At 28.5% G+C, this 57,671-nt stretch carries 36 protein-coding genes, 1 tRNA gene and 1 other RNA gene (2 of these 38 cut by a window edge); 20 read left to right on the forward strand and 18 right to left on the reverse strand.

Going from position 1 to position 57,671, the window contains the following annotated elements; translation table 4 throughout:
- Together ACXYRQ_RS01590 and ACXYRQ_RS01595 are read right to left on the reverse strand one after the other, a co-directional pair.
- Positions 1-7, reverse strand: the 5' portion of a protein-coding gene (locus ACXYRQ_RS01590) for a hypothetical protein (protein WP_458607341.1). Its footprint begins 245 nt before the window's first position; the window shows 7 of its 252 coding nt (coding positions 1-7); its start codon is at positions 5-7; the stop codon falls past the left edge of the window.
- Between the two features lie 487 nt (positions 8-494).
- Positions 495-1,910 carry a hypothetical protein gene (locus tag ACXYRQ_RS01595; RefSeq protein ID WP_458614612.1) on the reverse strand — a complete coding sequence of 472 codons (1,416 nt, stop codon included), beginning with the start codon at positions 1,908-1,910 and terminating at the stop codon, positions 495-497.
- Positions 1,911-2,140: 230 nt separating this feature from the next.
- On the opposite strand from ACXYRQ_RS01595, the gene ACXYRQ_RS01600 reads away from it, so the two are divergent.
- Positions 2,141-3,208: a hypothetical protein gene (locus ACXYRQ_RS01600; protein WP_458597589.1), complete on the forward strand. Its 1,068-nt coding sequence runs from the start codon at positions 2,141-2,143 to the stop codon at positions 3,206-3,208.
- A 31-nt stretch (positions 3,209-3,239) separates the two neighbouring features.
- Here ACXYRQ_RS01600 and ssrA read toward each other — a convergent pair.
- The 15 genes from ssrA to ACXYRQ_RS01675 all read right to left on the reverse strand — a co-directional run bounded on the left by ssrA (position 3,240) and on the right by ACXYRQ_RS01675 (position 32,780).
- Positions 3,240-3,617, reverse strand: a transfer-messenger RNA (tmRNA) gene (gene ssrA, locus ACXYRQ_RS01605).
- On the reverse strand, positions 3,608-4,054 hold the full coding sequence (gene smpB, locus ACXYRQ_RS01610; protein ID WP_458614613.1) for an SsrA-binding protein: 447 nt from the start codon (positions 4,052-4,054) through the stop codon (positions 3,608-3,610). The genes ssrA and smpB overlap by 10 nt, the downstream gene beginning before the upstream one ends.
- Before the next feature lie 81 nt (positions 4,055-4,135).
- On the reverse strand, positions 4,136-4,864 hold the full coding sequence (locus tag ACXYRQ_RS01615) for a hypothetical protein (RefSeq protein WP_458614614.1): 729 nt from the start codon (positions 4,862-4,864) through the stop codon (positions 4,136-4,138).
- Between the two features lie 2 nt (positions 4,865-4,866).
- On the reverse strand, positions 4,867-6,273 hold the full coding sequence (locus tag ACXYRQ_RS01620) for a hypothetical protein (RefSeq protein ID WP_458607343.1): 1,407 nt from the start codon (positions 6,271-6,273) through the stop codon (positions 4,867-4,869).
- Positions 6,274-6,373: 100 nt separating this feature from the next.
- Entirely contained in the window at positions 6,374-7,030 is a 657-nt protein-coding gene (locus tag ACXYRQ_RS01625; protein ID WP_458597593.1) for a hypothetical protein, read from the reverse strand.
- Between the two features lie 300 nt (positions 7,031-7,330).
- Positions 7,331-17,356, reverse strand: coding sequence for an SGNH/GDSL hydrolase family protein (locus ACXYRQ_RS01630; RefSeq protein WP_458614615.1), 10,026 nt, complete (start codon positions 17,354-17,356; stop codon positions 7,331-7,333).
- Between the two features lie 180 nt (positions 17,357-17,536).
- Positions 17,537-17,621 (reverse strand) — tRNA-Leu (locus ACXYRQ_RS01635).
- 68 nt (positions 17,622-17,689) lie between these two features.
- Entirely contained in the window at positions 17,690-17,953 is a 264-nt protein-coding gene (locus ACXYRQ_RS01640) for an HPr family phosphocarrier protein (protein WP_435128905.1), read from the reverse strand.
- A gap of 255 nt (positions 17,954-18,208) precedes the next feature.
- Positions 18,209-19,531, reverse strand: coding sequence for an ABC transporter ATP-binding protein (locus ACXYRQ_RS01645; RefSeq protein ID WP_435128902.1), 1,323 nt, complete (start codon positions 19,529-19,531; stop codon positions 18,209-18,211).
- A complete protein-coding gene (locus ACXYRQ_RS01650; RefSeq protein WP_458597595.1) occupies positions 19,524-20,831 on the reverse strand; it encodes an ABC transporter ATP-binding protein in 1,308 nt (435 codons plus the stop codon). Before ACXYRQ_RS01650 ends, ACXYRQ_RS01645 begins: the two co-directional genes overlap by 8 nt.
- Before the next feature lie 8 nt (positions 20,832-20,839).
- Complete coding sequence (locus tag ACXYRQ_RS01655) at positions 20,840-21,892, reverse strand: ABC transporter permease (protein WP_458614616.1); 1,053 nt, start codon at positions 21,890-21,892, stop codon at positions 20,840-20,842.
- Positions 21,893-22,948 (reverse strand): ABC transporter permease, encoded by a 1,056-nt coding sequence (locus tag ACXYRQ_RS01660; RefSeq protein WP_435128893.1) that lies wholly within the window; start codon positions 22,946-22,948, stop codon positions 21,893-21,895.
- Positions 22,949-25,990 carry an ABC transporter substrate-binding protein gene (locus ACXYRQ_RS01665; protein ID WP_458614617.1) on the reverse strand — a complete coding sequence of 1,014 codons (3,042 nt, stop codon included), beginning with the start codon at positions 25,988-25,990 and terminating at the stop codon, positions 22,949-22,951.
- An 8-nt stretch (positions 25,991-25,998) separates the two neighbouring features.
- The gene (locus ACXYRQ_RS01670) at positions 25,999-31,506 is read right to left on the reverse strand and encodes a PDxFFG protein (protein ID WP_458614618.1); all 5,508 of its coding nucleotides are present in this window, start codon (positions 31,504-31,506) and stop codon (positions 25,999-26,001) included.
- Positions 31,507-31,799: 293 nt separating this feature from the next.
- Entirely contained in the window at positions 31,800-32,780 is a 981-nt protein-coding gene (locus ACXYRQ_RS01675; protein ID WP_458614619.1) for a ribose-phosphate pyrophosphokinase, read from the reverse strand.
- Positions 32,781-32,982: 202 nt separating this feature from the next.
- On the opposite strand from ACXYRQ_RS01675, the gene ACXYRQ_RS01680 reads away from it, so the two are divergent.
- The 15 genes from ACXYRQ_RS01680 (at position 32,983) to pgmB (ending at position 54,869) form a co-directional block, all read left to right on the forward strand.
- Positions 32,983-33,660 (forward strand): hypothetical protein, encoded by a 678-nt coding sequence (locus ACXYRQ_RS01680; protein ID WP_458614620.1) that lies wholly within the window; start codon positions 32,983-32,985, stop codon positions 33,658-33,660.
- A gap of 41 nt (positions 33,661-33,701) precedes the next feature.
- On the forward strand, positions 33,702-35,558 hold the full coding sequence (locus tag ACXYRQ_RS01685) for an alpha-amylase family glycosyl hydrolase (RefSeq protein WP_458614621.1): 1,857 nt from the start codon (positions 33,702-33,704) through the stop codon (positions 35,556-35,558).
- Between the two features lie 313 nt (positions 35,559-35,871).
- Positions 35,872-36,315, forward strand: a complete 444-nt coding sequence (locus ACXYRQ_RS01690) for a hypothetical protein (RefSeq protein WP_458614623.1) — start codon at positions 35,872-35,874, stop codon at positions 36,313-36,315.
- Between the two features lie 39 nt (positions 36,316-36,354).
- Entirely contained in the window at positions 36,355-38,844 is a 2,490-nt protein-coding gene (locus ACXYRQ_RS01695; protein WP_458614624.1) for a hypothetical protein, read from the forward strand.
- 12 nt (positions 38,845-38,856) lie between these two features.
- Positions 38,857-39,375 (forward strand): hypothetical protein, encoded by a 519-nt coding sequence (locus ACXYRQ_RS01700; RefSeq protein ID WP_458614625.1) that lies wholly within the window; start codon positions 38,857-38,859, stop codon positions 39,373-39,375.
- A 3-nt stretch (positions 39,376-39,378) separates the two neighbouring features.
- Positions 39,379-42,561, forward strand: a complete 3,183-nt coding sequence (locus ACXYRQ_RS01705; protein WP_458614626.1) for a carbohydrate ABC transporter permease — start codon at positions 39,379-39,381, stop codon at positions 42,559-42,561.
- Positions 42,561-43,520 carry a sugar ABC transporter permease gene (locus ACXYRQ_RS01710; RefSeq protein WP_458614627.1) on the forward strand — a complete coding sequence of 320 codons (960 nt, stop codon included), beginning with the start codon at positions 42,561-42,563 and terminating at the stop codon, positions 43,518-43,520. Before ACXYRQ_RS01705 ends, ACXYRQ_RS01710 begins: the two co-directional genes overlap by 1 nt.
- 1 nt (position 43,521) lies before the next feature.
- Positions 43,522-44,742, forward strand: a complete 1,221-nt coding sequence (locus ACXYRQ_RS01715) for an ABC transporter ATP-binding protein (RefSeq protein ID WP_458614629.1) — start codon at positions 43,522-43,524, stop codon at positions 44,740-44,742.
- The gene (locus ACXYRQ_RS01720; RefSeq protein ID WP_458614630.1) at positions 44,742-45,410 is read left to right on the forward strand and encodes a hypothetical protein; all 669 of its coding nucleotides are present in this window, start codon (positions 44,742-44,744) and stop codon (positions 45,408-45,410) included. Before ACXYRQ_RS01715 ends, ACXYRQ_RS01720 begins: the two co-directional genes overlap by 1 nt.
- Before the next feature lie 85 nt (positions 45,411-45,495).
- Positions 45,496-47,256, forward strand: a complete 1,761-nt coding sequence (locus tag ACXYRQ_RS01725; RefSeq protein ID WP_458614631.1) for an alpha-amylase family glycosyl hydrolase — start codon at positions 45,496-45,498, stop codon at positions 47,254-47,256.
- Positions 47,257-47,279: 23 nt separating this feature from the next.
- Positions 47,280-47,987 (forward strand): GntR family transcriptional regulator, encoded by a 708-nt coding sequence (locus ACXYRQ_RS01730; protein WP_435128852.1) that lies wholly within the window; start codon positions 47,280-47,282, stop codon positions 47,985-47,987.
- 204 nt (positions 47,988-48,191) lie between these two features.
- Positions 48,192-50,213 (forward strand): alpha-amylase family glycosyl hydrolase, encoded by a 2,022-nt coding sequence (locus tag ACXYRQ_RS01735; RefSeq protein WP_458614633.1) that lies wholly within the window; start codon positions 48,192-48,194, stop codon positions 50,211-50,213.
- Complete coding sequence (locus ACXYRQ_RS01740) at positions 50,194-51,828, forward strand: alpha-amylase family glycosyl hydrolase (RefSeq protein ID WP_458614635.1); 1,635 nt, start codon at positions 50,194-50,196, stop codon at positions 51,826-51,828. Before ACXYRQ_RS01735 ends, ACXYRQ_RS01740 begins: the two co-directional genes overlap by 20 nt.
- Before the next feature lie 7 nt (positions 51,829-51,835).
- The gene (locus ACXYRQ_RS01745; protein WP_458614046.1) at positions 51,836-54,214 is read left to right on the forward strand and encodes a glycosyl hydrolase family 65 protein; all 2,379 of its coding nucleotides are present in this window, start codon (positions 51,836-51,838) and stop codon (positions 54,212-54,214) included.
- Complete coding sequence (gene pgmB / locus ACXYRQ_RS01750) at positions 54,207-54,869, forward strand: beta-phosphoglucomutase (protein ID WP_458614636.1); 663 nt, start codon at positions 54,207-54,209, stop codon at positions 54,867-54,869. The genes ACXYRQ_RS01745 and pgmB overlap by 8 nt, the downstream gene beginning before the upstream one ends.
- Positions 54,870-54,909: 40 nt before the next feature.
- On the opposite strand, the gene ACXYRQ_RS01755 is transcribed toward pgmB, so the two are convergent.
- Positions 54,910-55,488: a thymidine kinase gene (locus tag ACXYRQ_RS01755; protein ID WP_458597615.1), complete on the reverse strand. Its 579-nt coding sequence runs from the start codon at positions 55,486-55,488 to the stop codon at positions 54,910-54,912.
- Between the two features lie 97 nt (positions 55,489-55,585).
- Between ACXYRQ_RS01755 and ACXYRQ_RS01760 the strand changes: the two genes are divergently transcribed.
- The 4 genes from ACXYRQ_RS01760 to ACXYRQ_RS01775 all read left to right on the forward strand — a co-directional run.
- The gene (locus ACXYRQ_RS01760; RefSeq protein WP_458614638.1) at positions 55,586-56,008 is read left to right on the forward strand and encodes a hypothetical protein; all 423 of its coding nucleotides are present in this window, start codon (positions 55,586-55,588) and stop codon (positions 56,006-56,008) included.
- A 218-nt stretch (positions 56,009-56,226) separates the two neighbouring features.
- Complete coding sequence (locus ACXYRQ_RS01765; RefSeq protein ID WP_458614639.1) at positions 56,227-56,901, forward strand: deoxynucleoside kinase; 675 nt, start codon at positions 56,227-56,229, stop codon at positions 56,899-56,901.
- A complete protein-coding gene (locus ACXYRQ_RS01770; RefSeq protein WP_458614640.1) occupies positions 56,892-57,542 on the forward strand; it encodes a deoxynucleoside kinase in 651 nt (216 codons plus the stop codon). The genes ACXYRQ_RS01765 and ACXYRQ_RS01770 overlap by 10 nt, the downstream gene beginning before the upstream one ends.
- A 75-nt stretch (positions 57,543-57,617) precedes the next feature.
- The coding region annotated (locus ACXYRQ_RS01775) for a restriction endonuclease subunit S domain-containing protein (protein ID WP_458614641.1) crosses the window boundary (this coding region is incomplete at its 3' end): on the forward strand, positions 57,618-57,671 show 54 of its 669 nt. 615 nt of the annotated region lie beyond the right edge of the window.

A 57,671-nucleotide genomic window follows, 5' to 3' on the forward strand; every position in this document is an offset into this window, starting at 1 on the left:
CTAGCATATTTTTAGTATCTAAAATGTTTGTATTTTTTACTTTATAATCAAAATATTTAAGTACTTTTTTACCAAGAAAATAACCCTTAAAACAATATCTAAATGTGAATATATCCATAACCAAAAAGGCTATATATATAAATACAAAAAGTAATATCATTTCTGGGAATGTTTTAGAATTTAAATAATGATCTAATAAAATAAATAACAAAGTAAGTGGTGGTAAACTAACAAATCTAAAGATTATGATTATAAACCAATATAATATTTTTCGATTGTAGGTCAATAGATACTTACGAAACTTATATCAACCTTTAATAAAATTTATGTGGTATTCATTAGTTTTTTGAGTTATATCCCTTATATATGTATCTTTTGTTATAAAAAAGAAGTTTTGATATCTTTTTGTATAAATAACAACAAAAAATATATGTACTAGAATCACAAAACAAATATTTATGATAAGAAAAATAAAAATATATTCTATTGTCATATTATCCTAAATTATCAGTTTTTGTTTTATTAGGTAATTTTCTTATATATCAATAATTATATTTTTTGTTAGATACTTTTTGCAACCCTCATAAATGAAGTAATCAATCTGGCTTATCTAACATTTGATTTAAAGTTAATACTTCATTGGTTTTAAGATTTTTGAAAACTAAATTTCTTCCACCTATACCACCTTGGTTATAAGGTTTATTTAGTGGTGTTTCCTTTACAACTACTCATTCTACGGTTTTAATATTATCTAAATTTGATGCGATGTTTTTTAATTTATTCTCTAATGATCTTAGATAGTCATTTACCTGAGCATTCATATTATCTATATTTTTTATTTCTAAACCAGATAAGACTCCATCTAGTATGTCAAGTTCAAATCAAGGAATATGAACAAACATTTTTTGCACAAATACACCTTTACTTACTTTGCTAAATTTAAAAAAATTTCTTTTATAATTTTTAGCAAGAGTATAAATATTTCATGTTCATCCTGAAATTACATTCTTAGCATATGAATAACCTTCTAAAACTACATCCAGCAATGATGATTCAGGTAAATTAAAAAATCCCTTTAATTCTTTTCTGTTTTTTATATAAGCATCTCTTTGTGTTTCAAAACTATCTATTATAGCACTTAGTATAAAAGAAGTTGTAGCAGACAAACCACTCGCAATGAATCCTAAACCCAAACTAAATATCCCTAAAAAGAAACTAAAAGCAGAAGCGACAGCAGTACCTACTTGTAAACCGTACATAATTTTTAGTCTTTTGTTATATCAAAGTATATTATCATTTATATCTTTATATGTTTTTACAATTTTATCTTTCTCTTTTTCAAGTTCAAAAAACTGCTTTGTAAGTGTTTTTGAGTTTACTTCACTATTATCAATATTAATAACATAACCTTTATTTGTATCTAAAATAACTCTTTTTATTTTTGTTTCATCTCGTAAAGATTCTTTTGTTTGTTCTTTATTATTAGTGATATTAGATTTAAAATTATTCAATGATGTCTTTAATTCTTTTTTAAATTTTTTATATCCATCATTTGAAATAAAATTGTTGATTTTTTCTTGTTGTTCTGGTGTAACTACATTATTTTCTTTATATATTTTTACAAAATTACTTGCTAGTTCCTTAAAATCAGTTATGGAAATCTCATTGACTGCTTTTACTGTGCCTTTTTTCTTTGACATTAAATTTTCGACTATATTATCAAGTAACACATCTTTATTTTTAAACAAAGATTTAGATAAATATGAAACTTTTTCTAATTCATTATATTTTTCAGTATAAGTAAGGTTTTTAGTTAGCTTACTTTCTATTTGAACATTATTTTGATTTATTCCAGATAAACCACTTAGTCCTGCAATGGGTTCACCTAATTGAAAAATTACTTTTTTCATATAATTCCTTTTATGTTTTAATTTTATCAAAAATTTTGTATTTTATACAACCTATTTATAGACAAATATTAACTTAAATTATATGTTAAGCGATAAAAGTGTATAAGTGTTTCTTCATTTTTTTAATTAAAATGCATAATAATGAAAATATTTTCGTGTTTTTTAGGTAATTTGTCTTGAATTGCCAACTTTCGACTTGTTTTTTTTTTTTTTTTTTGTAAAATAAATCTATGAAACTAATAAGACTTATAAAATATTCAATTTCATCATTTATACCTGTTATAGCCATTACAACAAGTTGTTCTAAGGTAGAAAGCAAAAAAGAAGAACCTAAAAACCTGGATATTTCATATGATTATGATATTTTTACTGTTCCATATCAATATACAAACTTTATCAATAAGTTAGAAGCACTAGATGCAAATGATTATGATTTTGTGATAATAAAAACAAGTAAAATTGGTATCACAAAGAAGTTTACAAGACAAGAATTTATCAAGCTACAAGCAAAAATTAAGTCAAACACTTTAAAATTTAATCTAGATACTAAATCAGAAACATTGCTTACATTAGATGCAAACAATGATAAAGAACTTAAATCAATTGAAAAAGAATTACAAAAGTTTTTTAATAACTATTATGTGGATATTAATTGATTTGAGGACACATTAAAAAATATGATTCATGATGCAGGTGGCGGAATTAGTGGTAGAATTTCATATCAAAAAGCAGCTCAAAACAATAAACTCAATGAATATAACGAAGTTGTAAGCGAAATAAAAAACTTCTTCATTAAAAATGCCAATATCAAACTTGCCGATGATTTGCAAATAACAGAAATTAATCAAAATATCAAACCAGGTTATTCGCTAAAAATTAAACTTAAAACAAGCGAGAAAAACTACGAATCAAATGTTATTAAAATTGACTTTTCAAAACCTAAAAAAGATTGAAACGATGCAAGAATTATAGATGAAAATTTAAGAAACACAATAACTAAGAAAATGAAAATTGCTATAAATGACTATTTTGAAAGAAATGAAAATGCAAAAAACTTTATAAAATTCATTAAACTATTAATTTTAATCGATGACAGAGGGATCATAACATCAAAAATTAGTAACTCTCTTTCGAAATTTGTTTGAGAAATGGTTTCTAAACTTCCTTTTATTAAATATGTTCCTTTCTTTTTGAAATATAAGTTAGAATTGATAACAAATAGTTTTGTAAATAGATTCATAAATAGATTCATAAATATTGCAATTGCATCACTGAAAAATAAAATCGCAGCAGGGTAAATACTCTGCTTTTTTTAAAAGGACAAAAAAATGGTGGAAGCAACGGGAATCGAACCCGTGTCCACACATAAATATAATTCATACTTCTACAGTTTAGTTTATTTTATTAATCAAATTATTTAAAACAAACAAAATAAATAACTTGATTTTAGCTTATTTAAGATTATTTATGCTAACTAATAACCCGATCCTTGTAAACCTTGTTTAATAGTCCAGGAAAACTAAAAACAACTTGCTCGCTAATTCTTATACGAAAGCAAAATTTGATTGTGTTGCAAAGAACACTGGTGAAACTTCTGAAGTTTCTGTTTTATTATCTTTTCCGTTTAAAAAAGCCTAGTAGAAATTATAGTCTTCCACACTACTGCGATACAAATTTACCTATATATGTCGAAACCATTATGCCCCCAAATAAGTTTTTAAAGTTTTTTGTAACCTTTTTTCAACTTCTTTTTTGGCTATTCTTTCACGTTTGTCATACTTTTTCAACCCTTTAGCAACTGCAATTTCAACTTTTATCTTTGATACTTTGTTAAAATAAATTTTTAAGGGAATAAGTGTAACCTGTTGAGTATCCAAAATATATTTTAACTTACGAATTTCACTTTTATGCATTAATAACTTACGGATTCGGGTAGGTTCACATTTTACTTGCATATATTCTTTAAAAAATGCTTCATTTAAATATATTTCATTTTTATAAATTGAACCATAAGCAACATCAATACTTACAGAATTAGCGCGGGCTGACTTAACCTCTCATCCTTGTAGTTGAATGCCTGCTTCATATTTATCTAAAATTTCATAATCTCGATGCGCTTGCTTATTATTTGCAATAATTTTCATAAGTTAATATATTATACAATTTTATTCGAATCATATAAAATGAGAATCTGTTTTTTATAAACCTTTATACATAATAATTTCTTAATTATTAAAATTTACATAGTCAAAATATAGCCCGTGATAATATGCCACATGTTCTTTTCTAAATGATTCGTGCATTTTATAAATAAAGAATGCATATACATCCTGTGCATCTGTTTTAAAAGTTTTCTTAAAATAAGAAACTCTTAATAAGCGAACTTTATCGTCAAAAAATCATCTTGGGATATATATATAATTATTTGGTTTCAATCCGTTATTAAAATATACTGATGCATCTAATAGTGGTTGGTCTTCTATAACTATTGCTTGTTTAACTCGCTGGCCAAAATGTCTAAGTGACTTTTTACTAAATAAAAAACCTTGAATATAAACATAAAATACAAACATAAATGCACTATAAGGAATAACTAACATACTTAAAAATTGAAATATTCAAATACCTGATGATGCCCCATCTTTTTGATAAAGCACCATATTAGTAATATAATAAATCAAAATCGTAATTAAAAGAGAACTTGTAATTGAAACAATATATAAAAGTTCTTTATAGATTTTATATATATATTTTTGTATTTTATTTCAACCATTAATAAAAGTAATGTGATATTCATTTGATTTTATTTTTATATCACGTTTATAAACATCTTCTATAATAAAACAAGGATATTGATATCTTATAATATACAATAAAATAAAAGTTGGCATCAAAATTAATAGAATAAAACCCGCCATACCACCATTAATTCCTAAATAAAACTCTAATGGCATTTTTACCCTAAATTATCTATTTTTGTATGATTAGGTAATTTTCTTATGTAAAATTGTTTGGTTTTTGGGTTATAAACTTTCCTAAGATTTCATAATCATAGTTGTATGTCAGATTTTTTCAGCATTTCATCTATATTCAGAACTTGCCCAGTGCTTAGGTTTTTAAAAACTAAATTTTTTCCTCCTACTCCACCGTTACTATAAAGATCAGTTTGTAGTGTCTCTTTTATAACAACTCATTCAACTTTCTTAATCTCATCAATTTCTTTTGAGATAGCAATTAATTTTGATTCAATACTAGATAAAAAATTATTTATTTTAACTGCTACATCGTTTGTTTGTTTTATTTCGTTAGCATTAGTATATATATCGAGTCCGTCTAAGGCTAGTGATGGTATATGAATAAAAAGTGATTTGAGAAGTTTTGTGCTCCCTTCGATAGCGAATTTAAAAAAATAACCTTCCTTATAATTCTTTGCTGCTGAAAATATGTTAAGTGCATATCCATCAATTACATTACGTGCATATCCATAACCTTCATATACACTTTCACCAATATTTTGTTTTGATGGTTTAAATATCTTTTGTAATTGCTTCATATTATTTAAATATACATCTCTTTGTGTTCTTATATTTGAGATTGCAATACTTAGACCAATTGATGCAGTCGTTGAAACTACTGTCCCGATGAAGCCTCAGCCCAAGCTAAAAAAACCTATTATTGTACTTATTACAGAAGCAACTGACATACTTACTTGTGCTGCTAATAATTTTTTTAGTGTACTATTTAAATAAACAAGATTATCATTTATATCTTTATAAATCGAATTTAATTGTTTTACTTGCTTTTCTAATTCAAAAAAGTGAATAGTTAATTTTTTTGAATTTTCTTGTTGGTTGTTAATATTTATTTGATAACCTTTTTCTCCATCTAAAACAATTTGCTGAATTTCTTGACTTGATCTATTTCTTCTTTTATAGTCTTCATATTTACTTCTTAAATCCGATTTGAAATTATTCAAGTCTTTTTTAAGTTTCTTTTTAAATTCTACGAATCCTTTATTGTTAATATAATCACTTAATCTACTTGCTTGTTGATTTGTAATTAACTTCTTTTGTTTATATATATTTATAAAGTTTTCAGATATTTGCTTAAAGTTTGAAAAAGTAATTTCTGTTGTTGCTTTTGTTACAGTTTTACTTTTTGAAGCAATGCTTTCTGTAAGATTATCTAAAATTTTATTATTATCTTTGAATAAATCTTTTGTAAGCAAATCATCATTTATAAAATCTAATACAACTCTTTTTTCTTCATTTTGAACTTCTAATTTAACATTATGTGCTGGAACACCAGCAATACCACCCAAACCAGAAATTGGATCACCTAAATCAAATAGTAATTTTTTCATATTTTCCTTTCTTATTTTATGTTTTCATTTTATCAAAATTCATAAAGTAGGACAAAAAGATTATCATAAATACCTGTTAATCCTTTCGTCCTACTTTGTATTAATTATATAACCCTTTTTTATTTATTCATTCATTTTTTAAATATAAAAATTGTTTATATAAATCTATATATATAAGGTTCCCGTTATGAACTTCTTTAAAATGATAACCTCAAGCAAAAAAATAATTCATAGCAATTATTTCTTGTTTTTTACTTGAATAGCCTATTAAATATTCATAATTTAGCAAAACCTTCTTCTCACTTTCATAATCAATATGATAAATAGGTTTATTTTTAAAATAGTTGGTTTCAGTAATTCCATTTAAAAAGTACTCATCTTGATGAAATTCAAATTTTTCTATTAAATTTTCTATTATTACTTTAGATTTTCTGAGTGCCTTGGTATATAATTTCAAAAACTTAAAAGTAACAATAAAATATATTACATATATAATATCTATCATCCTTATATAATTCAAATTTATAATTTCAGAATCTTTCATTTCAAATATATTATATTTTATTGCAATTTGTAGAGATATTTCTAATATTAATATAGCAAAAATTAATGATGTTAGAATACCAATACCAATTTTTTGATGTGTTTTACTTTTTTTAAGAAATATTTTTGCACCTTCTTTAAATAAAATATTAGTGTTTTTTGCAGATTCTAATCTAGACAGTATAGTAATTTTATTAGTTACAAAATTAGTCATATTAAACCTTATAAAACTTACAATACATAGTCAAGTACTTGGTACAGCAGAAAAAATAAAACTAAAAATAATTACCATAATAAATATAAAAGAATCTCAATCCATAAATATATTTCCTTATTACTTTATTTTATCAAATATCCCTATTTATTGGAAAATATTAAAAACTTTCCTTATTACCTTGCGCAATAAACAAGGGAAGAAAAATTAGCATAAATAGTTGTTAATCTTTTTACCACCATTATCCCTTCATAAGTATATAAAAATACTAGTCATAGCTAGTATTTTTATATAGTATTCTTATCTTTTTAGCGAACCACGAGCAATCGATTCTTCTAAAACTTGTCGCATCAATTTACCAGTATGACGATCTCTTTGGGTAGGAGAATCATAGTAAATATAGGCTAATAATTGATCATTTCAATAATTTCGTATGTTTGTGCTATATGACCTATTTCCTAACACGAATTCTTTATTAAATCCACCACCTCTAGCCATTCCCATTGCAACCTTTTTATCTGTTGTAAGTTTATTAAAAATATCTTTATGTCTAGGATCATTAATTGCTTTTTCAAAACCTGACCATAAACCACCAATAAAGTAACCTTCAACATCTAAACCTGCAACATTTCAGAAAGGTTGACCTGTTACACCTGCTCCCGTATGGATAAATCATAAGATAAATGCTGAAAGTCTAAATAATAGTCTGAATTCATCATTTTTATAAAAGTCTTTACCTATTTTATATTGATTTTTGCTTAGTTTTACAATCATTTGACGATATATAGGTGCAAAAATTGAACCTAGTAAATCCGAAACTTTATCTCCGTTCCTGAATATCTCTGTTATTCCACCATATACTACTCCATATGGTGTGGGCACTTCTTTTTTAGTATTCAGGGAGCTTGGTTTATTCGATGAACCCGATGCATTCGAATTACTTACAGGTTTCTTTTTAAGTATCAATGTATCAATAAAATGATAAATTCCACCTCTTTTTTGTATATCACTGGTTTCAAATAAAGAATTTAAAAAACGGAGATAATTTTCATCACCAATCGAATTTGCAATAAATGCAATTAGATTAGCTTGACTACCCATTTTACCTATATCAATGTTTTTATGATCATTAGTTAATATCATGTATAAAGCACCATCTAAAAAAGCACGTTTTATATAAGCAAAATTATCTTTATTTTTACTTAATTGTATTTTTTTAATGTTTTCATATATGTTATTAACTATTATAGGTAGTTCAGGACGTTTCACTAATGCTTTCATAAGGTTACTTATAACATTTTGGTATAAAGTTAGATGCTTGTTTTCAGTAAGATTAAATCCTAGATTACGAAGTTTGGCAATCATCACCTGTGCAAGTCCTTTAGCAATTCTTGGATCAGGGTTAGACAATGTTTCTTTAACTCATGTAGTAAATTTAGATTTAAAGTCTTTTGAATTAGGTGATTTAAATAAGATATTTATCGCTCCAAATCAATCATCAGCAATTTGATAATCATTTCCACGATCAATAAAATCACCTATAACCATATTAATAATATCACGGATATTTTTGTTTTGTAAAGCTAAAATAATTGTGTCATTAATTACACTTGGATCATTAAAAACTCCGTCTTCAACTAAAACCTTTGAAAGGTTAAGATCGTGAATTACTTTAGTTATTTTAGTCTTATCATCTAACAGGTTTGATACTAAATTTACCAATAACTCCTTAGCGCCAACTTTATGCTGTGTAATAACATGATCGTTAATAACTTTTTTAATAAATGGAAAATCAGTAACTTTTATCGTTTGTAATGCATTAGCGATAAACTTAGATTTAAATCCATTAAAATCATTAACCTGTTTAATGGTTTGTACCATTGAATCAGCAAGGTTATCAAATACACCAATTCGATTAAACATATTGCCAAAATCATTTGCGAATGCTTCGATAAAGTCATTAATATTAGTTGATTTCTTAACATTTAAAAATGATACTGCTTTTTCAATCACTGATTTAATTGCTGTTTTAGTTGCAGCTGATGATAAACCATCTAAAGCAAGTTTTTTAATTGAATTTTTAAACTCACTTTCATTTGCTGCTACTGAAATATATTTTTTAAACACATCGAAAAAAGTGTTTGAATAAGCAAATGTATTTACATTATTTATGTAGTATTTAGCAATATTTGTAATTAATGTTTTTAATGTATCTACTTTTAACGCAGAATTAATTAAATTAGTAAATTCGCTTTGTGATAAAAATCCATTTGTAATAAATGCTTGAGTTTTTGCATCAAAAGCGTTTCAAATAAATCCACCAAAATCAACTTTTTGTATTGCTAATTTAACTATATTTTCAACTAAAATAATAAAATCATTTTTGTTTTGTTGAATACCATTTTCTCGAACTACACCGTTAAGTAAATCAATGATTTTTGCTTCATAATCATGAGATGAAACAAATAACTTGAAACTTTCTATTAATTTATTTAATACACTATTAAAATCAAAATTAAGTCCATTTCTTGCTACTTCATCAACTGATGAATCAATTAATAAATCTGTAACAGGAACATAATGATTAACTTCTTTAATTGCACCTAATAAAGCTTTTACTAAGTCTTCTTTATGTGATACATTAGTTAATAATGCAGCAAAGTCTGAGTGTTCAAGTTTATGAATAGCAAATTTAGCAATAAGGTTCTTGATATCATCATTTTTATAAAATAGAGATATTAATTTCTTACCAATAGTTTTTAATGAATTTTTAAAATCATCATTATTGAATATATTTTTAATTAATTCAGAAAGATTATGTGAGTTTTTAATAACATCATATCTACTTATAACATTATCTAATAAAGTTGCTATTCTTGATTTAATTTCATTATTTTTTAACAAACTTTTAATTACTTTTTTAAGTAACTCTACATCAATGCCGTTGCTTGTATATGAATTTGGGTTCTTGAAAATATAAGCAAACATTTGATCGACAAATGCATCATTTTCACTTATTGAGTTATATAAAGCAACACCAATTTGTACTACTGTATTTTTATGATTTTTAATATTTTCGAATGTTTGTAATGCTGCAATTAAAACATTATCATTAAATACAAACAATTTTGGTATTTCAACTTTTAATTTTGCTGCATATGCTGCAAATGAATCCGTTGATGCAAATGTATCAGTTAATAAGTTAATTAAGGGTTGATATACATTAATTTTTTGTAAAAATGGAATTATTGAAGAAATTAAATCATGAATTAATGAAATCTTATTAATACCAGCAAGATTTAAGCCTAATTTATTTATCCATTTATCTAAAACACTTGCTAATATATTTGAAACCTTTGTGTTTGTTAATATATTTTGAATTCCATTTGCAAAACTTGTTTTAACAAAATTTTCAATATTGGTATTTTGTAGTAAGTTTTTAAACAAAGCAAAAGGGTTGTTTAAATATGTTATTCAATCGGTATTTTTAATCAATTCAGGTACAAATGTCTGTATTGCTTGAGTTGATAATGTATCGTTTAATACCACTTTTACAAGTTGTTTAATATCATCTTTTGAAATAATCGATAGTATTTGTTTGTTATTAATTGAATCGATTGCAGAATTGATAAATTTATCAAAATATCCATTATTTTTTAAATGAATTAACAGTTGTGTAACAACCTTAATAAAGGATTCTTTATGTGTGGCAATAACGTTTGTAGCAAGTAGTGAATCTACATATTGCTTAGGATTTTTAAATACTTTTTCAGTAATAATTTGTGATATTTGATTAGGTATTTGAGCAAGTTTTACTAATACATCATCAGTACTTGAAGCAGCTTGTTGCAAAGTTTCAAATACTTTTTCGATAATAGGATCAATTAATCCAATGTGATGCACAACATCTTTGATATTACTTACAAAAGCACGAATAAATACTTCATTTTCTGTTACATTTACACCTTTTTGAACAAGTAAATTCTTAATGAGTTCATAAAGCGAATTATTGATATCAGAATTTTGTAATAAATCATCAATAAATGCTTTTAAATCAACTTTTATAGAATTTATATCTATAACTGTTAATAATTTTTTAAATAAATCATTATATGAAGTAACATTTTCAAATTCGTTAATATGTTCAATTATTTTACTAAATGTTGCATTAATTAAATTGTGAAAATGAATGTTCTTCAACATTGCTTTAGCAACATCTGAAAGTTGACTTAATCCGATAAAGTTTTGAATCTGTGTTTTTGTAGCAGTTGGTAAATTATTTATCAATTCATCAACAAAACTTCCATCACCTAATTTTGTAATTATATTAGTTATAATAGTGATAATATCGGTTTTATTTTCAGTAAATAATCCAGATTTAATTACTGCTTTTAATAACTTAATAATATTTTCTTCTTGCTTATTATCCTTGTTTAAACGAGCTTTAAATCCATTTAAAATCGCATTAGCAATACTTGTAAAATTAAAGTTTAATCCGTTGTTTTGCAACGATGCATAAATTACTTCAAAAGTTAATTCACTTATATCAAGTTGACTATCAACTATATCGTATATCTTAATGATGTTTTCAGCGAGTTTATTTTTATCATTTACCCCTTTTAAATATGGTTGCAACACTTCCTTATTTAAAAGTGATATTACAAGTGATTTTAGTTTTTCTTTAACAGATGCTTTTGAAACAAATTCTTTGATTAAAGCTACTACTTTTTCTTTAATAGAATCTTTTAATCCAGTAATATTAAAAATTGCTTTAACTAACTGGTTATATGAATCAGGTGCTTTTAATGATGAAATATGATCAATAGCACTATCACCAAGTGATTTAATGATTTCTTTAGTTTTTGAATCTTTAAGTATAGTTTTAATCAAATCTCTTAAAGCACCCTTTGTAAATCCTAGGGTAGTTTCTATTGAATCAACCGAGATTTTTTCTGCTAATGCTTGTGTATTAGCATCTGTTCAATATTTATCTAATAATTTGTTAAAAATTTGTTTTAGTCAATTGTGCTGATTTTGCACAAATTCTGAATTTAACAATACTTTTACAAATGCATAATTATTTAAATCAATTGCTGATAATAATTTATTTGTAAATAAACTAATTAATTCATTTGTATTAGTTGTTTTATTAATTTCAGCTACTGGTATAGCAAGTATTTTATCAATAATCGAAACATTACTATCAAGGTTATTAATAACCTTAAGTAATGGGTTTAATTGATTTAATTGTTCATCACTTAATTTTTGCGATGCATCTATAATCTGATTTGAAACTAATGCATTATTTATGATATCCTTAAAGATTAAAATGTTGTTAACAAGACTATTAAAGATATAGTTAGCAACCGTTGCTGTATATGCTGGATATTTTTTAACTGCATCTGAGTTATAAAGTTTTTTAACTAAATTATGTAAGTTTTCAATAACTTTGGTTTGCAACTGTGATGCTAATGAAGTTTTTAAAGTTGCTACTCTTTGATCAAAAACTGATTCAGAATCATCAAAGAATGTTTTTAAGTTATTTGCAACTAAGTCAATAATTCCTAATTCTTTTGCTCATGAATATGCTTCTTTGAGAAAAATATTTAAAAACTGATGAGTTTGTGGATCATTATAAATTTCAACAAAGTTAAATTTTATAACATTCGATAGAATGGTATTAATATTTGATACCAAGCTATCATCATTTAAAATTTCATCGATTCAAGTTGTTAAACTAGTTTTTAGTTGTTCTCCGTTAATAGATTTAACAACATGATTCAATAAATCTTTGATACTGTTTATTGATTTAAGATTTTGGATGTTATCTAAAATGTTATCAACAATTCCTTTAAATAAATTTTTAGTAGATTCTTTATTTAAAAATGAATAAATAATTTGATCACTTATTTGTTCTGATGTATATTTATTAACTTCTGCTAAGGTTGCTTGTGGAAGTAAGTTCAAAATTTTTGAACCTAAATGTTCATCTGTTTTAAAATAGTCATATACATTAATAAAGATTTGCTTTAAATCGTTTTTATGGTTTGAAATGAAATTATCTGGCAACCCTTTAATTAAGGTAATAACTTTTTGTGAAATAACATCTGAACTAAACTCGGATGCTATTTCATTTGCAAATAAATTAAGTATCTTTATAGGATTAGTATTTCTTGAATTTTGATATAAATCCAATGCTTTAAATAAATGTTCTACAACTTTTAAATTATCAAATTGTGATAATAAATAGTCTAATAAATCAGAAATAAGTTGGTTTTTATTAGTAGTATGTGCAAAGATTCATAAATTACCTATTTTTTCACTAATAATGTTTGCTAATAACTTCTTCAATGTAGCGTCGGTTTTATATTCATTAATAATGTTGGTAATCGATTCTTTGTTTGAACTTATAAAGTTAGTGTCTTTTAAAAATAGATTAATTATGTCTATTCAACTATTTGCATTAACAAACTCTTGAGAGTGATCTATGATAAATGCTGCAAAATTGGTAAATATAGAGTTAAATGCAGTGTTTTTGATTATCTTATCAAACAAAGTCTTTGATTCTGTCTTATTAAGTCCTAAAACACTCTCTGGGAGCATTTTGTCAAGTGCTGCTGAAGCATATTGATCTTTAAATTTAGCAAAAACTTTATTAATCAACTCTTTTAATAATTCTTTATTTGTAGTAAATAAAGGGGTATTTAATAAAAGTTTATATAAATCAAGATCGCTAAAGTCAAATAATGATATTAATTGCGGTAGTTTTGATAATAATGAATTTACATCATCAGAAGTTGTAACAAGTTCAATAACTTGTTCAATTAAAGGATTTAATTTATTTAATGACTTAAGTACACTTAAAGCACTTGGATAAACAGAATTAAGAACAGGTAAAAACTTTTGATCAAGAGCGAAACCATTTGCATTTGTAACTTCATAAATTATCTTAGCGGTTGTTTTAGTTAGATCATTATTATTAATTACATCTAAAAGAATCTCTTTAATTTCTTTATTTATAACTTCTTTAACTTTCGGTTCTTTTAAAAGAATTGAAACAAGTTCTTTTGGTGATGATAGTTTATCAAGTAAATCAGGATTCTTTAAAACACTTTCTAAAAGCGCAACTACTAACTTCATTGTTTGTGGACGATTTATAACATTTAAAGTTAATTGCAGAATTTCATTTTTATCAACATATTTTGCTATTTGTGGTTTATCAAGCAAGTTGCTTAATAATGATGTTATACCATTTGAAAGCACACCTGATTCTTGTAATGAATTTAAAACGACAGCAGCGGTATTTAACACACCATTTGAATTATCTTTAATTCATTTTTGATTCAATAAATCCTTAATTTGAGTAATTGTGTTAGTAGTGTATTTGTTTTTAATGATTGCAAAAATTGCATCCGGGATTTGAGCAAGAATTTTTATTGGTTCATTCGATGTTTTAACTGCCTTAAGTTTATCAATAAATGCATCAATAATCGGATTGATAAGTTGTTGTTTTTGGATATATGGGATGATATTTTGTGAAAAATCACTTATAAACTTGATATTATCTGAATTCTTAATATCTATCCCGAATGTAGCAAGCGATGTATACATTACATCATTGATGATTTGTGGTAATTCATTATTAGTTAAAATATTATTAAAAATTGCAATTAATTGTGGTTTAAGATTATCAATTGGTAAATGTTGTATTGCTTTAGCAATTAAATCATTTAGGCTTTGCGCTTTATTATATTCAGCAGTATTATTTAAAATAGCATCTAAGGTTGCTTTTAAAATATCAAGTATTTGTGGTTGACTAAATACTAAATTAATTAACTTATCAAGTGATTTAGTTGGGATATATTTTGCAATCGAACTATTAGCAAAAAGGTTAGATACAGATTTTGAAATCCCTTTTAATGTATTTAAATCTAAGGCATTACTGATAATTTGTTTTATAAATGCTTTATGATGCTGCAATAAATCAGAATTTAAAATCGTTTTAATAAAATCAAGTAATTTTGGTTCATTTTGCGATCCAATAAATTCTGTTGTAATTAAAGATCTTAATGCTACTGAAAATAAATCACCGATACGGTTGTATCCGTAATATGGAAAACTATTCAATGTATATGAGGTAAATTTATCAATTAGTTGTTGGTTATCATTAAGTTGTTTTAATAATTTAATTAAATCATTTATAACAACATTTACTTCATCAGATGTGATATTTGCTGTTAAATTATTTTCTTTTAAAAAGTTATAAAGAAATTCTGAAGCAACTGCCTGTAGTTTAGGACTAGTTAAAAACTCGAATAATAAGGCATTAAGATGACTAGAAATGCGAGTATTGATTTGTGGATCTTTTAGTATATTTGAAAACACATCAGATAAATTTGAAACATCTGTAAAGTTATCTGGATGTAAAGCATATGAATCCGCAAATGCTGAAACTAGTTCTTTAAGATGCTCAGAATTTAAAACAGAATCAAGTATTGATGAAATATCAGATTCTTTAACATTATATTTTTTAATTGGTGCTAAAATCGCATTCATTACAGCAGATTTTACATTTGGTCCGAATACCTTAATTGCATTATTTAAAATGGTTTTTAAAGCATCAGCAAACTCTGTTTTATACTCTTTAACCATATCACTTGAAGCAACAGCAGAAATTACTATAGCAAGGTTATCTATATTTAAAATAGAGTATTTAAATGCTGCAGAAACATTATCTAAGGTAAGTTGATTTTGTTCTTGATATTCTTGTAGTTGAGTTTGCAAGTTATATAAAATTCTTTGTAAAGTATTTGAACGAAGTAAAGATTCAACTAATGAGTCCTTAGCAAATTTACCACTAGCAACTTTTTTATTAAACAACTTTGCTAACTTACGCTCTGGATCTAAAACATTATAAATAGAGTTATTAGTTAAAAAATCAAACGCTTCGCGAGTTAGATAAGAAAAAGTTTCAGTTAATTCTGCAATGCGATTTCCAAAATTATATATATCTCTTTTGTCATCAATTTCTTGTTCATAATTATTTTCTACATCTAAATATGAAGCAGTGTTTGGTCCAAAAAGTTGTGAATTAGGAATAATAGGTTGGATTTGGTATGTTGCACTATTGGCATCAAAATCCAAATATTCTTGTGAAAAATCATACCCTTTATAATCATTAATATTTAGTGATGGATTAGTGATTTTTAAATATATATCCATTGCCATTTTTTTGTATCCAAAAGTATTTGGATGGATATCGAAAAAGATAGTAGATAATTCGGAAGCATGTTTATTTCAATAATCATTATTAACAGGTTGGATAAAGTTAATTTTATTAATAATCGCAGTCTCTCGAATTCCTTTGTTTAAAACATTTACCAAGATATCAAGTGGTGAAAAATCTAAACTTCCACCAAACAATTTTGCTACATATTCCTTAATCACATTGGCAATTAATAACATCGGAGTAGGATAACCGATAAAGTTTATATTAGCATTTGGAGCGAATTGTTTTAAATTTGCTACGAATGTTGTAAGTCTTTTTTGTGTTTCTCTTAACGCATTATTAAATAACTTGTTTATTAAAACAACTGCATCAGAAATAATTGCTTGACCTTTTAAATAATTTTTTATTAAGTTAGTTACATCATCAGTTGCTAAGTTTTGGAATAATAGAAACAAGATATCATTAGCAGATAATGAAAAAGTAACCAAGTTTGCTTGTTGTAACTTGTCTTTTATTTGTTGAGTTTTTGCTTGTCAGTCATTTCCAAAAATACTTAATGTATCTTCATCCTTAACAAGTGAATCATCATAAGGGATTCCAAGTAACTTGATTCAATCAAGTAATCGAGAACCAGATACGGCAAAATTATTAAATGCTTTAACACGGTGGTTTTGATTTAACAAACGAGCTAAGTATGCAGGATATGAAACACCCGAAATACTTCCATCACTTTCTAATTGACCAGGATATGATTGTGGCAAGGTTCCATCAAATCCTTCAGTAATCGAATCACCAATCGCGACATAACGAATATCTTCATTAGCAGGAATAAAATGTTCTGATTTTTTACGTTTTGCCTCATCAATATGGTCAAATTTTTGATCACCTAAAATATTTACATTTGACAATGTGCTCTTAGGTGGTTGTACAGGTTGTTGTGGGAGTTGAGTATTAGGTATAAGAACTGGTTTTTGATAAAATTCCTTGCCTCCACGAGGTAATTCTTCAGAAGAACCTGGTGCCTTACATGCAACTGCAATAGTAGTAGCTGCTAATAAAAGGGTGGAACTTGTTATAAGAAACTTTCTTTTTTTCATACTTCCTTTCACTTCATTATATATTTTATATATAATGACTTTTTTATATAATACCACATTTATCCAAAAAAAAGAATGATTATTGGTCGCTAAATACAAGCAAAAAGCACACATATAAAGATTGAAAAGAAAATTCAATCCTTGTATGTATGCTCTTAATATAACTAATTTGATAAATTTTGGTGCCCAAGACAGGGCTTGAACCTGCACGGATTGCTCCACTAGATCCTTAGTCTAGCGTGTCTGCCAATTTCACCACTCGGGCTTTTTGTTTTTATATTTTAGCATATTTTTACAAAAAAGTTAAAAAAATTAAAACGCAAAGCATTTTAATTAAATTAATTCGTTCTTTACAAATACATCATGAATGGCATCAAATGCTTCTTGTTCATCTTCACCCATAACTTTAACAGTTACTTCTGCTCCACATTTAACACCTAAAGACATAATATTCATAATTGATTTTAAATTCGCTTCACGTCCACCTGATTGTAATTTAATATCAGATTTATATTTTGAAGCTACAGTTACAAGAATTGAAGTAGGACGTGCATGAAGTCCAATCGGATCAACTATTTTAGCTGTAAATTCTTTCATAATAGCCTTTCATTATTTTATTAAATATTGCTACAAATGATAGCATGAATAAAATTTTATACTTTTTTTACTGTTTTTCACTAAAATAAAGTAATATTTTGTTAAATATTTATCATATTTGTGGAATAAATCGCATATTTTATGTGATTTGAACTTTTTCACCTTGTATATAGACATAAAAGTAATATAGTTATGAAAATAAAGTGATTTATTTGTTTACGATAGAAACAAAAAAACCTTGCAAAAACAAGGTTTTTAATATTTTCCTGCTTGTCAATCTGCAACTTCTTGAGCAGTTCCGAGCACAAAATGATCATCGTTTATTTTAATTCATTCAGGTTGGTTATTTTCATCATATTTATGCATATTGATATCATAAACATATCCAACCAAACTTCCTTTGCTTCCTTCAATTGAAGGAACTGCATCAAGTAAGCTTTTGGTATATGGATGCAATGAATGATTCATAATTTCTTCGGTTTTTCCTACTTCTAACAATCTTCCTTTATTCATAACAGCAATTCGATCAGAGATATATTCTACCATACGTAAATCATGTGCTATGAATAAAATTGTAAGTTGATACTTTTCTTTTAATTCATTGAAAATATTAACCACCTGCGCTTGTATAGACACATCAAGTGCTGAGATAGGTTCATCTGCAACCAATAGCTGCGGACGCAGTACAACAGCACGAGAGATACCAATTCTTTGTTGTTGTCCACCTGAAAATTCTAATGGATATCTACGCAATACTGATTCATCTAAACCAACAGATCTTAATATATCACGAACTAATAAACGCTTACATTCTTTTTCAGTATGTTTACTTAATTTATCACGTTCTGCTCTAAGTTCATCAAATAGTTTAGTTATATGTGGTTGATTTAATTTAATCACTTGGTTATATAAATCTACAAAGAATGCTTGATATGAAATATCTTCATTGGTTGCTATTTTAATATCTAATTCTTTTTCATAATTTCCAAAAAATTGTGGGTGGTTTTGTTGTGAAAACTCTTTATATAATTTTACTTTTGCTTCTTGATCATAGTTATACAAGAAAATTTCTTTTGCATTTTTGGTATTAGTTAAACCTTCTGAAACAATTGCTTCAACATTAGCATGTGGATTTAACGAGTTGGCCGGATCTTGAAAAATCATTTGAACTTTGTTGGTTAAAAAGTTTTCAATTGCTTTATATTCAGCAAGTTTTTTACCTACTTTGAACCCACGAGTAAGTTTTCTCGGTAAGGTTTTATCAAGTAGTTTAATTTCACCAAAGCTATAAGGAACCAATCCCACTAAAGCACGACCGATGGTGCTTTTACCACTCCCTGATTCGCCAACAAGTCCTAAAACTTCACCTTTATAAATGTTTAAATTTAAATCACTGACTGCTCTAAATGCTTTAATTCCACTTCCATAAGTGATATCAACATTGCGCATAGTTACTAATTCACTTTCACCATGCTTTGGGCGTAGCATTTCTGCTACACCTTTAGTTTGAGTTCGTCAAACTTCTTTTTCACCAAATAAGAATCTTTTAACTTTATATAATGTTCTTTCGTTACTCATTTTCAGCTAAAAATTCCTTTCATAATCTTTGGATAAGTTCAGGTGGTTGGTATTTTGGAGCTTGTGGATCTAATAAAGCAGACTTAACACGGTGAGTCTCTGAAACATAATAAAAATCTGGTTCAATTTCAAAGTCACGCCCTAATGCATAATCATTTCTTACCGCAAAAGCATCACCTTTGATGTTATTTAAACTTGATGGTACACTTCCACGGATGGTTGATAAACGACTTCCTTTGTTAACATCGGGCATGCTAAGGATTAACCCCCATGTATATGGATGCTGTGGATAGTGTAAAATTTCATGTGCTGTTCCTTCTTCTATGATTTGTCCTGCATACATAATAGAAATGTAATCTGAAATCGATGCAACAACACCTAAATCATGGGTAATAAATACGATAGATAACTTTAATTTAGTTTGTAAATCTTTAATAATGTCTAAAACTAATGCTTGCACAGTTGGATCAAGGGCAGTGGTTGGTTCATCCATAACTAGAATTTTTGGTTCTAATGCAACTATTGCAGCAATAACTACCCGTTGCACCATACCACCAGACATTTCATGTGGATATAACTTCATAACTGCTTCAGGATCATTTATTTTAGTTAGTTTTAAAAACTCTACAGCACGATCATAAGCTTCTTTACGGGTTTTAACAACCTTATTTAACAGCATCCCTTCCATAATTTGTGTTCCTACTTTCATTGTAGGATTAAGTGTTGACATTGGGTTTTGGAATACAGCAGAAACTACACGACCACGATAATGTGAGCGCTCTCAATCGCGAAATGAGAATTTTTCAACATTATTGTTGTATAAAAGAATTTCTCCACCATCGATAACAGCATTATCACCAGTAAGTCCATATAGAAGTGATGTTATTACTGATTTTCCTGATCCTGATTCACCGATAATTGCATGAACTTTACCTTCATAAACTTGCAAGCTTGTTCCACGAAGCACAATATTTTTTTCTCCTGGACGAGCTGGGTTAGTAAAAGAAAGTTTAATATCTTTTATTTCTGCAGCAATTTTTAATTTACTTCCATCTTCAAAAGTTCGGTATTGTACATTTTTATAAAAATTATCTCAATTGAAATAAGAACGTTTGAAACGGGAAAATAAAGAAAATTTCTTTTGTTTTTTTGAAACTTGTTGTTCATAGGTTTTTGTATCAATGTTAGTTTGTTGATTTAAAGATTCTTGATTTTGGTTTTTTAAACTTAAATCATTAGTAGTTTTGTTAGTTTTTGTATCAAAACGTCTAAATCATCTACTATTTTGTTCTTTTCTCACAATAACCTCTATCTTTGACGTCTCAAGGCATCTTGGACGCTCGCCCCTATTAATTGCACACTAGTTGTAATTAAAATCAACATTGTCGATGGAACAAAAACATATCTTAAATAGGTAGGAAAGACCTTTTGACCTTCTGAAATAAGGTTACCTAAGGTTGGAACGTCATCAATTGCTAAACCAATGAAAGCTAATGATGTTTCTGAAAGCACTACCCCAGGAATTGTAAATACTAACTGAGTAATCAGTATTGGCAAGATAACAGGAACATAATTTTTAAGAATTTTTCATGCTGGTGTACCTAAAACTCTCGAAGCTGCAACTCACTCAAAGTGTTTTGCACGCTTAACTTGAGCACGGATTTGGTTAGCCATTCCTGTTCATGATGTAAATGATAAAGAAAATACAATTACTCAGAAACTAGGACTAACAACAATAGTCATCAAAATCAAAATAATGATTGTTGGAACTACTGAAATAACCTTAATTATAAATGTCATCACACAATCAAAACGTTCATATTGACCCATTAAAATCCCAATGGTAAGTCCGATGATAACTTCGATAAATGTAACAACTAATGCTAATGCAATCGAGTATCGCAACCCGTGCCATAAACGTGCTCAAATGTCGCGACCAATTGAATCGGTCCCAAAAATATGATAAATTCCTGTTTGCTCATCTGTTTGGTTAAATGTTAAGAACCTTGCATCAACGTTTGATAAGTTTGGATCTTGTGTAGTAAATGGGATAATAAATGATAAAAGAATAATCACGACTAATAAAACAAAACCAAATACACCTGCAAAACTCTTTGAATAACGATATACAAATTCTTTAAATACCTTCGTTTCTGCACCCATATGTGCATCAGCATGGAAATCAAAAGTTTTACCTACTATTTTTCATGCTTGATATTGAAACGGTTGCAATATCATACTTGGAGCAGCATCCTTAGTTAGTTCATTTGTTGGACCAAGTTGTTGACGTTGCTTTAATTTAGTTAAATACTTTTTAAAAGAAGACACTAATTTAGATTCTTTTTTATCATTGAATGCCAATTATGCCCCCTTTCTACGCACTCTTGGATCTATAACTTCATATAAGATATCACGAGTTGCATAAGATAAAATAGTAAGTAAAGTAAACATTATAATTAAGAATAAAATCACATTATAGTCTTTTGTTTGAATTGCTTGTAGTAATGTTGCACCAGAACCAGAAATAAAGAAGATTTGCTCAATGAAGATACTTCCGATAAATGAACCGAAAATAACAGCAGGGAAGAATGTTGCGATTGGGAAGAGTGAAGGTTTAAGTGCATGTTTTCATACAAAACGGTTTTTTGATAATCCTTTTAAATATGCAAATTTAGCATGCACTGAGTTTAACTCACGATTTAATTCGGTACGAATATATTTGATATATACAATGATACTTCCAAGAGAAAGCGCTAATCCAGGTAGGATATATGTTAGGAAATTATGTTGAGCGAAGATATATGGTAAGTTAATTAAACGACCGATAAATACTAATATTAAAGCAAAAATAATCGAAGGAACCGATGAAAAAATACTTACTAACACAGTTGATACATTATCAACTATTCCGCCTGGGTTTTTACCAACTCATATTCCTACAGAAATTCCTATTACAACAGTTAATAATACTGAAAAAATTCCTACTAAAAATGATTTATAGAAGCGCTCTCAAATAAATGAATTTATTTCTTGTGCAGGAAATAATGATAATGATATACCAAAATCTCCACGAAAGAGTCTTACTATATAGTGTCAGTATCTTATAATTAACGGCTGATCTAAACCGTATTTTGCTTCTATTGCTTTTTTTGCTGCATCATCTAAACCAGCTGTTAAAGTATTTGAACCAGGAACGGCATTAATTAAAAAGAATGTAATAGTAATAACAATTAATCCAATAATAAAGAATTCGGCAATAATCTTAAAAAATCTTCAAGAAGAAATTAATAAAGGTGAATTAATGTTAAATAATTTCTCAACAAATGTTGCATCTTTAGTTCTTTTGTTTGAAAAAACTATAAAGTTATCATCAACATAAGTAGTTTTGTTATTTTCTTTTGTTTTAGATCATTTCATCTATTTTGCCCTCCCTCTTGGTAATCCTGGTTTTGGTGGTCTAGTAAAATCATATGCATATTGCAGCGCAAATGTATAAAGACTATCTACACCACCTACTCTGGTTATTTCTCAGTTGGTATCAACTTCCATTAATGGTACAACAATCGATGCATCACGAATAACTTTTTCAAGTTCACCGATGAAGATGTACACATATTCTTGGGTCCATTTTAATTTTGTCTCAGCATTTGTAAAGTTTCCGGTAAAGAATGCATTTATTCTATCAGTATAACTTTGCGAATCTTCTTGTGGACGAATGAAAGATAAATCAATAAATTTACGTCAAAAATCTATTTTTGTATCAATCTTTCCTAATGATCACTGAATATGTAAGCGATCTGCAGTAGCACGTGTAGCATCTGCCAATTTATCAATTCCTTCAAACATTAATAACAATTCATTAAGAATTTTTTTCTTACGTCCTGCTTTAATATTCGGATTCGGAATTAGCATATATTCAATTAAATTTTTAATTAAACGGTCACTAAATGTTTTTGATGTGTCTTTATTTAATTTTTCAATTAATGGTTTAACTGCTTCTTCAAAAGCTGTTATATCATTCTTATCTCCTTTTTTAGCTTTTTCATATGCATCTTTTGCGCTTTGTGATGCATTAACTAAAGCTAAAAACGGAGTTTGTAATTTTGTTTCGATGTAGTTATCTACATCTAAATTGGTTGCTTGCACATATAATTGGCGAATGTAATCTGCATATGTGTAAGAACCTACTGGGTTTGTTTTAAAGGCAATACTTTTTTGGTTAAAACTATCTATTTCATCGGGTTTGAAGAATACTGCGACATAGTCTTGAGCACTATTTCCGCCTAATCTATCATAGTTTTGATAGATAATGTCGTATTTTCCTTCTTCAATAAATGAAGCAAATGAGTTTTCAGGTAAACTCTTAATATCAATATTTACAAAACCATCGAAAGTTCTACCTAATATTTCTTTTAAGTATGCACCTGCTTTCTTTTGTTCATCACTAGAGTTGTTTAAAAATTTTAAAGTTACAGATTTTAATCCTTTGTGTCTTGCTTTAAAACGTTCAATATAAAATTGTGCTGTTTTTGGTGCATATGTTTGATCATAACGATGTGTTTTCTCAAAAGTATATCCTTTTGAAAGATGAGTTACAAAATCATAATTTTGTAACGGGAATTTTACCCCATCCTTTGCATCACTACTCATATCTGAAAAGTAGGTTTCGATATTTTTCCCATCATATGTTCGATATTGTCCATATGCTGTTCAGGTGTTTACTGGAAATGAAAAGTCTCATCCAACTACTTTAAGCAGGTTCTCACGATTTACTGCATAGAAAATTGCGTTTCTAAGGTCTTCATCTTGTATATAACTTTGTGCGTTTGTTTCATTATCAAGGTTAAATCCAAAAGCAATTGTTCCATAACCTGTGTTTTTATTTAGATATTTTTTATATTCAGGGTTAGCAAAATATTGTGTTATTTTTTCAGCCGGAATATAAGTTTGTGAAATATAACCATCTTCAAAGAATGTTGCATTAGTGTTTCTGTCAGTTGAAAAATAAATTTTTATTCGGTTTGAAATCGTGTTTTCTGCATCGAAATAATCTGGATTTTTTTCTAACAATAATGATCCCTGTGGACCTAAAATAACATTTTCAGGTTTCATCAAAAATGGTCCATTTGTTAAAAAGTGTTGTTTTTGTGATCCGAAGACATCGATTCCACCTGCAACTGTTTCAATATACTTACGATTTACAGGGAAAAGGTGGAAGAAAATAGTAAATAGCATATATGATAAACCTGGTGTCTTGTTCTCATCAAAAATCATTGTAAAAGTATTTAAATTATTTGCTAATGTCTCAATTGTAGGTTTAATTTTTCTTGCATCTTCATCAAATTTAAAATTTTGGTAAGGATTTGCATAAACATTTTTTACTAATGTGCGAACAAAAGTCTTAGTTTTATCTTTTGGATCTCTGAATGTAAAACTTTGTGATTCTTTTTCAATCTTGAAATTAGGATTTAAATCCATACTCTCATTAACTTGTTCGAGACTGTAATCTAAATATAGCTGACCAGTATAAAAACCAAAATCTAATGCAGCTTTTTTGATTGCTTCAACTTCTTTTGTATCAGCAGGTACATTATTTTTTGAAACTTGTGATTGTCACTCTTTATCATTCGGATCTTGAATGTAACTGCCATCAGCTAATTTAATGTATTTTCTACGACCTCATGGATTTTTATATGGTACACCAAATTTATCAACATAGTCTTTTTGAGCAGCAACAAATTTTTCGGCTCCACGAATAGAGTATTTTAATACAGAATCTAGTTTTTGTGATCCGGTATTAATATCCAAAATATATTCTAAATAATCGCGTAAATCTTGTGCTGTTGAAACATCTCCGTTACTTCAGCGATTTAATCCGTTGTTTAGAAATCCAGTTACTGCCATATAGTTGTTGCTGTTTTTTGGGTTAGGGAAAGCATAAATACTTGCATTTCGTTGTGGATCACCGATTGTTGCACGTCCTAAACCACCAGTAATACCAAAGTCATGTAATCCGTATCAACTACCACGAACTCTACCAAAACCATCACTTTCTTCTAATTTACTTTTAAATTTAAAGAAATCATTAAAGTTTGAACTCGGTTCAGTTTTTTTATCTTCTGTTGTTTTGACAGTTCCATCTGTATCTACCATAACCATATTTAACGGACTTGTTTTAGTAATGGATTTTAAATCACTGTTTGGTCCACTTTTAAGAAATGAATCGACTAATGAAGGTAATATTTTATCAACTGATTTATATTTTATATAGTTTAAGTTATTAATTGGTTCAGTTGCTAAACCAAGATCATAATCAATTACTGAATTTTGACTATGAACTTCATTTAGACTCTTTGTATTTGTTGTGTTATTTCCACTGGTGCTACACGCTATTGCTAGCAAGGATGCTGATGAAAGTGCAGCGGTTGTGGTAAATAAATATCATAACCTTTTTTTCAAATTAGCTCCTATCCTGTTATGTTAAATTGGTAATCAATCTTTATTATTGCTTTACCTTTTTCTTGTGTTTTTGAATCTTCATTATGTCTTATAGTTACTGATGCTTGTGTACCTGTTTTTCCGTTTTCTGCTAATTGAGTTACATCACCTAAGGTAAAATCGGAAACAACTTTATTATTTTCATCTACAAATTGAATGTAGTATTGATGTTTTGGTAATAATAAGGTATTACGGTATTTAGCCATAACTCCAAAATCAGATATTCATGAAGTATATCCTTCATCTTCTACCCTAACTTTAGAACTTGCATCACCTTGTTGTTTGAGATAAAAGACGTTATTTGTTCCTTTAATATTAATTGGTAAGAATTTTTGCTCACCTGTTTCTATATCAGTAAAACGAAGTTGTTTTATCTTTTTAGCATCTTCATTAGAAACATATCCGTATAATGCTAATGAATCAATACGTTTATTTCTAAAGATACCCGCTACAGTTCTCTCTCCGATACCAAAATTGCGTAATTGTGAAATAAAGAAAGCTCTCGGACGTGATTTAATTGGTTGATTTTTAAAGTCCTTTAGACGGATGTCATCATCCATAATTTCTTTTCCATTATCATCATAAAGTTGCATTCCAATAGCGACTTTTTGATAGCGATCTTGGAAGTAACCGTTGCTTTTGGTTATAAGTTTTCCAAAATATGATGAGGATCTATCCTCGTTTCTTCCGTTTGAATCAGAAACATCAGATAATTTACCTTTATATACACCAATTACTTTTTCGTATGTATCTTGTAGTTGCTTGTCTTGCTCTTCAAATAATTTAGCAATTTCTTCATTAAGTTTCTTGTTAGCTTCTTGTAATTGATTTTTAGATGCAATATTAGTTGCTTTTTCAGATTCTAATTGCTTCTTTTGCTCATCCGTGATTTGAGTTTTCAATTCCTTATCAATTTGTGCATTTCGATTATCGAGTTTTTGTATTTCAATTTGGTTTTTTGATGCTAATGATTCTTTGATTTGACGATCTAATGAATTTTTAAAGTAAATATCCTTGGTTTGATTAAATAATTTATCAAATGCTTCTGCTCTAACTGCATCAAAACTTGCATTAATAATATTTGAATAACTATTTTTACGTTCATTTCAAATTTTTAACTTAGTTGCATCAATTACATAATCTTGTCCTGTATATGCTTCGTTTGCATTAGTTAAGTATGTAGGCAAGTTACCAAAATCAGCTGTGGCAGGGACATATGTAGTTTGCACATAATCACGAGTTAAAGTTTCTGGAATTGAATATATATAGTCAGTAAATTTATCATTTAACAAGTTTTCAACACGTGTAGAATTATATTCAAGAATATCAGAAGAAGGATATCCATTGTTAAATACAGTATAAACCGCTCTTCTTAGGTATCAAATGCGATCATTATCACGATAACCTTGTCCTAAGTAAGTAATGATATTACCTACAAATTGATATAAGTCTTGTGTATTAGTAAATTCTAGTATCTTAGCAGCAGAATCTTTACCTACAATGCCAGTTATATAATCAGAGAATATTTTTTGCAACTCTAGTGCATCATATGATGTACGTTCTTGTGTTGGTGTGATAAGTTCATTATCAACCATAAATTTTTTATCAAAGTAAAAGCTGTCTGTAAAAGTATTACTTAAAATATCGATTCCGTATTTAGATGAAAAAATTGCTTGATTTTCTTTTAACTGAGTTGCTGGATTAAAGTCTGTAACTGTTCAGAAATAATCTGAATTTCTAAATCTTAACATTAATTCATTTGCAAGTTCTTGATCGCTTGCTGCTGCAATTCTTGATTTATTTTCTGCTGATTCATCTGAAGTTGCTACTGCTGCCTTAAATGCATCAAAATCAAATTTAGTTTTTACGTAATCAACATCTCAATTAAATTTAATTACGGGAGCACCGTCTTTAACAGTTAATGGTTCTAATGATGCTTTAGAATAATCAATCGATGTAAATTCAATAAATTTTTCGAAATTATCAAATGCTGCTGTTGTTTCGCTTTGATCTCCATTTTTAACTGTTGCTAAAAACTCTTTATTAAATGAGTTGTATAAATTATAGTTTTTTACAGTATTTTTATTAAAGTTGACAAATGCTATTTTTTTAACAAGAGCAGAAAAACTTCTAGGATTACGAATTATGCTTTGGAAGGTATCTTTTGAAACAACATTACCATCTGCATCGATCCCAGCTAAGAATGGAACAAATTTTTTGTCTTGATCAATGTTATATAAACCAAAACCACTAAACATTATTCCATAAGCCGGGTTCATTTGTGGACGACCACTAGCATTGTTATCACTGTTAAACTGTCTTGCATATGGTCATAAATCAGATTGCCCATTTTCATCTGGATTATAAAGGACTTTATCTGAAAAATGATTGTTTAGTATTAACGGGAATGTATATCCTTTTTGAATTTTTCCATCTTTAACAAAAGCAAAAACATTCAACAATTGAGCATAATATCCATCTTGAAATTGTGAACCTCGATTTTGGTTTTCTAAAATAAATCCTACATATGTATCAATTATTTCACTGAGGTTTGTATATAAATCACCTTTATCTGTTAATGCTGTATATTCTAATGCACGACGGGTTCCTGGTCGTCTTGTATTATTTTGGTAAATTTGATCGATTCTGTTTGAATCTGCATCTAATTCAACTGCATCTGAACGGTATTTTAAAGAATCAACAAATCCGTTATCTGTAAAATTGGTTCCTTGAAGCAATGTTTTACGAATTGGACCAATTACACCACCAAAATCTGTATCACGGGTGTTTCAACCTGAATCTGCAAAACGGGTAATTAATAAACTATCAATTGTACTCTTAATAATATTTGTTTGTTCACTTATATAATCAAGACTTTTTTCATCAAGTGGTTCATTTAACGGAACATTAATTGCTGGTTTTCCATCTTTATCAAAGACATTAATTTTGGTTGCTATAGTAGCGCCATTTGCATCTTTTTGTGTTTCAACTACTGAAATTGTTATTGAATTTGGGGAAGCAATTTTAATCACATCTTTAAGTGATTTTCCTAAACCATCTCTTATATTTTCAACAATATCAGAGATTGCTACTTCTTTAAAAACATAAACATCTTTTCCGTCTATTTGTTTTTTCTCAAAAGTTTTATTTACACCCTCGATAAATGGATTTAATGTACCTGAATTTTCATCAAATGAATTAGCTATAAATAAATCACCTAATCTTGCTCCACGTAATTTTGCAGCTTCTTGCATTCCTTTAAAGTCTTGTAAAAATCTACGATCTTTTTCATCCAAAACACTGAACACATCACTGTTTGGAATTGGGTTTCCTCAAATTTGCTTGTCTGTTTCACGAACAAATTTTCCGTTTTTATCTTTAAATAAGAAGCGAATGTATTGTCCTGTTGTATCAGAATCTTCAGTTTGTTGCCCTAACGCGTTAACACGAACAAAATCTAAATTAGTACGTGCTTTTAAATAATTGCGCAATGATTTTGCTGAATAATAAGATGTCTCAGTTAAACCACCACGAGTAGAAATCCCTCCAACAACAACAGCATTACTGTCTTGATTAAGTGCTTGTGATTGGTCAAGTGTATAATGGTGTCCATATTCATGGGTTGCAACATATTTTAAGAAGTCAGTTGATATCCCTTCGTAATTATCTATTGTAGCAGAAAGCAATAATGGCAATCCTATACGATCGCTATCACGTAATCCATAATAGTCACCTTCGACTAATTTATAATCATAAAATCCTTGATCGTTAATTGTTCTTTGAATATGTGGTCCATTTAGTTTTTTTGCTAATTGTGGAAACTTTTTAAGAACTTTATCAACTAAACCGGTATATACTTCGTTATAAATTTGATATTTACGAGTCGATAATCCTCTAAGAGGTCTACCATTTTTATCAACGATGCTAATATCTTCTGGGCCTGATTTAATTGAAATTGGATTAATTGAACCTTTGTACCCTACTGCATCTTTAAATTGTTCGAATAATTTATTTTCGGCATCACTCATATGCATCGCATCAAAAGTGATAATTAGCGGAATATTTGTATTAGTGTTTTCTAATGTAATTTCAAGACGTTTATTTTTAACATCAATTGATTTAATTTTAAATTCACGTAAACGATTTTTGCTTTCCTGGGGAACTTTGCTTCAGTCACTCAATGAATCAATCGAATTCATCGCTTTGACTTTTGATGCATATGCAGATAAATTAGCATTTTCATCAGCATAAATTCAAAGTGTTTGTCCTTCAAATGCTTTAACATCAAAGAAATCTAGAAAATGTTTTAATTTTGGATCTAAAATAGCTTTAAATGTTTTGTAATTTACTTCAAAATATGGATCGATTTCGTTTTCTGCTGCTGCATAGACAAATTTTGCATCTTTACCATCTGCATCCTTATAAGAAAATTCGATACTCAAGATTCGATTATCACTATTATTTGGTTTTGATGATGTTACTTTTGTAACTTTTGCATCAATTAATGAATCATAAGTTATTTTTGGGGCATCTGAATGCCCTGAACTATCAGATGTTGGTAAATTAACATCCTTGGTTTCTAATGTAAATGTATATGCTGTGAGATCTTTTGGTAAAATCAATGTATCTTCTAAACGTGTAGTTTTTGGAATAAAGATTTTAAAGGTTTCTCCTAATAATCTGTTTGGATTATAAAGCGATAAAAATGGTAGATTATTTGCTGAACGAGAATTTTTTATTGCAGAAGCAAGTGGAATGGTTGCTAGAAAGTTATCAACAGCAACTTTATCTTGTTGATCTTTAAATGTTGCATATGTAAGTGAATCGGTTCGGTTTCCCGCTCCACCTATTACTGAGTAAACTGGCATCGAACCAAAGAATGCATCAGGGAAGAATTTGATTTCGCTTACTTCTTTATGTAAAGTAGAATGCGATCCTAATGTAATCGCATTTCCGTTTTGTTCTACTCCTGGTACCAATCTAAAACTATCCAAGGTTAATAAATCTGGTCCTCATGCAACATTATTAATAAATCACTTGCTAAAGTCGATAAATTTATCTGGCTTTACTGCTAAAACATATTCATCATAAAATGTAAATGAACCATATTTAACTGCTAAGATAAAACTTTCATTGTATCTTTTATAGTACTCATTAAAAAAGTCTTCAAATGAATAAAGTTTGCTTTTGTTATCATTAAATCCAAATGATTTATAGTCGGGTGAAATAAATCCAACTGCATTTTCTTTTGACGGATCAGTGATAAAGATTTCAGGTGTTAATTCATGATTTTCATTATATAACTTAGAAAAATCGTTTTTCAGTTCTTCTTTACTTACAGGCAGCGATGAACCTCGCACCTCATCTGAGTTATTTGCATATCCATACATTGCTGCTACAGTTATAGCAGATGTAAATGTTATTATGCTGGCTGAAAGTAAAACTTTTGCTTTTAAACTAAGTTTTAGTTTTTTCATACTTCCTTTCTTTTTATAAGTTGGTTTAAATAAATATTCTATATAATTTTACCATAATTTTTCATATTTATATATTTATTGTGTTTTTAAAGAGTGCTATATATCATATGTTTTGAGCATTTTTAACATTTTTTAATAATTTTTTAAAATAATTTTGTTTTTAAGTAATTATTTACATTATTATTCATATAATTTGTTTTATCAGCATAAAATTTGTAATATCATAAAATATAAATTTTTGCTGATAAACTGTAATATAAAAAAAACACACAAAAGTGTGTTATGGATGCTAATTAACTTGATATTTCTTTTTCATAACTGCGGTAAATTTCTGAAACACTTTCCCCAACTAATGATGCATTAATTACTTTACCTAAAAATTCACCAAGTGAAACTATTTGCAATTTTGAGAACTTGTCTAACATTTCATAATTATCTATACTGTCTGTTACAATTACTTTAGAAACATCAGGGTGATTTTCAAAAACTTCAAAACCCTTGGTAAAAATTCCGTGTGTTGCAGCAACTATAACTTTTTTAGCACCATTTGCTTTTAAAGTTTCAACTGCTTTTAAAATAGTTCCACCAGTATCGATGATATCATCAATTATTACAACATTTTTATCTTTTACACTACCTAAAATCCCCATTACTTCTGTTTGATTTACACCAGTGCGGCGCTTATCGATGATGCATATTTGCACACTTTCTGAAATTAATTCAGCTAATCTACGTGCACGCACAGTTCCACCATGATCAGGAGAAACAACTGTAAATTTTTCACCTGTTGCTTTTAATGCCTTTGCGATTGGATATTGTCCCCTTAAATCATCAACTGGTTTATCAAAGAAACCTTGAATTGAAGGATTATGTAAATCCACACAAATTACTCTAGAAACACCTGCTGTTTGCAACAAATCAGCAACTAATTTGGCTGTAATAGGTTGTCTTCCACGAGCCTTGCGATCTTGACGAGCATATCCATAGTAACTTAAGCATACATTAATTGTTTTAGCACTAGCACGTTTCAACGAATCAATAAACATCAAAAGTTCCATAATATTATTATTTACAGGTCTTGATGTGCTTGCAATTATATAAACATCCTTATTTCTTACAGTTGGAGTAGAAACCAGCATAACTTCACCATCAGCATATACTGTTCGATCTACATTCGAAAGTGGTATATTGATAATTTCTGAAACTTTTTGAGCAAGTTTAAGCGAATTATGCATACCAAACAAAACAATATTATTATCCATTTTTCCTTTCATTATAATTTTACCTTATTTATATTTTAAACTAAAAGATAATTAAATATTGTGTTTTGTGTATTATATGGTGTAAACATTACCAGATAATTAGAAAAATTATGAAATTGATTATGACTTGATATATCAAAGAAAAAAAATTAATAATGTGATATATAAGTATATATAAAATAAAAATGTATAATTATAAAATATAAGGAATATAATGACAGACAAAAAGAAAAGTAATATTATGAAAAATGTGCTTATTGGTTCATGATTTATCTTAGGTGCTGCTGGTGTTTCAGCTGCTATAGCAATACCGACACATAATTTAAAATATGTACAATCATTTCCAGAAGATGTAAGTAAATTACGTCAAACATATAAGCAGTTTTTAGATACTAAAATTAGTATAATTAATAGTAATCCAAAAGATACTGATTGAGCATTAAGTTTTGACACAAGAGTAAAAGGTTTTTATGATGACAAAGGCCTTACTAATGATCAAAAAATAGCTAAACTTGATACTTTATTAAAAGAACTAAACGATGGATTTATTGAAAGAAGTAAGAAGAAAAGTTTGGATTACATTGATAAAATCGGTAAATTACAACTACATGAGAATGCTTCTAATACTTTAAAAAGTTTTCAAGAAAGCATTGTAAATTTTTATAGAAACGAAATTCATAAAGCAACTTCTTTACAGTTAATTAATAATGCATATTTTGAATCTTCATCAATGCAACAAATCATAAAAAACCTTGATATCCTTGAAAAAAACAACAAAATTACATCTGAAAAACTTAATGAATTGATATCAAATTGACAAAAAATTAAAGGTAATTTAGATAAAGTTGAAGTATTAAGAAAAGATATCTTAAATCTTGCTAAAGGAAGTTAAAATCTACTTTATAGTAGATTTTTTATGCTAATGGAGTAAATATGAGACATAGATGGTGAATAAAAAAATTTTTATTTTTAACATCAACTGCATTTATTGCAACTGCTATTTCATGCAGTCAACAAAATGATGATGTATCAACTGTTAAAAGATTAAAAGGGTGAGGAAATGATGAATTTGTCGCAGAGAACCAAAAAAGTTTGAATAATGTAAGCTACCAAGATGAATATCAAAATGCAAAAATTCAAGCACCTTTTATCGCTAAGACAAAATCGAATGTAATGTATCAGTTAACTGTATATTCGTTTGCTGATGGAAATGATGATGGAATTGGTGATTTTATTGGTTTAACTAATAATTTGGATTACTTCGTGAATCTAGGAATAGACACTTTATATCTATCACCAATTCATCCGTCTTCATCATATCATGGATATGATGTTATCGATTATACTGCTGTTGCTCCTGAACTTGGTGGAATGCAAGCTTTTGATAATTTTATAACTAAGGCACACAAAAAAGGAATTAGAGTTGTTTTAGATATGGTTTTAAATCATACATCTTATGAACATCCTTGGTTTCAAAAAGCTTTAGATGGAGATAAAAAATATCAAAAATATTATTATTTTTATGACAACAAACCAATAAACGATAAAGATTATGGTGAAGATAAAGATGTAAGAAAAATATTTAAAAATATTAATTATCATCAAAACCCAAAACCTGATACAAATCTAAGATATGCGGCAAAATTCTGAAAAGGGATGCCTGATTTAAATTTAACTAATCCGGATGTTTTAAAAGAAATAGAATACATTCATAAATTCTGAATCAAAAAAGGTGTTGATGGTTTTCGCTATGATGCTTTTTACCATTATTTTGGTAGCGAAAATTCACATAAACCAACCGATAGTGATGGATCAAAAACATCACAATTATTCTTTGATTGACGTGATGCATCTGATAAAGAAATTAAGCAAGCTATAGAAAATAATGTTGCTCGTTCTGATAAAGAAGTATTTATGTTCGGGGAATGATGAAAAAGTGTTTATGATGCATCAAAATATTTAATGTATGGAAGGTCGAATTATAAAGCTCTTGGTAGTGTCTTAGATGGAAATCATTATAAATATCAAATACATCCGTTTATTAATTCTGATGAGGAAAAAAACTTAATCAATTATCTTAACAGCGATGAAGGTATGAGTTATTGATTACCGTTTTTAGATAACCATGATATCGATCGTTGAATAGCAAATTATAAAAAAAATGTAACAAAAACACCATTAGGAACACCACATAAACTTAACGATAAAGAAAGAGCAGGTTATTTAGCGGCATTATTTTCTTTGCTTTCTCGTGGTGGAACACCTATTTTATATGACGGAAATGAAATATTAATGCAAGGTGGAGATAAAAGTAAAGGTGATGATAAAATTCGTGAAGCATATTGATGGAAAGATTTGCACAAAAGAGTTTATTTTAAGGATGAAAGATCAGGAAGTGATATTATTCAAACACAGGATTCAAAAGGTGAAGGATATGTTGAATCATTAGTTTCTGATAAAAACGGTGCATATGTATTAGTTTCAAAATTAATCCATTTACGCGAGCAATATCCATCACTTAAAGATCAAGATATAAAATATATTAAGAAACCATCAGACATTATCGAAAATGCATCAAATTATCCTAATAATTTAACCTTAAGAGATAACCAAGATGGAAGTTATTTATTAGTTGTATATAGTGACAATTTAGGTAGTTTTGAGATTAACCTAAAAGATGGATATAAATTTGATAAGGATTTAATCAATCAAAGTTTTCAAATGAGTGAAAAATCATTGAAAAGCAATTCACACATAAAAGTCGGAATGTTTTTGATTAAAAAACAATAAAATTTCTGTTTATAATATAAATAACCTTGAAATATATTATTATTACACGAGATAAAAATACACTTTTGTTGCTTATATATGAGCTAAAAAGTGTATTTTTCTTTATTATTAACTTTATTAAAAATCAATAATAACTCTTCAACAAAACCAATTTATTTACAAAAAAATAAAATTGTTTTGTTGTAATCTATCTATAAATAAGTAAATTATGGAACAACTATCTTGACATATCAAGTTATCAAAGGAATTAATATCATATTTTCACAATTATTATGTGTTTTTTGTATTGCTATATTATAATTTAATCAGGATTATGAAGAAAAATATACATTTTTCAAAACCACCATTTAAAACTCGTTTTAGGTGGTTTTGAGTAGGTAAATTACCTCTTGAACGCAAATATACTCCAAAAATCCTAGAATATTTATTTTTACTCTTTGCAAACATTGTCGTACTTATTATAGAAATTATTTTTATCCAAATTATTATCAATCTCAGTAAATCTCCTAATGTTTTTAATGTTGAACTTTTCAAAACCTTGCAAAATTATTGAGTACGTATAATGCTTGCTGTATTAGTAATAAATTATTTAGCGATTGCTTTAATAACTATTCATGTAATTTATATAATGTCAAAAACAGAATTTAATCACTGGATAGGTTATGTTGCTTGTATAAGTGGTTTGTTATTACTCTCACCAATTTGTATTATTTTTTCTTTTATTGCATATCAAAAAAATGAAATTGCATTTGAATAATCCTGTAATTACTTAACAATAGATAAGGAATATTGAAATATGAAAATAAAAAAAGCATTAGTTTATACAGGTGGATTATTATCGCTTGGAGCAGTAGGAGTTGCTGTTTCTTGTGGAACAAGTGGTTCAGCACAACAAGACACCGGAAAAGGTTCTAAGAAAATTTACATCGCTGTGGATGGAGCACAAAAGGACTTTTACAATGAAGTTAAGAAACTTTTTGATGCTTCTGATTCACACACAAAAGATGGATTTACACTTGAATTTATTCAAAAAGGTGTTTTCGATGCATTAAACCTTGGTACACAAGGATTAAACGACCCAACTGTTCCTGATATTTTCTATTTACCTCAAGACCGTGTTACAGAATTTGCACAAAATAATTATTTAGCTGACTTAGATACATTCTTTGGAGATAAAGTAAACGATACACCAAAAGTACTAGATGATTTAAACAAAGTTGTATCGCTACCTGATGACCAAAAAGCCGATATTGTTAAATTCGGAACTATTAACGGTACACAAAATCAGAAACCTACACATAAATTTTTAGCAGTTCGTCATAACAAAGAAGGTCTTATTTTAGCTTCAAACAAAGATGAAGCAGACACAAGAACTGAACTTACAAATAAAGATACAGATACATTGAAAGAACTAGTTGAAAAAGGTAAATTAGTCTTAAGATTACAAGACTTTTGATATGGTAATGGTATTTTATATGGTGGGATTAAAAAAGCATGAGATTCATACACACAAGTGCAACAAGATCAATTAGGTGGAGATTCATTATCTCAATCATTCTTCCAAAAGAACTTATACAAAAATAATGAAGGACAAGTTTCTTCATGATTTGTAAAAGGTGATAAATGACATGGATTACTTAAAGATGGATTAAAAGAAGTTGCTAATGTTTTATATCCAATTATTCATGCAGCTTATGGAATGACACCAGAGGCATACAAAGAAACCGTTTGAGCTAAAAACGGATTAAGTCAAGGTGACTTACAAGCAATGTACGGAAGCGATATGGGTGTTGTTAACCAAACTATTTTTAGTGCAATGAAAGATAAAAAACTTGACTATGCATTAATTGGGACATGAGATGTTCAAAACTCAAGAGATGCAGCAAATGCACTATCATTCTTCAATGTAGTTCCTGTTGATGATGGAGCTCCATACATTCAGGCGGCCGGTGGTTGAGGTTATGGTATTTCTTCAAGAAACAACGGATCATCACCTGAAAGAAAGAAAGCACTTGAAGAAGTTTTAAAAGCAGCATTTAATTTCGATTCATACTATCAATACTTTAAACAAGATTCTAAAATACCTTATTCAGAAGCTCTATTTTCTAGAATGTCAGATAGAATCAAATCAGATAATACATCAGAAGAAACTAAGATACAAAATTTTGCAAAAAATTTAGGTTATGCTGATTTCAATGAACTTAATAGTAAACTAGCAACCGTTTTAAGTGAACTTAATGAATTAAAAGGAAGCTACGGAAAATGAGGTTTATGAGAATCAAAGGCTGATGAAAACAATCCTATCGCAGATGCTAACCAAGTTTCAAAAGATAAGATGAAAATTACATTCAATGGTTCAACTGAAACAAAAGCAAAAGTTGATGAACTAAATAATTCTTTGGTAAATGCATTGCCACTCAGAAATACACTTGCTGGATTAATGGGATTCACAACTAAATGAAGCGATGAATTAGTTGGTAGCACACCTGCACAACCATGACAGCTTGGTGCAGACAAGATGAAAGCAGGAGCATTTGCTACCTTAACAAACAAGGATAAGTTTGGAAATCTAGGTTTTGTTGATATGGTTCAAGATAAACCAGATGAAAATGGTAACAACGGAACATTCCACTTAAGAAAAATTGAACAATTTATTTTTGGTGTCAATGGAGATGACAATGGTCAAAAAGCCGCTTTAATTGCAAAGATTCAACAAGCGATGAAAGACAATAAACTCCATGAATTTGAAGATCAAGTATTTGCTCGTGCAAAATTCTTCTCTAATACTGCTGCTCCTACAACTGTTTCTGATGAACAAATCCGTAAAATTGTAAAACTTTATTTAGCTGGATTTGAAAACTTTGCTAAGATTTCAACTTTTGCTGATGATTTTATGTCATCTAAGATGCAAAAGAAAGATGGAACATTATCTGATGTTACCATTGCTACCACTAAAAATAACATTGATGAATACAATAAATCAATTTCTGTAAACTTTGTGTTTAATGTTCTAACATCAAGCAAAAAACTTCAAGAACAAGGATTAGGTATTCTACAAGTACAACCAACCAGATTTGATAACTCTAATCCAAACCTAAAAACTGTTTGATCAAATTGAAACGATAAAACTTTTGGTTCAGCAGAATGATACAGATCATTAGGTGATAAACTTCAAACACAAGATAAGTTTTTAAGTGCAATGGAAGATAAATTATCAGCTGATTATACTGAAACACTTAATGCAATAAATTCTGGTAACTTACCAGTTAGAGTAGTATTCAAATAATAAGTAAGCTAAATGTACAGTTATACTAAATATAAAATAAATATCGAAAAAAAACAGTTTTATATTTTATTAACACTATTAGCACTGCTTACAGCAGTGCTTCTTATATGGGTATTAATTCCATTCGGATATGGAATTAATACTGAATCGGTGCCTATTGAAATAAGAAGTGATGCAGATAAATTGAGCGAATTTGCAAAAAATCATGCCATCGCAACATTAGTTGCTTATATTGCAAATACCTTAGTTTTAGTTTTCTTTTTGATTTATTTACTACTTTTACGAAGTAAATTGAAAGCAGGATATATCTTTTTTACATGTTGGATTATTGTTTTTATTTTACTTACAGGTCTACCTTTTTTTAGGGGAACATCTTATATGAGTAACTTTCAAATAATAACAGGTACATTTATATCTATTTTCTCTTTTTCAACTGTTATTGCTTTATTTACATTCAGTATACAATATCATATTCAAAGAAAGCTTCATTATTATGAATGGGTTAAAATACACAAAGGAAAGGCAAGGTAATTTATGGAAAAATTAAAGCTGTACAACTGATACGGTGAATCATTCGATTCAATATTACCTCAGAGTGCCGGTAATCTTAAATCCTATAAAAAACAGATTAAAAATGTCTTCTTAAGAACACAAGATCGTATTAATAACCAACAAAAAATAGACAAAGATTTGTTCTTACGAGCAAGGACAAAACTACAAGACAACCTAAAACGCGAATTAAATTCGCACAAAGTTGCTTACAAAAACAAGATAATAGTTCTTAAAGATTCTATTAAGAAATTATCCTTTTGTACCTCTTCGATTTCTTTGATAAATTTTGAACTTAAAAAAATTAATGCACAACTAAAAGACATTAAATCATATGCAAATGATTTTGTTTATTCATTAACAAAATCTGCTGATGATTTAGAAATTAAAGTTGAAAGTATTAAAAAACTACAGACTTCAACTCGTCTTTCAGAAGTGCAAACATTTAAAAAATACACTATCTTTTCTATTCTTAAACTTTATCTAAAACATGTTAAAGATACAGAATTTGATATCGAAAAAATACATAATTTATTGCTACCTAACGAACTTGCATATATCCAAAGATTAGGAGATTCAGCAAAAACATTCTTTAAAAACTTCTATGAAAATTTAGAGAAACAAAGATTAAGTTTATTTGCTCTTCGTCAAGAATTAAAACGTCAATATGAATCTACATATACTTTACAAAAAGAGTTATATACAAAAGAAAAAGAAAATATTATTCTTGAAAACAGACAAAAAATCCTACAAATCGAATATGAATACACAAGTAAACTGCAAGAACGAAAAAGTCAAGCTAAACAACAAAAGTTGCTTTCGTTAGAAAAAATAAAGCAACAACAAGAACAAATTTTATCAACTGAGGTTGCTAATAAAGCGATTGTTAAAGAAATTGTTGATAAATCAAATTTAGAAGTTATAAAAATTAAGCAATGATATAGATCAATTAAACCATTTTTTAAAGAACGAGCAAGATTGCAAAATTATAAAGACTTATATTCATTACTTTCAAAAAACTTCAATAACTTACCAAAAATTGATTTTAGCATAAAAAACCTAGATTTAAAAGGTTTAAAAGTTAAAAATAACAAAATTCTTAATATTCTTAATGCTTATCAAGTAACCAATGATTATCCTTTTGTTAATATCGCTTTAAAAGAATATTTAAATTTTATTAATGTTTTAAGAGTTCAAAATGAATTTTCAATATTGTTAAAATCCCAATATAAAAATCTGCTTGCAGATGCAAAAGTTAAATATACATATGAAGGTGAATTTCACAAGGTAGAATCAAAAGCATTAAGAGAAAAGTTTATTGATTATCGACTTACTCGCATTAAATATTGCGAAGAACGGATTAAATCAAAGGTTTCTTTATATAATCTTAAACACTTATCAAATCAAAACCAAAACGGTTCTGAATCTACGAATCTAATGGCTGTAATTGATAATCTTATCCAAAAACTAAATAATAAAGATGTCAATCCAAATATTAATAAACAAGAAAAACCTATAACTGAATATCAAGCAGAGAAAAAAGTTTTTGCTTCATCCAAAAAACTTTATAAGAAAACTTATAAAGAAAATATAGCAGCTTTAAAAGCAAAAATTAAGACAAAAGAAATTACTAAGGTAGCTTTCAAAAACAAGAAAATCGAATACAAAATCGACTATAAAGAGGCTGTTACAGAAGCAAAATTAAAATCAAAAGTTTTATCTAACAAAGAAATTTTGAAAACTTCATTTTGACGTGAATTCGCTGAAATGCGAGTTAATTCAAAAATATATGATAGCAAAATTAATGAAGCACAAAAATCAATACCAATTGAAACAATGAAAAATTTCAGATGACTTGCTTTAGTGCTTGGATTTATTTTCCCTGGTCTTTCTGAATTATTGTTCTTTAAACAATACATAAAAGGAATTTTACTTAGTTTAGGAAGCATCTTTTTATGAGCACTAATTGTTCCATTTTCATTTGGTGCTTACTGAGATAAAATGGGTGGAATTCCTGGTTTTAGCGACTTAGGAGCAGGCAAATTTAACCATGCAGAAGGTATTTTAACAGATGCTCGGATATACTTATTTGGTGGTGTTATAAGTGTTATTTTGATGGTAATAGTCATAATATACTTTGCTACATCATCGCTTAGTAGTTATCGGGTAGCAAAAAACTTAGAATATGGTTCTCGTCCAAGTAAATGATCACATACCAAAAGATGAATTTCGACAGGTGGATATCCCTGAGTGATCTCTATTTTAGGTTGAGTATTAATGCTTTTTGTGGTAGCTACACCTATTATTACATCAGTGCTTGTTTCATTTACTAACTATGGTTTTGAGCACTATGCTCCGGCACAAACTGTTAACTGAGTAGGGCTTAAAAACTGAGGATATTGATGAGTATTTCGTAACACTGGTATCTTTAGTGGTTTAGGACGTGTATTTTATTGAACAGCAATATGGACAGTCTTTTCAACCTTTATCCCTATTTCACTTGGTATTATAATCGCAATTTTAACAAATAACCAACGCATTAAGTTTAAAAAAATATTTAGACTTATTTATATTTTACCATGAGCTATTCCAGCATTCGTTACTTTATCATTTCTTAGATCATCATTTCAAGGTGGTGAAGTTGGATACATTAACAAAATAATGTTATCAATCGGACTACTAAAGGAGCCACGTAACTGATTAGGTGAAATCGGTACTGCTCGTGTATTGGTAATCGTGGTGCAAACATGAATTGCTTATGCATTTATCTTTATGCTTGTAACTGGTAATTTACAATCTATACCAAAAGATATTTATGAAGCAGGTGCTGTTGATGGAGCAAAAGGAAGACAACTATTCTGACATCTTACCTTACCATCGCTTCTTATTTCAATTGCACCGATGCTAATTGGTCAATTTGTTGGAGCATTTAATAATTTCACTACAATTTCTATTTTCACTGGTGGTGGGCCAAACTTTGCTAAAGCATCTGCATTCAATGAAGCATCAACTGATATTATTATTTCATTTGTCTTCAAAATCGCACAAGGAGCAACCAACATCCCAGGTGACCAAGCATTTGCTGCTGCCTTAACAACCTTTGCTGCTCTTATTTCAATTGCTATTGGTGCAAGAGGGTTTATTAAAACTATGTCAAGGAGAGATTAATGTTCGAAAAATGAAAACGCAAAAGATTTTATCAACATACCTTTGATAAAGTAAAAGTTCCGTATAAAAAATTAACTCCTAGACGAATTAATTTTAACGAAACTGACACCAAACCTTTAACACCACTTGAAATATTCTGATTATTCTTTAACTACTTATTCTTAATCTTTTGAGCAATAATTATTCTCTTTCCAATAGTTTCATTAATTATTTCAGCATTCAATGTAAATAATGAGCGTGTAGTTGCTGTTGTTCCATTTAAATTTGGTTGAGACAACTTCTCTTACTTATTTACCAGTCCTCGTAGCGACTTTTTGATTTGGTATAAAAATACCATCATAATTGCTGTTTTAACTATGGTGATATCAACTGTCGCTGTGGCATTAAATGGTTATGCATATTCCAGATTTAAATTCGCTGGATCAAAAAATTCATTAATGATAATTATGATGTTACAACTGATTCCAGCAACAACTGCTATTATTTCGCTTTTCTTATTGGTTCGTTTGGGTAATAGCATTGGGATACCATCAATATTTATGTTAGTTATTATTTATTCTGGTGGAGCTATTTCAGCAAATACCTTTATGCTTAAGTCCTACTTAGATACAGTATCAAGTGAACTTGATGATTCAGGTAAAATCGATGGATGCAGCAACTGAGGATTATTCTTTAAAATTTTAGTTCCTGTTATTCGTCCTGCACTTATTATGGTGGCTTTATGATCGTTTTTAACACCATTTACTGATGTTATCTTACCTAAATTCGTACTTGCTGATTCAAAAGAAAAAACCTTAGCTGTTGGACTAGACCAATTCTTATCAGCTGAACCAAAACATGTTAATGCAGGAGCATATGCAGCTGGTTCGATTCTTGCCTCTATCCCTGCATTTGCATTATTTATGTACTTACAAAAATACATTGTCGGTGGTCTTTCAGATGGAGCTGTGAAAGGATAATATGTTTTTTAAAAAGAAAAAAGACACAAATAATTCTGTTGTAACAGAAGATAAATTAGATGATACAAGCGGTTTTGAAACCATCGATATTGACGCACTTGTTTCTGAAGTAGGTGAAATTTATGAATCAAGCAATGGTGCTGATATCAAATTAGTTAATATTTCAAAAAAATATGAAGGAAACGAAAAATATACACTTGAAAATATTAACTTAGATATTAAAGCTGGAACATTCTGCATCTTTTTAGGACCTTCAGGATGTGGAAAAACAACTTTATTAAGGATGATTGCTGGATTAAATTCAATTACTAAAGGTGATTTATTATTTAATAACAAAAGATATAACAACCTTTTACCTAATGAACGTAATATCGCAATGGTGTTTCAATCTTATGCTTTATACCCACATATGAATGTTTACAACAACATTTCATTCGGATTAAAAATCGCTCGTGAACGTAAGGATGTCATCGATCGTCGTGTTAAAGATGTCGCAAAAATTTTACGTATTGATGACTACCTTTACCGTAAGCCCCGTGATTTATCAGGAGGACAACGCCAACGTGTAGCTATTGGTCGTGCAATTGCTCGTAAACCACTTGTATTCTTGATGGATGAACCTCTTTCTAACTTGGATGCTAAATTGCGCGAAAGTATGCGTCGCGAAATAGTTAACATTCATCGTATGTTAAATACCACAAGTATTTATGTTACTCATGACCAACTCGAAGCGATGACAATGGGTGATCAAATTGTTGTTTTTAACGATGGAAAAATCCAACAAAATGGAAAAGGTAAAGATTTATACTTTAAACCTGCTAATATTTTTGTTGCTAAATTTATCGGTTCACCTACAATGAATACTTTTGATGCTATATATAAAGATAATTTATTGGTATCTAATGATCAAAAAATTCAAATTAAACTTGATACAGAAACAGCTGCATTATTAAAAGAAAACCAAAAAGTAGTTGCCGGTTTTCGTAGTGAAGACCTAAAAATAAGTTATTCCAATGCTGAAAACCGTGTGTTAGGTAAAATTGCAAATATTGAATTAATCGGTAAAGATCAATTAGTCACAGTGCGGATTAATGAAGATATTGAATTTATTGTTAATGCTTCTAACTCTGAAGAATTTGAATTATATTCACATGTTTATGTTGAATTTATCGTATCTCGCATCCACTTATTTGATAGTCAAAGCGAAGAAAGAATTAACTAATGCATAAGTATTTTGATACTAAAAACAACTATTTAGAACGTAAAATTTATTTAGCAATTATTTCTGTGTTTTTAGCAATTGTAATAATTTTGCAAGCAACCTTATACACTCGCTTTTATGCACAAATTCAACTTGAATATAACTACATTTTAAACAGCGATACAGCAGCCGGATTTACCCCTGCACAAGTTTATGCTAACTCACCTTCATATCAGTTAAAAGAAGTCTTTTGAAGTTTAAATTCAATCAGTATTTTTCTTTCATTGGTTGCTTTATTAACCTTGATTTATATGCAAGTTATGTTATATAAAAATAAATCAAATTCCGATAAAACATTTATTTACTTATTTGCTTTGATACCTGCTATCTTTATAGCTTTGTTCTTTATAAATGCTTTACAACCAGATCAAACATTTAAAAATAATTACACACTTATTATAACTGATAATGCAAAATCATATACACCAATTCAAACAGGAGATTTACCTAGAATCAATTATACAACATCATGAATTGCTATGATTTTAGCATTTATATGTATTGTTTTAATAATAGTTGCTAAGAAAAGATACGGATTTGTTAAAAAAGATAAAATTTTAGCAGCCAAAGCTCATGATACACAAAAGTTAAAAGTTGAAATTAATGCTTTATTAAACAATTCAAAATAATATTTACCAAGGGTTTCCCTTGGTTTTTCTTAACCTGTCAAGTTTATACAAAAATTATTAATCCATTATGATATCATTTATTCCTATGAAATCTTTTAGTAAAACTTTTTACAAGTTATATTATTCATATTTGCTTAAAAAACAACCTTTTAAAACTGCTGCATCATGAGATAACAATCGCGTCGATTATGAATATCATACAGACTATAAAAATCTGTTTTTAACTGCTCCAAAGGCAAAGAAGTTAAAAAATTACAAAAATACCAACATAATTTATCAAGTTTTAATATATAACTTTGCTGATGGAAATAATGATGGAATCGGGGATTTTATCGGTTTAAAAGATAAAATTGAATATATTAGCAACCTCGGAGTCGATCAAATCTGATTAAGCCCAATCCATCCTGCGTCAAGTTATCACGGCTATTCTGTTATTGATTATTGCAATGTTGATTCACGATTGGGTGGCATGAATGCTTTTATTGATTTTTTAAACATAGCACATGAACACGGAATCAAAGTTTCTTTAGATATGGTATTCAATCATACTTCTTATGAACATCCTTGATTTCAAGCAGCACTTGCTAATGATGGATACAGTGACTTTTATCGTCTTGATATAAATTTATATGATTCAGATGTTAAAGTTGATAATGAGAAAATAAAAAGCAAATATCCCTTTACCACAGATATAAATGCAACTAATCGAACCTACTTAGCACGTTTTTCTTACGGGATGCCTGATTTAAATTTAGATAATTATAAAGTTATTGAACAACTGATTCATATTCAAAAATTTTGAACAGCTGTTGGTGTAGATGGATTTCGTTACGATGCTTTTGCAGAATATTATTCAAGTGAAATTGAAACTAAAAACAATTTTAATGAAGCAAAAATTTTTCACCTTCTAAGGGATGCATCAAAACAAATTACTGATGCAGAAAACAGAGAAGAAGTATTTATGATGGGTGAGTGAGTTAATTCAGATGCTGTCAAAGGGTTAATGTATTTAAAGGATGCAGATGGTAACATCGGGTTAGATACAATCTATGATGGTGGAAAATTTTTCAGACACAATCCAGATGTTAGAATTGAATATAATCAACTAAAAAATATGTTAATTGAATATCAAAATACATCGCAAAAAGCTAAATGAATCCCGTTTTTAGATAACCATGATGTGCGTAGATGACTTGAAGTATATCGCAGTCAAATCAGTAAGAAAAAATGATATAAATTTAACGATAATCTTACAACATCAGAAAAAGAAGCACTAAATATTGCATTATTTGTGCTTTTAGCATTACCTGCCACACCTATTATTTATGCAGCAGATGAACTTTATTATTATTCAACTAGATATTATGGTGATCCTACCTTAAGAGAACCAATGAAATGGGAAAATAATACTTATAACTGCTTTATTTATGATCCGAAAGTAAAAGAAAGTTTTGGAGATCATATAATGTTTACATCAGCACTTAATTTAGAAAGCGCTGATGTGCAAAGCAAACAAGGACAAGCATACAAACTAATTCAGTTTATGGCAAAACTAAGAAAACATTATCCATTTTTATCACTAACAGATGCTGATACGATAGCAAATCCTTATGATTTTGTTGATACAGTTGATTATAGTAGTGTTATAATCCGAAAAGACTTAGGACAACAAAAAGAATACTTATTATTTGCTTTTTGTAACTATCAACATAAAAAACTTGATTTATTAAAAATTTCTCGTAATTATAACTTTGAACAAATTTTGCTATATAAAGCAAAAAACGAATCATGAAGAATCTGAATCGAACAAGGTGGATATGTTATTTTCAAGTTAATTAGAAAATAATTTTATTTTGTTAAAATATATTTATGAAAAAGAATAGTCCAGTTAAGTATCAAAAAGACACAAATGAAAAAACAAACCTTAATCAAACCAAGACTAATAATTTGATTAAGTATTTAATTGATTTAATTTCGACTAAAAAAATTCCTATAAATATGATTATGCCTTCTGAACATCAACTTATGAATCGATTTAATTGTTCACGTTCTGTTGTGGTATCTGCTTATCAGAAACTTTTTTCTATTGGTGCAATTTACTCTATTTCAAAACGTGGCCACTTTGTAGCAGAAAATTTTCATAACCTAATTAAACCTATAAGTTATTTGATCGGGGTTGATAGAATTCTTGGCAGTGAAACTAAGGAAACCTTGCCGAATTGATTTAAAGATAAAAATATTATTTTTACCGAAGGACATCGTTCTTTTAAAATGAACTATCAAAAGGCAGGTGAGATTATTGCTGAAGGTGATATATATGTTTCTACTAAAAACATTGATGAATTCGAACCTATTGATACTAGAACACCAATTATCAACATTCTAATTGATCGACATAGTCTAAAAAATATTGTTTATGAATTAAAATATGAAAAAGTAAATAAATTTGGTGTTGATAACATGGTTGTTATTGCTTTTTGAGGTTATGACAGCGATAGCATTTGTATAGCGGGAAAATATTATATAAAACCCGAACATTTTAAATTCTATCATCAAGAATTTTCATTATATGTATAATTTTTAAAATAAAATTTATTTTTTTCTTGCTCTTAGTAATAAAAGAAATTTGATTTATTGAAAAAAAGTTAAAAACTAGCACATTTTTTATGCTGTTTTTAATTTTTTTATTATATTTTAGGTGCATAAAATTATCTCTTTGATATGTCAAGAAAATTATTAATTTATACCTAAAAAAGACAAAATAAATTTATAATATCGCATATGAATATTAAGAATAAAAACAAAAGGTTTTATGCAGATTTTGATGAAAAATATGCATATAAAAAACCTGATTTAGGAATTAAATTTTTAGACTCTCATATTCAACTAAAACTTTGACAGCCACTTGCTCAAAGAGTCGAAGTGATGCTCTATGATAGTAATTTAAAATTTGTTCAAAAATTTGATTCATTAAAAATAGACACAGTTTGAAAAACACAAATACCATTACATTTTGAAGGATATTTTTATCAATATAAAATTTGACAGCCAGATGGTAGCATTACAAATGCTTTAGACCCATATGCTATTTCATTAGCTGCATTTGATTGAGAAGGTAAAGAAGATAAAGTAGGTTATGGAGCATTGGTTAATATAAATTCAAAAAAAGCAGGTTCTGTTCCTAAAAAACTCGCTACCGAACTTAATAATAGCACCGATGCATTAATTTATGAGTTACATGTTCGTGACTTTACTAGTTTAAAAAGTCAAAAAGAGTTTAAAAGTAAACTAGGGACATTTAATGCTCTATTAGAAGCAGATTTATTCTCATATGTCAAAAAACTCGGTATCACACACGTGCAGTTTCTACCTATTCATAGCACATATGCATTAAATGAAAATAACCAAAACATTCTTAAAAAAGGACAAGGAAGTGGATGAACCACTAATTACAACTGAGGATATGATCCTCATAATTATTTTGCAATAAATGCTCAATACAGCAGTAATCCTAAAGATCCATATGCAAAAATCGCTGAATTTCGTAATTTAGTTTCAAATGCACATAAAAAAGGAGTTGGAGTTATTTTAGATGTTGTCTATAATCATATGATGACTAACAACATCTATGATAATGTTTTACCTGGTTATTATTATCGAGATAATGCTAAGGTTAAACCTGTTACATATCCACCCCTTGCTGATGAAAGATATATGGTAAAACGAATTATTTTAGATTCGCTAAAATATTTTGTCGAAGAATTCGGAGTTGATGGTTTTCGTTTCGACCTTTCTTGCTTTATGCATGCTGAAACATTTAATGAAATTGCTAAGGAACTGCGTAAAATAAATCCAAAACTTATCTTACACGGTGAAGCCTGAAGATGTGGTGATTTAAAACATGACATCAGCTACATCAAAGGAGTAACCGGAAATGACATTGCTTTTGGATACTTTAACGATTCGGTTCGTAATGCTATCAAAGGTGATGAACACTCAGAATATGCATCTGGCTTAATTTCAAAATTTGATATGGAACTATTTCGTCAATATGTAACAAGTATTGTAGGTGGTATTAAGGATTACAATTTTGGAAATATATATTATTCAAAAGACCCGTATGCTCTTTTTGCTAACGATATTTCAGTAAATTTAGCTTATGCAGCATGTCACGATGGTATGACTTTATGAGATAAAATTAACACTACAACTAAGGATTTAACATTAATTCAGCGTATTGAAATGTATCGACAAGCTTTAATGATGACAATATTTACTCAAGGAAAACAACTTGTTTTAGCCGGAACCGAACTTCTTCAAAGTAAACCCTGTGATATATCAGGAAGCGAAACTGATCGCTGTGTGGTATCAACCTATGATGATTTTAAGTATTATCCAGATAAGTCTGCATACCAGTCAAATTCATATAAAACAACTGACTACACCAACGGAATCAAATGAAAAAACCTAAAGAATCCAAAAGTTGAAAAATATGCTTTTGAGTTCTTTAAAAAATTAAATAAATACCGTAATAAAACTCCATTTTTTAGACTCCATAGTAATAGATTAATCAACCAATGTCTTAAATTTATTGATGTTGATACCTTAAAAAAAATCATAATTTTTAAAATAACTTATCAAAAACAAGTTATTCAGGTAATTCATAACTTCTCTGATGAAGAATATACCTATGACAAAGACTTAAAAGTTTTATTCAACTCAAAAATTGAGTATAAAAATGGTATTTTATCACCACACTCATCAGTATTATTAGAGGTAAGAAATGATAAAACTGCAAGATAAAATTATTTACCAAATTTTCCCTAGATCGTTTTATGATGCGAATAACGATGGAGATGGGGATTTACAAGGGATTATCACAAAACTTCCATATCTACATAAATTAGGAATAAATGCTATTTGATTATGTCCAACATATGACACTAACTTCGTCGATGCTGGTTACGATGTGCTTGATTATAAATCAGTATGAAAACAATTTGGTACCTTAGAAGACTTTAGATTAATGTCATCAAAAGCCGCAGAATATGGAATTGATATTATTATGGATATTGTGCTAAATCATGTCTCAAATGAACACCAGTGATTTAAAAAAGCCTGTGAATCGGTTGAAAACGTTGAACATAACTACTTTATTTGAAGAGAAAAACTTACCGATGAAGAGGCAAAAGCACAAAGTATTTTTGGTGGTTCTGCATGAGAATATGTTCCAAGTGTTCAAAAATACTACTTTCACTTATTTTCAAAAGAACAAGTTGATTTAAACTGAGCACACCCAAATACCATTGATGCAATGTCTGATGTTATAGATTTTTGATACAATTTAGGTGTTCGTGGTTTTCGACTTGATGCTATTAAACATGTAGCAAAAACCTTTGATAATGTTGCTGCTAACCCTTATTTTGCTTGATGTGATGGAGCAGTTGAATATCTTAAAAAATTCAATGAACAAGCATTTAAAAACAAACCAGATGCATACACATTAGGGGAAGCTTCAGGAATAACAGCAGATGAATTATTAGAATATGCAAAAGGTGATAATCAAGTTTCACAAAACTACTTCAATTTTGCTTGATGATGAATCGGTTGAGGTAGAAAAACAGGCAGAAATGGATACGATGCTAATTGAGACTATAAAGAGTTTGTTTATCAGCAACAACCTTTTCAACATAATAATAACATTACAACACAAATGTTTACCAATTTCCTATCTAACCACGATACATCACGTAGCATTTCTAGATGGGGAGATGAAGGTATTTTTCATAGCGAAGCAGCCAAATCTCATGCTCTAATGCTTTTTGCTTTAAAAGGTATTCCTTGCATTTATTATGGTGAAGAAATTGGTTTATTAAATACTCATTTTGATAACAGATCTCAATTCCGTGATTGCGATATTGAAAATGGATTCGCTGATTTAGTAGATAAAAATAAAATTTATAGCGAATCAGAGTTTATCAAATATCTAAATATCAATTCACGCGATGCAGGAAGATCGCTAATGCAATGAAACAAGCAAACTAATGCCGGATTTAATGCAGGTTCAAAACCTTGAATCAATTTTGGTAGAAACAGTGAACATATCAATGTTGAAACTGCATTAGCAGATGCAAATAGTATTTTTTACTTTTATCAAAACCTTATTTCAATGCGTAAAACAACATATAGAGATGTTTTTGTATTAGGTTCTTCACATCTTAAAATTACTTACAGCGGACTTATTAAAATCGTTCGCGAGTATCAAGACACAAAATTAATTGCATATTTAAATGTTACAAACAAAGAAATTTTTGAACAAATCGATACAGGACAACAAATTTTATCAACATATAGTGATAATAAACCAATAACAAACACATTTCGTCCTTACGAATCTGTATTAATCAAAGTTAATTAAGGAAAACATGGATTTTTTAAAATACGATTTAGAGAAAAAACGGATTAGTCAAATTAAATTCAACCGTTCAGTAACTGCAAAAACTGAAAGCATCTTTGCATTAGGTAACGGATATATGGGAATACGGAGCGCAGACGAAGAAAGAGCATCATATAACAAAGAAGACTTTTTTGTTAACGGGATGTTTAATAAAGATACCAAAGACGATTCGCCTGAGTTAGTAAATTTAGCAGATTTAATGACTACTCCTATTATCATTAACGGTATAACTTTTGATGTTAAAAACCGTGACGAGTATAATAAAACACTTTACATTCGAGAAGGTTTTTTAAAACGTAAGATCTTATTAGAACGTGATCACGGAAAATACTGTTTTATTTTTGAACGTTTTGTTTCTAGAAATGATCCGAATGTTTATGCACAAAAAATTAAGATTAAAGTTTTAGAAACAACTGATAATAAAGATATAGAAATTATTATCAAACCTGCTATTAATGCACAAGTCACCAACTCTGGAACTCAACATTTTGGGGAAGGTGCAAAAACCCGAATCACTACTGAATCACTGCAAATGGAGCAGTGTACTACACTTTCTAAGCGTTGAGCAGTTCATAACCTTATCACCAAACTTTATTTAAATGGTGAGTTTATTAGGGGTGGAAATGACGACTATGTTATCGAAATGAAGCGTCGCTATGTAGGTTTTAAAATCAAATTAAATGCTAAAGCAGGCGATGTAATTGAACTAGAAAAATTAATGTCGGTTCATACATCAGTTGATAGCAAAAATTCATTATTACCGAAAAAAGTTGTTCGTGAAAATGCAAATACAAAACATCAGCAACTACTTAATAAATCATATGAAGAACTTAAAAATGAATCAATTGAAAAAATGCATTCTCAAGTTTGAAAAGAGTTCTTTGTCAAAATCGAAGGCGATGAAGAAAGCAAATACGATTCACTCGCTCTTGATTTTGCAATCTTTCATCTAAACGGGTTTGTACCTAGACATTCAACAAACTTAAATGTGGGTGCTAAAGGACTTTCAGGTGAAGGTTATCAAGGACATACATATTGAGATACCGAGTTCTTTATTAATCCAATTTATTTATTCAATCGAGCTAAAGTTGCTCGAAACTTACTAACATATAGATATAAAGGCATTGAAGGGGCTCGTGCAAAAGCAAGAGAAATCAAAGAAAGACCTCAAGAAAGTAATTTAAAAGGGGCACAGTTCCCTTGAGAAATGGCATGACCAACTGATGGCGAGGTATGTCCATATTGAGGTCAAGCTGATGTGATGACCGGTAAACAAATTCCCATCGCTTCACGTCGTCAAGAAATTCATGTTTCAGCTGATGTTGCTTTTGCAGTAAATCAATATTATAAAATTACTGGTGATGAAAAATTCATGGAACAAATGGGATATGAAATGATTATCGATACAGCTATTTTCTATGCATCACGTGCTGAAAAACAAAGTGATGGAAGTTATCATATTCTAGATGTAATGGGTCCAAATGAATATAAAGGAAATATTGATAATAGTGCTTATATCAATATGTTAGCCAAGTTCAATATTGATTTAGCTTTAAAATATATAAATTTATTAAAAAAGAAAAAACCTTATTGATGAGCTATTATTAAATCAAAAATTCCTTACCCAATTAATGTAACAAAACTTAAAGAAGTTTCAGAAAAACTCAAGCAACAAAAACCAAATGAGAATTTAGTTATCGCTGAAAATGACCAGTTTTTACAACTACATCGTGGTAATGTTCTACCATTTCAGATGTTAGGTGATGCAGGCAAAAAACTATTTAACACCCAAGAAGGAAATGCGTTACTTTCTTGTCAACTTGTTAAACAAGCCGATGTTATTTTGCTGTTAAACATCCTACCACATTTATATTCTAAAGAAATAAGAAAAGCGAATTTTGATTTTTATGAACCTGTTACAACACACGATTCATCGCTGTCTCCTGTTACATATACCATCGAAGCAGTAAGATTGAAAATGATTGAAAAAGCCTACCAGTTATTTAAATATGGAATCAATGTGGACTTAGGTCCTGCAATGCATACATCCGATGCAGGAATTCATGCTGGTTCATTAGCTGCAATTTATCATATGATTGTTTTTGGTTTTGGAGGTTTAAATTGACATAATGATGCATTGCATCTAGAACCACTACTTCCAAAAAATTGAAGTAAACTTACATATCGTTTTAAATACCAAAATGCTGCATTTGAAGTTGTTTTAAATCAACAAAACTTTAGCATTAGAACAATTTTAGATACTAAATTTAACGGTTATATCTGAATCAATGGACAAAAAAGAAATATAAATAAAAATCCACAAACTTTCGAGGTTATCCATGATTAAAGGAATAATTTTTGATCTAGATGGGGTGATTACTGATACAGCAATTTTACACTATCAATCTTGAGCAAAAGTTGTTAAACAATTTGATATCGATTATACTTTTGCAGATAATGAACTTTTGCGTGGCTTACCACGCATCGAAACCTTAAAAGCTATTTTAAAACTTAAAAAACCAAGCTTGCAGCTAAATAATTCAAAATTACTAGAAGTAAGTGAACAAAAAAATTTGTTCTATAAAGAACTTTTGCAAACACAAATTAATGAAAAATCCATTTTACCAGGGATAACAAAATTTTTATCCGATGCAAAAAATAAAAATTTAAAACTTGCTATTGCATCAAGTAGTTATAATGCCCCTACTATCTTGGAAAAATTAGGTATTATCAACCTTTTTGATTACATTGTTTATCCGGGAGATATCAAGAACGGTAAACCTGCACCAGATATCTTTATTAAGGCTGCAGTAGGTTTATCCTTAGATGTAAGTGAATGCTTCGGAATCGAAGATGCAGTTGCTGGAATTCAAGGGATTAAAGATGCAAAGATGAAAGCTGTTGCAATCGCAGCAAATGCAGAAGAATTTAAAAATGCAGATATTGTTTTAACATCTACATCGCAATTAAATTTAGATACTATTTTAGCAAAATTCAACTAACAGACATATGTCTGTTTTTATTTGCTTATAGGCAAATAAATTATTTTCTTTTCTTATACTTTTGTTTTTCACCTAAAATATGACATCTGCGACAGCGTGCTTCATATTCGCTATCACCTAATACATTTAACTCGTTATTCACATCCTTACGAAATGAAAAGGCCGCATCAGATTTACATTGTAAACATACCGCTTTTAACTTACATATATCATCTGCGATCGCAAGTAAACCAGGCATAACTCCGAACGGACGTCTTAAAAAATCCATATCCAATCCACTTACAATTACTCTAACTCCACTTAATACTAATTTATCGATAACTTCAAAAATTCCATCATCTAAAAAATTAGTTTCATCGATTGCAACAGCTCGATATTCAGGATTTCAGTGATCAATAATATCTTTTGATTGCTTAATAACAATTGCTTTAGTTTTTGCTCCTGTGCGACTTACAATTTTATTTTTATCAAATCTAGTATCAAAATGTGGTTTAAATACCATTGTTTTTACTTCTGCTATTTCTAGAATTTTAAGTCTTTTAAGTAATTCTTCAGTTTTACCTGAAAACATTGGTCCAGTAATTACTTCTAAGGTTCCTTCTGGTCTTTTTAAGTTCATTCTTCCTTTCAAGTGTGTTATATCATTATAAAACTTTTATAAAATTCCTAAATATCTTTTATCAAATTTTGATAAAATTTTCAAGAAAGGAAAAAAGATGAAACATAAAAAGAAAATTTGAGCATTTTCTGCCGCTACTTTATCGTTAGTTCCAGTTGCCGCTGCTGTTTCTTGTGGTTCAGGTGAAAAAACAAAAGCAACCGAATCTAGCAAAAAAAATAATTTGATAAATGCAATTTTAACAGAAACTAAAAAAACTTATAACTTTATAGAAAGCAAAGAAACTGAAGCAAAAACTGAGATGCAAAATAAGTTAAAAGATGTAGCAGATGATGTTGTTGCAGATACATTAGCATTTTACCAAGAAACTATTCATTTAGACAAAAATACTCCAGACTATACAGCAAAATATGCTGCAGCAGATGCAAAATATCCAAAAAGTAATGCTACTTTATTAGAGCAATTACAAAACATTGCTAAGGGAAAAGGAACTGCAAAAAGTTCAGAACCACAAAATTAATAGAAGTAGCGATGAAAATATTAATTCAGTAGATTATCTAAATTAAGATGATTTAGATAATTTTTAATTATGAAACTTTTTCAAAAACTTTTTTATCTATCAGTAAGATAAAAAAAGTAAAATGAATAATTTTTATAATTAATTTTAATCAACTTTTTTAATTAATTGCTAGTTTTGCATTTGTTTTTTTGCTATACTTAAAAACTACAGGAGGAAAAATGGTAATAGGAATTAGTGGGATGATAAGTAGTGGAAAAAGCACATTATCCAAAAAATTAAATGAACATTATAAAACATCTGTTATTTTAGATGAATTTGATAAAGATGATATAGTTTTCAATACCTTTTTAAAATGATTGTATGAAAAGAAACCTAACTTAACAATGGCTTTACAAACTTATGTTGTGGAAAATCATACAACTAAACTACAAGAGTTATTTACAGAATTTGCTGCAAAACATAACGATTTAAAAAATAATCACTTAATCTTAGATCGCTTTAGCATTGAACATTATATTTTTGCACATGTAAATTTGAAAGTTAAAGGAAGAAATTATTTAAAAGGTTATGATGCTTTATTTGAACATATGATTACAGATGAAGAAATTCCAGATTTAGCAATTTATTTAGATATGAGTTATGAAACCTTTGAAAAGCGTTTATTTGAACGGGGTCGTGAAGTTGAAATAAATAATTATGAGCTGAACAAAGACTACTTTAAAAACCTTTATAGGGTGTATAAGGACTTGTTTATCAAGCAAGCTGATAAATATCATCTAAATTATGTTATTGTTGATACCAACAACCTTACAGAAGCAGAAGTTTTAGCAAAAGCAATTGAAATCATTGATAATTTTGATTTATCAAAAGCAAAAGAGCGAGTATGAAAATAGCAATTAGTGGAATGATTGGATGTGGTAAATCAACACTCAGCAAACAACTTGCTAATCATTATCAAAATTCAATGTTATTAGAAGAACTAGATTCCAATGATGATGTTTTTAATACTTTTTTAGAATGAATTTATCAAAAATATCCTAATATCGATATTGCATTTCAATCATACATCATTGAATCTATTTCGGAAAGATTTAAGAATGCTGAAGCAGAATTTTTAAAAAATCATAATCATAAATGACACCATATCTTCTTAGATCGCTTTAATGTTGAACATCATATCTTTGCAACAGTTACACTTGAGCAAAAACCAACAAAGTATCTAAATGCATTTAATGCTTTGTTCGATTATATTATAGATTTAAAAGATAACCCTGATTTAGCAATTTTTTTAGATGCTGATTTTGATGTAATTAAAAATCGCATCCTAAAAAGAGGTAGAGATGTTGAAATTAAAAACTTTGATTTGAATATAGATTATTTTAAAAGATTACATCAGTTATATCGTCCTTTGTTTGAACAATTGGTGCAAAAATATAATATTCCTTATAGAATAATTAATACAAATGATTTAGATGACCATCAAGTGTTAAAAGAAGCAACAAAAATTATAGATCGATTTGTTGATGAAAAATAGATATTATTTGATATCTATTTTTGTCTATTTAAAAATTGATATTTTTAAATATAATTATAAAAAGAAAGGATAGAAATGGACAAAAAAGTACCTAGTTTGAGGTTTAATGGATTTGAAGATGAGTGAGAA

The sequence above is a fragment of the Mycoplasma sp. 394 genome, from assembly GCF_054353895.1.